The 57,671-nt window shown below is 68.1% G+C and carries 46 protein-coding genes (2 of these 46 cut by a window edge); 25 read left to right on the top strand and 21 right to left on the bottom strand.

The features are described 5' to 3' along the window. Positions 1-1,147, top strand: the 3' portion of a protein-coding gene (locus CYFUS_RS06700) for an HET-C-related protein (RefSeq protein ID WP_232537409.1). It extends 1,034 nt beyond the left edge of the window; the window shows 1,147 of its 2,181 coding nt (coding positions 1,035-2,181); its start codon lies beyond the left edge, outside the window; its stop codon occupies positions 1,145-1,147. Between the two features lie 273 nt (positions 1,148-1,420). Here CYFUS_RS06700 and CYFUS_RS06695 read toward each other — a convergent pair whose 3' ends face one another. Beyond that, positions 1,421-1,783, bottom strand: a complete 363-nt coding sequence (locus CYFUS_RS06695; protein WP_157758288.1) for a hypothetical protein — start codon at positions 1,781-1,783, stop codon at positions 1,421-1,423. Between the two features lie 561 nt (positions 1,784-2,344). On the opposite strand from CYFUS_RS06695, the gene CYFUS_RS06690 reads away from it, so the two are divergent. Continuing rightward, positions 2,345-6,124 carry an Ig-like domain-containing protein gene (locus CYFUS_RS06690; protein WP_157758287.1) on the top strand — a complete coding sequence of 1,260 codons (3,780 nt, stop codon included), beginning with the start codon at positions 2,345-2,347 and terminating at the stop codon, positions 6,122-6,124. Positions 6,125-6,227: 103 nt separating this feature from the next. Here CYFUS_RS06690 and CYFUS_RS06685 read toward each other — a convergent pair whose 3' ends face one another. Next, the gene (locus tag CYFUS_RS06685; protein ID WP_095984476.1) at positions 6,228-7,148 is read right to left on the bottom strand and encodes a transposase; all 921 of its coding nucleotides are present in this window, start codon (positions 7,146-7,148) and stop codon (positions 6,228-6,230) included. A gap of 224 nt (positions 7,149-7,372) precedes the next feature. After that, positions 7,373-8,200 carry a hypothetical protein gene (locus tag CYFUS_RS06680; RefSeq protein ID WP_157758286.1) on the bottom strand — a complete coding sequence of 276 codons (828 nt, stop codon included), beginning with the start codon at positions 8,198-8,200 and terminating at the stop codon, positions 7,373-7,375. Between the two features lie 192 nt (positions 8,201-8,392). Here CYFUS_RS06680 and CYFUS_RS06675 point away from each other — a divergent pair, with 192 nt between their 5' ends. Further along, positions 8,393-10,894 carry an RCC1 domain-containing protein gene (locus CYFUS_RS06675; protein ID WP_232537408.1) on the top strand — a complete coding sequence of 834 codons (2,502 nt, stop codon included), beginning with the start codon at positions 8,393-8,395 and terminating at the stop codon, positions 10,892-10,894. Between the two features lie 159 nt (positions 10,895-11,053). Further along, positions 11,054-11,671 carry a nucleoside deaminase gene (locus CYFUS_RS06670; protein WP_095984474.1) on the top strand — a complete coding sequence of 206 codons (618 nt, stop codon included), beginning with the start codon at positions 11,054-11,056 and terminating at the stop codon, positions 11,669-11,671. 115 nt (positions 11,672-11,786) lie between these two features. On the opposite strand, the gene CYFUS_RS06665 is transcribed toward CYFUS_RS06670, so the two are convergent. Next, positions 11,787-12,938, bottom strand: a complete 1,152-nt coding sequence (locus CYFUS_RS06665) for an IS4 family transposase (RefSeq protein ID WP_095991839.1) — start codon at positions 12,936-12,938, stop codon at positions 11,787-11,789. A gap of 126 nt (positions 12,939-13,064) precedes the next feature. On the opposite strand from CYFUS_RS06665, the gene CYFUS_RS06660 reads away from it, so the two are divergent. The 4 genes from CYFUS_RS06660 to CYFUS_RS06645 are packed head-to-tail and all read left to right on the top strand — an operon-like array spanning position 13,065 to position 17,084. Next, on the top strand, positions 13,065-13,550 hold the full coding sequence (locus tag CYFUS_RS06660) for an RNA polymerase sigma factor (protein WP_002628053.1): 486 nt from the start codon (positions 13,065-13,067) through the stop codon (positions 13,548-13,550). Next, positions 13,547-14,251, top strand: a complete 705-nt coding sequence (locus CYFUS_RS06655) for a hypothetical protein (protein WP_157758285.1) — start codon at positions 13,547-13,549, stop codon at positions 14,249-14,251. The genes CYFUS_RS06660 and CYFUS_RS06655 overlap by 4 nt, the downstream gene beginning before the upstream one ends. Then, complete coding sequence (locus CYFUS_RS06650) at positions 14,248-15,804, top strand: caspase family protein (protein ID WP_095984472.1); 1,557 nt, start codon at positions 14,248-14,250, stop codon at positions 15,802-15,804. Before CYFUS_RS06655 ends, CYFUS_RS06650 begins: the two co-directional genes overlap by 4 nt. Then, positions 15,804-17,084: a hypothetical protein gene (locus CYFUS_RS06645; RefSeq protein ID WP_095984471.1), complete on the top strand. Its 1,281-nt coding sequence runs from the start codon at positions 15,804-15,806 to the stop codon at positions 17,082-17,084. The genes CYFUS_RS06650 and CYFUS_RS06645 overlap by 1 nt, the downstream gene beginning before the upstream one ends. Positions 17,085-17,110: 26 nt before the next feature. Here the strand turns inward: CYFUS_RS06645 and CYFUS_RS06640 are convergent, their stop codons facing one another. Beyond that, on the bottom strand, positions 17,111-18,727 hold the full coding sequence (locus tag CYFUS_RS06640) for a DUF4082 domain-containing protein (RefSeq protein ID WP_157758284.1): 1,617 nt from the start codon (positions 18,725-18,727) through the stop codon (positions 17,111-17,113). A gap of 318 nt (positions 18,728-19,045) precedes the next feature. Between CYFUS_RS06640 and CYFUS_RS06635 the strand changes: the two genes are divergently transcribed. The 4 genes from CYFUS_RS06635 to CYFUS_RS06615 all read left to right on the top strand — a co-directional run bounded on the left by CYFUS_RS06635 (position 19,046) and on the right by CYFUS_RS06615 (position 21,953). Beyond that, on the top strand, positions 19,046-19,417 hold the full coding sequence (locus CYFUS_RS06635; RefSeq protein WP_095984469.1) for a TipAS antibiotic-recognition domain-containing protein: 372 nt from the start codon (positions 19,046-19,048) through the stop codon (positions 19,415-19,417). Between the two features lie 171 nt (positions 19,418-19,588). Further along, positions 19,589-20,425, top strand: coding sequence for an NAD-dependent epimerase/dehydratase family protein (locus CYFUS_RS06630; protein WP_157758283.1), 837 nt, complete (start codon positions 19,589-19,591; stop codon positions 20,423-20,425). Further along, positions 20,380-20,745 (top strand): SDR family oxidoreductase, encoded by a 366-nt coding sequence (locus CYFUS_RS06625; protein WP_157758282.1) that lies wholly within the window; start codon positions 20,380-20,382, stop codon positions 20,743-20,745. The genes CYFUS_RS06630 and CYFUS_RS06625 overlap by 46 nt, the downstream gene beginning before the upstream one ends. Positions 20,746-21,311: 566 nt before the next feature. Next, positions 21,312-21,953: a prepilin-type N-terminal cleavage/methylation domain-containing protein gene (locus CYFUS_RS06615; protein WP_095984466.1), complete on the top strand. Its 642-nt coding sequence runs from the start codon at positions 21,312-21,314 to the stop codon at positions 21,951-21,953. A 572-nt stretch (positions 21,954-22,525) separates the two neighbouring features. Here CYFUS_RS06615 and CYFUS_RS06610 read toward each other — a convergent pair. Together CYFUS_RS06610 and CYFUS_RS06605 are read right to left on the bottom strand one after the other, a co-directional pair. Further along, positions 22,526-23,815 carry a serine hydrolase domain-containing protein gene (locus tag CYFUS_RS06610; protein WP_095984465.1) on the bottom strand — a complete coding sequence of 430 codons (1,290 nt, stop codon included), beginning with the start codon at positions 23,813-23,815 and terminating at the stop codon, positions 22,526-22,528. Positions 23,816-23,861: 46 nt separating this feature from the next. Beyond that, entirely contained in the window at positions 23,862-24,452 is a 591-nt protein-coding gene (locus CYFUS_RS06605) for a malonic semialdehyde reductase (RefSeq protein ID WP_095984464.1), read from the bottom strand. 94 nt (positions 24,453-24,546) lie between these two features. Between CYFUS_RS06605 and CYFUS_RS06600 the strand changes: the two genes are divergently transcribed. The 6 genes from CYFUS_RS06600 (at position 24,547) to CYFUS_RS06570 (ending at position 31,418) form a co-directional block, all read left to right on the top strand. After that, entirely contained in the window at positions 24,547-25,455 is a 909-nt protein-coding gene (locus CYFUS_RS06600; protein ID WP_095984463.1) for a LysR family transcriptional regulator, read from the top strand. A 302-nt stretch (positions 25,456-25,757) separates the two neighbouring features. Beyond that, the gene (locus CYFUS_RS06595) at positions 25,758-27,281 is read left to right on the top strand and encodes a tannase/feruloyl esterase family alpha/beta hydrolase (protein ID WP_095984462.1); all 1,524 of its coding nucleotides are present in this window, start codon (positions 25,758-25,760) and stop codon (positions 27,279-27,281) included. Between the two features lie 339 nt (positions 27,282-27,620). Then, a complete protein-coding gene (gene galE / locus CYFUS_RS06585; protein ID WP_095984461.1) occupies positions 27,621-28,592 on the top strand; it encodes a UDP-glucose 4-epimerase GalE in 972 nt (323 codons plus the stop codon). Positions 28,593-28,690: 98 nt separating this feature from the next. Next, complete coding sequence (locus tag CYFUS_RS06580; RefSeq protein WP_095984460.1) at positions 28,691-29,563, top strand: protocatechuate 3,4-dioxygenase; 873 nt, start codon at positions 28,691-28,693, stop codon at positions 29,561-29,563. A 48-nt stretch (positions 29,564-29,611) separates the two neighbouring features. Then, positions 29,612-30,097 (top strand): hypothetical protein, encoded by a 486-nt coding sequence (locus tag CYFUS_RS06575; protein WP_095984459.1) that lies wholly within the window; start codon positions 29,612-29,614, stop codon positions 30,095-30,097. 61 nt (positions 30,098-30,158) lie between these two features. Further along, the gene (locus CYFUS_RS06570; RefSeq protein ID WP_157758281.1) at positions 30,159-31,418 is read left to right on the top strand and encodes a hypothetical protein; all 1,260 of its coding nucleotides are present in this window, start codon (positions 30,159-30,161) and stop codon (positions 31,416-31,418) included. A gap of 25 nt (positions 31,419-31,443) precedes the next feature. Here the strand turns inward: CYFUS_RS06570 and CYFUS_RS06565 are convergent, their stop codons facing one another. After that, entirely contained in the window at positions 31,444-32,160 is a 717-nt protein-coding gene (locus CYFUS_RS06565) for a hypothetical protein (RefSeq protein WP_157758280.1), read from the bottom strand. Between the two features lie 77 nt (positions 32,161-32,237). On the opposite strand from CYFUS_RS06565, the gene CYFUS_RS06560 reads away from it, so the two are divergent. Together CYFUS_RS06560 and CYFUS_RS06555 are read left to right on the top strand one after the other, a co-directional pair. Then, a complete protein-coding gene (locus CYFUS_RS06560) occupies positions 32,238-33,020 on the top strand; it encodes a hypothetical protein (protein ID WP_157758279.1) in 783 nt (260 codons plus the stop codon). A 126-nt stretch (positions 33,021-33,146) separates the two neighbouring features. Next, positions 33,147-34,475, top strand: a complete 1,329-nt coding sequence (locus CYFUS_RS06555; RefSeq protein WP_095984455.1) for a PQQ-dependent sugar dehydrogenase — start codon at positions 33,147-33,149, stop codon at positions 34,473-34,475. 42 nt (positions 34,476-34,517) lie between these two features. Here CYFUS_RS06555 and CYFUS_RS06550 read toward each other — a convergent pair whose 3' ends face one another. Both CYFUS_RS06550 and CYFUS_RS06545 read right to left on the bottom strand, forming a co-directional pair. Further along, positions 34,518-35,408, bottom strand: a complete 891-nt coding sequence (locus tag CYFUS_RS06550; protein ID WP_095984454.1) for an EamA family transporter — start codon at positions 35,406-35,408, stop codon at positions 34,518-34,520. A gap of 74 nt (positions 35,409-35,482) precedes the next feature. Further along, the gene (locus CYFUS_RS06545; protein WP_198316478.1) at positions 35,483-35,926 is read right to left on the bottom strand and encodes a winged helix-turn-helix transcriptional regulator; all 444 of its coding nucleotides are present in this window, start codon (positions 35,924-35,926) and stop codon (positions 35,483-35,485) included. Between the two features lie 124 nt (positions 35,927-36,050). Between CYFUS_RS06545 and CYFUS_RS06540 the strand changes: the two genes are divergently transcribed. After that, the gene (locus tag CYFUS_RS06540; protein WP_095984452.1) at positions 36,051-36,824 is read left to right on the top strand and encodes an SDR family oxidoreductase; all 774 of its coding nucleotides are present in this window, start codon (positions 36,051-36,053) and stop codon (positions 36,822-36,824) included. Positions 36,825-36,954: 130 nt separating this feature from the next. Beyond that, positions 36,955-38,334 carry a cytochrome P450 gene (locus CYFUS_RS06535; RefSeq protein ID WP_095984451.1) on the top strand — a complete coding sequence of 460 codons (1,380 nt, stop codon included), beginning with the start codon at positions 36,955-36,957 and terminating at the stop codon, positions 38,332-38,334. A gap of 9 nt (positions 38,335-38,343) precedes the next feature. Here CYFUS_RS06535 and CYFUS_RS06530 read toward each other — a convergent pair whose 3' ends face one another. The 9 genes from CYFUS_RS06530 to CYFUS_RS06490 all read right to left on the bottom strand — a co-directional run bounded on the left by CYFUS_RS06530 (position 38,344) and on the right by CYFUS_RS06490 (position 52,259). Next, on the bottom strand, positions 38,344-42,666 hold the full coding sequence (locus CYFUS_RS06530; protein WP_095984450.1) for a DEAD/DEAH box helicase: 4,323 nt from the start codon (positions 42,664-42,666) through the stop codon (positions 38,344-38,346). Between the two features lie 325 nt (positions 42,667-42,991). After that, positions 42,992-43,594 carry a DUF2378 family protein gene (locus CYFUS_RS06525; RefSeq protein WP_095984449.1) on the bottom strand — a complete coding sequence of 201 codons (603 nt, stop codon included), beginning with the start codon at positions 43,592-43,594 and terminating at the stop codon, positions 42,992-42,994. 124 nt (positions 43,595-43,718) lie between these two features. Next, positions 43,719-44,801, bottom strand: a complete 1,083-nt coding sequence (locus CYFUS_RS06520) for an aromatic ring-hydroxylating oxygenase subunit alpha (RefSeq protein ID WP_095984448.1) — start codon at positions 44,799-44,801, stop codon at positions 43,719-43,721. Positions 44,802-44,868: 67 nt separating this feature from the next. After that, positions 44,869-47,259 (bottom strand): lantibiotic dehydratase, encoded by a 2,391-nt coding sequence (locus tag CYFUS_RS06515; protein WP_198316477.1) that lies wholly within the window; start codon positions 47,257-47,259, stop codon positions 44,869-44,871. A 41-nt stretch (positions 47,260-47,300) separates the two neighbouring features. Further along, complete coding sequence (locus CYFUS_RS06510) at positions 47,301-48,206, bottom strand: GNAT family N-acetyltransferase (RefSeq protein ID WP_095984446.1); 906 nt, start codon at positions 48,204-48,206, stop codon at positions 47,301-47,303. Between the two features lie 123 nt (positions 48,207-48,329). Further along, on the bottom strand, positions 48,330-48,962 hold the full coding sequence (locus tag CYFUS_RS06505) for a histidine phosphatase family protein (protein ID WP_095984445.1): 633 nt from the start codon (positions 48,960-48,962) through the stop codon (positions 48,330-48,332). Continuing rightward, complete coding sequence (locus tag CYFUS_RS06500; RefSeq protein WP_095984444.1) at positions 48,959-49,870, bottom strand: phosphotransferase family protein; 912 nt, start codon at positions 49,868-49,870, stop codon at positions 48,959-48,961. The genes CYFUS_RS06505 and CYFUS_RS06500 overlap by 4 nt, the downstream gene beginning before the upstream one ends. Further along, the gene (locus CYFUS_RS06495) at positions 49,867-50,919 is read right to left on the bottom strand and encodes an arginase family protein (protein ID WP_095984443.1); all 1,053 of its coding nucleotides are present in this window, start codon (positions 50,917-50,919) and stop codon (positions 49,867-49,869) included. The genes CYFUS_RS06500 and CYFUS_RS06495 overlap by 4 nt, the downstream gene beginning before the upstream one ends. Next, positions 50,916-52,259, bottom strand: coding sequence for a B12-binding domain-containing radical SAM protein (locus tag CYFUS_RS06490; protein ID WP_095984442.1), 1,344 nt, complete (start codon positions 52,257-52,259; stop codon positions 50,916-50,918). Before CYFUS_RS06490 ends, CYFUS_RS06495 begins: the two co-directional genes overlap by 4 nt. 400 nt (positions 52,260-52,659) lie before the next feature. On the opposite strand from CYFUS_RS06490, the gene CYFUS_RS06485 reads away from it, so the two are divergent. Further along, the gene (locus CYFUS_RS06485; protein WP_332468343.1) at positions 52,660-53,877 is read left to right on the top strand and encodes an erythromycin esterase family protein; all 1,218 of its coding nucleotides are present in this window, start codon (positions 52,660-52,662) and stop codon (positions 53,875-53,877) included. 37 nt (positions 53,878-53,914) lie between these two features. Then, entirely contained in the window at positions 53,915-56,503 is a 2,589-nt protein-coding gene (locus CYFUS_RS06480) for a putative metal-binding motif-containing protein (protein ID WP_232537406.1), read from the top strand. Positions 56,504-56,554: 51 nt separating this feature from the next. On the opposite strand, the gene CYFUS_RS06475 is transcribed toward CYFUS_RS06480, so the two are convergent. Both CYFUS_RS06475 and CYFUS_RS50375 read right to left on the bottom strand, forming a co-directional pair. After that, positions 56,555-57,163, bottom strand: a complete 609-nt coding sequence (locus CYFUS_RS06475) for a hypothetical protein (protein ID WP_157758278.1) — start codon at positions 57,161-57,163, stop codon at positions 56,555-56,557. 135 nt (positions 57,164-57,298) lie between these two features. Further along, positions 57,299-57,454, bottom strand: coding sequence for a hypothetical protein (locus tag CYFUS_RS50375; RefSeq protein WP_157758277.1), 156 nt, complete (start codon positions 57,452-57,454; stop codon positions 57,299-57,301). A gap of 139 nt (positions 57,455-57,593) precedes the next feature. Here CYFUS_RS50375 and CYFUS_RS06470 point away from each other — a divergent pair, with 139 nt between their 5' ends. Next, positions 57,594-57,671: the 5' portion of an SAM hydrolase/SAM-dependent halogenase family protein gene (locus tag CYFUS_RS06470; protein WP_095991838.1), read on the top strand. The gene runs 720 nt beyond the window's last position; only the first 78 of its 798 coding nucleotides appear in the window; its start codon is at positions 57,594-57,596; the stop codon falls past the right edge of the window.

Below are 57,671 nucleotides of genomic sequence, written 5' to 3'. Positions count from 1 at the left end.
CCCCCACCGTGTGAAGGATGGGGAAACGCTGGACAGCATCGCCCGCGCGAATGGGCTCACCTGGCAGGCCTTGGCACGCCACAACTTCGGTACCGACGTCAAGGACGAAGTCTCCCGGCAGCTCTACACCAAGGTGGGCTGCCGAAAGAGGACTGCCGACGGCCGCAGCTACATCTTCACGAGCCAGGATTCACCCGGCCTCATCCAGATTCCTGGCGCCACGGGGGACCTCGTCCCGGAGGCGTCCTACAGCGCATTCCACTACATGAGCACCCAGCTGCGCACGGCCGTGAAGCTGGGGCGCACGGATGACGGCTTGCGGCACTTCGGCCATGCGCTGCACACCCTGGAGGACTTCTTCAGTCATACGAACTTCGTGGAACTGATGCTCATCCAGCTTGGCGCCTGGGTGGAACCATGGGTGCCCGCCCAGGGTGCAAAGGCGGGTGATGCCTCCTCCCTGGTCCTGACCAGTGGTCAGTTCGGCGGACTGGACACCATGGCGAGCCTCATCCTGGGCATCGCCGAATCGATGCAGAAGGAGCACGCGTGCATCCCGGGTGAGACGAGTTCGTTGACGGAAATCCTCCTGATCATCATGGAGGATCAGGGGTACACGGAGAGCCACGACATGCTGGGCGGCCTGTCGAAATGGTGGAATGGATTGGAGAAGGATCACCCCACCCTCGCCACCTTGAGTTGCGAGACGGTGGGCGTGGTGATGCGCTACCTCAAGGCGGGTATTGGAGGTATCGTCCAATCCGCGGGCAACCTCCTCGACGATGCGCAGACCGTCTTCCTGAGCGATCGCTCGAGCACCAATCCAACGCATACGCAATTGGCCAAGGACCATGATGACCACCCACTGCACGCCCTCGCGGCCACCCTGGCGGCGGGCGCCGTGCTGGACGTGGGCAAGGTCATCCAACGGGCATGGAGCGGCAAGGCCACTGCGGACGACGTGGTGCTCACCGCCTCCCATTACTTCCTGCACCCCGCCTGGATCGACCCCCATGGCAACGCTGGATGGATGAAGGACCGCGTCCAGGCGTGGACCCAGGCCATCGGGAGGTCATCGCACGCATGGGCGCGAAGGGCTGGGCAGAGGAGTGGACGAAGCAGGCCTCTCGGCACATCCAGGAGTTGAAGGAACGTGCCACCAGGCTCATGAAGGGGAGCAGATGAGAGCATTGGCAACTCCTGCCCTGGGAGGACACCGGAGCCTGGTGGCGGATGCTCGGTCCGCCCAGCCGGGAAAACGAAGGCATCCTGACCTGGGATGAGCTGGGCGTTTTCCTCTATGACCAGGACCCCAAGGTCCCTGGACCCGAAGCCTTCGAGGTCCTCTTGAAACGTCCTGTGTCCCATGCCAGCCCCCTGCTCAAGGGCAAGGGACAGGAATGTGTGTTCCTGCTTATCCCTATGATGCCAACACAGCACTGGCAATATCAGCAGGAGTCGTCTCAAGGCTCAGCTCGAGGCTCATATTCACCATCTCGTCGCAGAATATGATCTCTTCACCTGACGGAATGAGCTGGCGAAACCAAAGAGCGAATGCCGCGCAATCCGCCAGATCTCCAGAGAAGCTCGCCGATTGTCCTTTCCGATAAAACGTTCCAAAGAGCACTGATTTCTCCATGGAAAGTTCGAAGTCCAGGACAGCTGGCCGACTGATGTCTTCAATATCGCGCGTATGTGCAGTTGGCCACCGAGCCAGCAACTGACTCTTGAATTCGGATGTGGGAAGCACCCAATCCGTCTTGATGATCACGAGAAAGTCCATCCATGCCCTCATTTCATCGCTTGAGCACTACTTTTCCTGGAACTCTCAACTCAAGCAGCAGGGACTCGAAGTAAACAACAGCCCGTCCAATGAGATGCGCATCGTCCGCTCGAGCACCATCCGCCCAAACCCGTTCACCACCGCCCTCTACCAAGATTTCCTCTGGACCTGCGTGCTTTTGCTGGAAACCAGCAGAACCCCCTGCTTTGACCGGACATAGCGAGTAGCCGCTTTTCACTGGAAGCGACTCCTTCGAGGGACCGGACTCGTGGCCGAACGGCTGCCGCGGGCCCATGAGCGCCTCGCGGCCCATGCGGCTGTACTTACAGAGCTTCGACCAGTAAACATCCCGGACTTCTCCACGGCCTTGGCGCCTTCGATGCGAAGCTGAACTCAGCGAGGGGGGGATGGGTGCCCTTCTCCTCGAAGCAAAAGGACAATATGCACGCATCCTGTCTTCGTTCCTCGCGAGCCACACTCGCGGCTGTCCTCTTCCTCGTCCTGTCCTGTGCACGGGAGAAGACGCCCGAGTCACCCCCGGCTGGGCCCTCGTCCGGAAACGTGAGCGCCCCCTTCGACATCGGAGCCGTCATCCGTCAGGTGCGCCTGGCCTACCGGCAGGAGGGAGCGGGTTGGCGCGGCGGACGCTCGACCTATGACGTGCGGGCGGACGGGGACGGACTCACGCTGACGCCCGTCCGCCCCGAGACGGAGCCCGTGCGAGGCGGGTCGCTGAAGCTGGGAACGGCGCGGCTCGCGCGGGGAGACGTCCCCGTGGGCACGGAGCTGGCCCGAGCGCACGTCGAACAGGATGGGCACCTCTCCTTCACGCATGACGGCTACGTCGAGCACCTGCGCAACGGCGAGCAGGACGTCGAGCAGTCCTGGCGTTTCGAGCAGGCACCCGCCGGCGAGGGAGACCTCCTCCTGCGCATCCCGGTGGAGGGCCTGACCTTCAACGGAGTCACCGGCAGTGGCTTGCACTTCGCGGATGGAAAGACGGGCCTCGGCGTCCGATACGGTCACGTCTCCTGGGTGGAGGAAGCCTCGGGACGACGCACGCTGCTGGAGGCGGAGCATGCCCAGGGACAGCTCCAGGTCCGCGTCCCCTCCGGGCTCCTCGCGAGCTCGGCCTATCCGGCGGCGTTGACCACGAGCATCTCTCCGGAGATGGGACTGGATGAGCCGGTGCCCACCTGGGAGCCGTCCCCCCAGAAATTTCCGCGCGTGGCCTCCAACGGCACGGACTACCTCGTCGTCTGGGCGGACGAGCGCAACGCTTCCGGCTCCGACATCTACGGCGCGCGGGTGAGCGGCACAGGCGAGGTGATGGATATCGCGGGGCTGGCGATCTCCACCGCGCCCGAGAGACAATACTCTCCGGCCGTGGCCTTCGACGGCACGGACTACCTCGTCGTCTGGACGGATGAGCGCAACCTCGCGACCACCAAGGCCGACCTCTACGGCACGCGGGTGACGAGCGCGGGAGTGGTGGTGACGCCCTCCGGCCTGGCGATCTCCACCGCCGCCGGTGACCAGAACTCCCCCATGGTGGCCTCCAACGGCACGGACTTCTTCGTCGTCTGGACGGATGAGCGCAACCTCGCGACCACCAAGGCCGACCTCTACGGCACGCGGGTGACGAGCGCGGGAGTGGTGGTGACGCCCTCCGGCCTGGCGATCTCCACCGCGACCGGCGACCAGTACGGCCCGGCCGTGGCCTCCAACGGCACGGACTACTTCGTCGTCTGGGAGGACAAGCGCACCGGAGTCGAGCAGGACATCTATGGCACGCGGGTGACGAACACGGACACGGTGATATCCCCCTCCGGCCTGGCGCTCACCACCGCCACCGGCGGCCAGTACAGCCCTTCCGTGGCCTCCAATGGAGCGGACTACCTCGTCGTCTGGGAGTCGGCGGAGGATGACATCGAGGCCCTGCGGGTGACGGGGAGCGGTGGGGTGGAGGGCCCCCCGCGAATCATCCTCAACTCGAGCGAGAGCCGGTTCTCGCCAGAAGTGACCTCCAACGGCACGGACTACCTCGTCGTCTGGGGTTACGGCAGCAGCAGCATGCCGGTGAATTGGGGCGTCGGGGGCGCGCGGGTGACGAGCACGGGCGAGGCGGTGGGCATCTGGTCCCTGGGCATCTACGACCACGGGCGCGACAGCCAACTCCAGCCCACCGTCGCGTCCGATGGGACGAGCTACTTCGTCGTCTGGATGGATCCCCCCAGCACGGTGGACAATCGCTTCAACGTCTACGGCAGACGGGTGGTGGACGGAGATGTGGGCATGTCCCTGGTGAGGATCTCCACCAGCGCCAATGCACAGGAACAGCCGGCGGTGGCCTCCAACGGCACGGACTTCCTCGTCGTCTGGGAGGACCAGCGCGGCTCGGACTTCGACCTCTACGGCACGCGGGTGAGTGGCACCGGCACGGTGCTGGACCCTTCGGGCCTGATCCTCTCCAATCGTTCCAGCAACCAGCTCTATCCGTCGGTGGCCTCCAACGGCACGGACTACCTCGTGGTGTGGCAGGACTTCGCGGGCAGCGCCCTGGACATCCGGGGCAGGCGAGTGACGAGCACGGGAGTGATGCCGGATGACTCGGACCTGCTCATCTCCACCTCATCCGGCGACCAGCGCATTCCGAAGGTGGCCTCCAATGGCACGGACTACCTCGTCGTCTGGAACGATGATCGCGCCGGAGGCACGAACACGGACGTCTACGGGACGCGGGTGAAGAGCACGGGTGAGATCCTGGACCCCTCGGGGATTCCCATCGGCACGAGCCCCCTCGACCAGGAAGACACCGCCGTCGCCTCCAATGGCACGGACTACTTCGTCGTCTGGGTGCTGTCGGTGGCCAGTACCAACAGAGACATCCAGGGCGCGCGAGTGACGAGCACGGGTGCGGTCCTGGATGCCTCGGGTCTGGTCCTCTCCGCGACACCCACCTACAAGAGCAACCCGGCCGTGGCCTCCCATGGCACGGACTATCTCGTCGTCTGGGCGGATCGGAGCGACGGGACGACATCCGACATCCACGGCACTCGGGTGAAGAGCACGGGCGAGGTGTTGGATCCGTCGGGCCTGGCCGTGTGCAAGGCAGCGAACGAGCAGGCCACACCCGCGCTGGCCTTCAATGGTGAGGAGTATCTGGTCACCTGGTCGGACAAGCGCAACGACACCGATTGGAACCTCCAGGCAACCCGGGTGCTCACGACGGGCGAGGTGCTGGAGCCCACCGGACTGCTGATCTCCGGGGAGCCCGGGGCGGAAATGTCTGCCTCGCTCGCGGTCAATCCCCAGCGAAAGTTCTTCGTCGTGTACTCGCGCTTCGATGCCTCGCCGGGCTTTGGCAGCGAGCGCATCCGCGCCCGGTTCGTTTCCTTCAGCCACCCGCCCCGGGCCACGCCGCAGCGCCTCACCACGTCCGAGGATCTGGCACTGGCCCTCACGCTCTCGGGATTCGATCCGGATGGGGACACGCTCACCTTCGCCGTGGTGTCTTCGCCCTCGCACGGCACGCTCTCCGGCACTCCGCCCCGCCTCACGTACACGCCGGCGGCCGACTTCCACGGTACGGACGCCTTCACCTTCACCGTGAGCGATGGAGAGACCACCTCCAGTCCCGCCACCCTCGACCTCGACGTCATGCCCGTCTCGGATGCCCCCTGGGCGAACGCGCTGTCGCTCTCGCTCCATGCGGGAGAGACGGTGCCCATGACCCTCACCGGCTCGGATGCCGATGGGGATTCCCTGACGTTCGCACTGACCTCCCACCCGGAAGGCGGCGTCCTGGCAGGCACGCCTCCCTCACTCACCTTCACACCCGACTGGAGCTTCCGGGGCCGGACGTCCTTCACCTTCACGGCGAGCGATGGCAGTGCCACATCGGAGCCCGCGACCGTCACCCTCGACGTCGTCAACCGCGCGCCCCAAGCGACGTTCTCGGTGAACAATCCCCTCCCCTACCGAGGGCAGCTCGTGGGCTTCACCGCCTCGGCGTCGGATCCGGACGGAGATGCGCTCACCTACCGTTGGGACTTCGGCGATGCCTCTCCGCAGGCGAGCGGCGCGTCCGCCTCGCACACCTACGCGGCCCCGGGGCGCTACACCGTGACCCTGACCGTGACGGATGCCTTCTCCACTTCGGTCTCGGAGACCTCGACCGTCGAGATCCTCAACCGCGGCAACGGCTCCGATGGCCCAAAGGAGCCCACCAGCGGTTGCGGATGCATGGCGGGAACCGGAAGCGGAGCCGAGGCCTTCTTGGGTCTCGTCCTGCTCACCGGCCTGACCCTGCGACGCCGTCGCCCGAGAGGGTGTCCCTGAGAGGGTGTCTGTCCTGAGAGGGTGTCAAAGAACTTGAGTCGAGAGGGAGTCCTGAGAGGGTGTCAAAGAACTTGAGTCGAGAGGGAGTCCTCCCGAGAGGGTGTCAACGAACTTGAGCAGGTGCGACACGCGGCGGGAAGGCAAAGGGAGGAAAGCAGGCCAGGAAATCCCCCCGACTCCACCGCGCCGCCGCCTCTCGAAATGCCGCGACGAAGGCCCGATATTGTTCGCGTAGCTCCTTCAATGCCTGCCGCGTGGAGGCATGGCCCAACGGCCTCGGGCTCCTCTTGAGGTGCTCGGGCCGGGTATGCGGGTGCTGCGCCTTCACGGCTCGCGCTCCCAGCACAGGCGTGCCCCGGGTTCGAGCCTTGGCTTCCACTTGCTCCACCATCCCCCGTACCGCACGCTGCCTCTGCTCCTCTTTCAGTCTTTCCCAGCACGGCAGTCGCGTGAGCTCCAGTTCCACCGGCTCGGCCCATTCCTGTGCGAAGCGCCCCTCCCCCGCCATGTCCTCACTTCCCCGTTTGCTCCAGCGCTTCGTCCAGTTGAACCACTGGAACACTCTGCGCGCCGGCCCCAGCAATTGTGGCAAGCACGTGAGACCCGGCCACTCAGCGCTCCTCTCCACCAGGCCCTCCTTCACTCCATGGGCCAGCACGTAGCGCAGCCGGCCCTCCAGTGCCGTGTCGTCCAGCACTGGCTCCGCCGAGTAGCGCCGCTCCCAGAAACCTCCACTCCAGTCCACCAGCTTGCCCACCTTCTTGGACAGGTTGGCGCGCAAATACTGCATGAAGCCGGCAAGCGCGGCACCTCGTGCCCACACCAACAAGTGGAAGTGATTGGAGGCGAAGGTAAAGGCGTACAGCCGGATGGTGCCCGCGCTCTGCTGGACGGCTCGTGCCAGCACCCCTCCTACCACCTCGTTCACCTCCGCGCTGGGGCGTAGCAACAGTCGCCCCTGGAAGCACCTGGACGTGACGAAGTAGTAGCCCTCCTCCTGGAACATCCTCAGCGGCCAGCCCATCCCCTGCCCCCCTCGTGAGCACAGCGAAGCCGGATGCACCGCGCGCGCCAACTCGCAAGTCCGCGGAAGCATTTGAAGCGGGTGGGATCCACCGTCCACGGCGCGTTTCGAGTCCTTTGACACCCTCACGGGACACCCTCACGGGGGGCGTTTCGAGTCCTTTGACACCCTCACGGAAGTCCTTTGACACTCTCACGGCTCTCACGGGGGACACCCTCACGGGCTTAGGGCACGTAGACGGTGTTGATGGCCGGAGCCACCGGGTCGTAGAGCACGACGATGACGTCGCGGCTGGGGAGGAAGTCGAACTCGGACGCGTAGTCCAGGGAGAGGCGGCCCTCGTACCGCTCGCCGCGCACGATGAAGCTCCAGCGCAGTTCGGTGGGCGGCGGCCCCTTCTTCCGCACCGGCCTTCCGTCGCCGAAGTACGTCACCCGCGCGAGAATGGGGATGCCAACGCGGGCCGCGCGCGACTCACGGTGGTTCGTCCGCAAGACGAGCAGCAGGCCCACGCCGCCAGCGAGGGGGAACAGCAGGAAGAGCCCCCCCAGGCGCCCCATGGGTGTGAGGGTGGTTCCACGGATGCGGGCCAGGCCTTTGCGGTGCTCGAGGATCACGCGCTGGCCCGGTTGGAAGCTGCCGCCCGGCTCGCAGCTGCGGCCCACCAGCCCGCCGTCTTCCGAGTGGAAGCGCGCGCAGTACACGGGCGGACGGGGCTTGCGCTTGCGACTCCCCACCTCCACCGAGTCGACGACGCCGGGGACCTCGAAGGAGTGCTGGTCCAGCAGCAGGTCGCCCACCGCCCGAGGTGCCTGGAAGATGGCGCACAGGAGCAGGCCCACGAGCAGGAAGCCCAGGCTGGAGTAGAACGTGACGCGCTGGGGCCCCGCGAGGGCGAGCACCAGGCGGCGGGCCTCCTTCGAGGGTTTGCGCGGCGCCCTGGGGACGCTCGCGAGCAGCGCGCGCGCCCGCTCGATGTCGCCAGCCGGGACGTCCGCGAGGGCGGCACGGTTGTGCTCAGGAGGCGAGTCGGCCATCGGTACCGAAGACATGGGCGGACATTAGCCCAGGCCCTGCCCCTGCCCGGAACTGAACGCGCCCCCACCCTTTTCGTTGCCATTGCGAGAGCGGCAAGTTCATCGACCTGTGGAAGCAGCAGGACGGCACCTGGAAGCTCGCACGGGTCATCAGCTACAACCACCAGCTGGCCCAAGCCCACGACCAACTCCGCCTGGAGGCTGTGCATGATGCCGTCATTCCTGTCACGCTGGGTGCTGCTGGGAGCGCTGCTGTGCTGGGCCTCGAGCTGTAGGAGCGAGAGCCCAGCTCCCCCTCCTCCCGAGAGCAAGAACTCAGCCCCCACCCTCCTCCCAGGGGAGCAGTCCGCCACCCACGTGCAGGGCCTGGGCACTGTCACCTTCAACGCCACCGCGCAGGATTCGGAGACGACTCCGCTGACGTTCTCCTGGACGGCAAGCACGGGACTGCTTGGGGAGCCCGAGAGCATTGGCACGCGCAGCGCCGTGACGTGGACGGCTCCGGCCTTCGCGCCAGCGGGTACACCGGTCACGGTGACCGTGACGGTGACGGACGCTGACGGGCTGGCCGCCACGCAGAGCTTCCGCCTCACCGTCAGCCCCGGCGCGCTCTCCGCTGCCCTCAGTGTTGGGTACAATCACTCGCTGGCCCTGCGCGGCGATGGCACCGTCTGGGCCTGGGGCAACAACGAGGAGGGACAGCTCGGCGATGGGACCCGGCTCCCCCGCCTCTCGCCCATCCAGGTCCCTGGACTGAGCGACATCACCGCCATTGCCACGGGTGTACGCTGCTCCCTGGCACTGCGCGGCGATGGCACCGTCTGGGCCTGGGGCAACAACTTCGAGGGTCAGCTTGGCCGCGAGACGCCTTCCAATCCCACCGTCCCCGGACAGGTCCCCGGCCTGAGCGGCATCATCGCGATTGCCGTGGGCAATGGTCACGCATTGGCGGTGCACGGCGATGGCACCGTCTGGGCCTGGGGAGCCAACTACTCGGGGGAGCTGGGGGATGGGACAACCACCCGCCGCTTCACCCCGGTCAAGGTCTCTGGGTTGAGCGGCATCACCCGTGTCGCCGCCGGCACTGTCTTCTCGCTGGCGCTGCGCAGTGATGGCACCGTCTGGGGCTGGGGGTTCAACCAATACGGACAGCTGGGAGATGGAACGACCACCCCCCAGCGTACGCCCGTACAAGTCACGGGGCTGACCCGTGTCACGGACATCGCCGCCGGTGGACACCACGCGTTGGCACTGCGCGGCGATGGCACCGTCTGGGCCTGGGGGTTCAACCAATACGGTCAACTGGGAGATGGAACGGCCACCCAGCGCTCCACCCCCATGCCCGTCCTCGGACTCACCCACGTGACCGCGCTCGTCGCAGGCAGCTACCAGAGCCTGGCGCTGCGCGAGGATGGCACCGTGTGGGGGTGGGGCCATAACGACACGGGGCAGCTCGGAGATGGGACGAGCGTCGATCAGCCCCTTCCCGTGCAGGTCCCTGGGCTGAGCGGTGTCAGAGCCCTTGGCACAGGCCAGGCCCATTCACTGGCATGGCGAGGAGATGACACCCTCTGGGCCTGGGGCAACAACGCCGATGGGCGGCTCGGGAATGGAGCCTTGCCCCACCGCCATGCTCCTGGCCAGGTCTCCGGGCTCACCGGCGTGACCGCTCTGTCGGCGGGAGGGTTTCATGCGCTGGCCCTGCGCGGCGATGGCACCGTCTGGGCCTGGGGCGTCAACGCCGATGGGCGGCTCGGCGATGGAACGGTGCTCAACCGGCTGGCGCCGGTACCGGTCCCCGGACTCACCCAGGTCGTGGCCGTTGCCGGAGGCTTTACCCATTCGCTGGCGCTGCGCGCTGACGGCACTGTCTGGGCCTGGGGCGGCAACGCCCAGGGTCAGCTTGGCGAGGGGACGACTGTCCCCCACTCCACGCCCGTGCAGGTCCCCGGGCTGACCGACGTCACCGCCATTGCCGCGGGGGAGTCCCACTCGCTGGCGCTGCGCGCTGACGGCACTGTCTGGGCCTGGGGCGAAAATCGCTGGGGACAGCTCGGGGATGGAACCCTGAGCAACCGCCGCACACCAGTCCAGGCCATCGGCCTCACGGGCGTGACCGCCCTGGCCGCGGGTCAGCGCCACTCGCTGGCGCTCCGCGAGGATGGCACCGTGTGGACGTGGGGCGACAACAGCCGATGGCAGCTCGGCGAGGTGTCGGGCAGCCGCCATACTCCCATGCAGGTCCCCGGGCTGACCCGCGGTGCCGTCGTGGCAGGGGGCTACGGCCACTCCCTGGTGCTGCGCGACGATGGCACCGTCTGGGCCTGGGGGGGCAACACCGAGGGCCAGCTCGGCGATGGAACGCCCAGCCAGGGCCGCGCCAGCCCCATGCAGGTGTCCGGACTGACGGGCGTCACCGCCATCTCCGCGGGGTTCCACCACTCGCTGGCCGTGCTCGGTGAGGGCACCGCCTGGGCCTGGGGGGGCAACACTCGGGGGCAGTTGGGCGATGGCACCACCCTCCACCGCGCCACCCCCGTGCAAGTCCCTGGGCTGAGTGGCGTCATCCCCCTGGGTGCAAGCTACACCTACTCGCTGGCTGCAGCGGGCGATGGCACTGTCCTGTCGTGGGGTGACAACCTCGCAGGGGAGCTTGGCTTTGGGGTTGCCGCGATCCAGGTCGCCCCAGTGCAGGTGGCGCTTCCATGAGCACCGCCTTCAACCCCCTCGGCGCCGGGTCCCGTCTGTTTTGGAACGCACGAGGCCTGTACGCTGGGTGCTCCGAGCGAGCGGCTGGCGGCGCTGTCTGATAGGGATGCGCCGCACGCTCGTCACCTTTTCTGGCGAGCCGATCCGGCAGGAGCGCTCATGAACGACGCACCCCCCTTCGCTACGCGCGTGAACGCACAGCTGCCCGATTGGCTCGTGAGAGAGCTGCCCACGTACAACACGCTCCTACCCACCGCCGCGGATCGCGTCGCCCTCACCAACAGGCTCGCCGCGCGCAACTACAAGGAAGGCAACGGTGGGCCGTTCGCCGCGCTCGTCGTCGACCCCGCGACGGGCGAATTGATCTCCATCGGCGTCAACGTCGTGTTGAGTTCGGGCCTCTCCTCCGTGCATGCCGAGGTCATGGCGCTCTCGCTCGCCCAGGCCCGCCTCGACGCCTGGGATCTGGGCTCGGCGGGCGGCCGCGAGCTCGAGCTCGTCGTCAACTGGCGCCCGTGCACGATGTGCTACGGCGCGCTCGTCTGGTCCGGCATCAAGCACCTGCTCATCGCTGGCGACGGCCCTGAGTGCGAGGACCTCACGGGCTTCGATGAAGGCCCCATGCCCGAGGACTGGAAGGCGGAAATCGAGCGTCGCGGGATTCGCGTCACCTCGGGTGTGCTGCGGGACGAGGCGGTCGCCGTCTTCGCCGAATACGGTCGCGCGGGTGCGATCGTCTACAACGCTCGCGGAACCGGTTCACACCGGCGGGATTGAGCCGCCCCCCTACTCGAAGCGGTGGTGCCGCCGCGTGTCTCGCATCTGCCTTCCTGTGCTCGAAGGCTGGGTGTACGCTCCAATCGCCGAGATGGACTCGCCCTGACCCATCCCCTCATATTGGGCCGAGAAATTCCTGAAAAACTGGCTGTTCACGTAACAGCGAAGCGAATCGCTTCATCAACGGGACGAGCTGCTCCTCCGGCATCATCGGGATGGCTTGGTAATACTCACAGCCCTGCCGGAAGAGTGAGTAGGTGCGCGTCTTCACTGTGTTGGCTTTGAGGTAGCGCTCCATCCCCAAGCTCTCCCCCGCCGCCCCCAGCAGCGTCAGCAATGCGCAGGCCAGCGCGCTCACCAACAGCAGCCGGTCCCGCCTCTCCGTCGAGCGGACCCTCACCGACGACAGGCCCATTCCAAAACGCAAGTCCTTCATGTCGCGGAATGTTTCCTCCGTTCGAAACCTCTTGCCATACAGCCCCACCACGAAGGCCGCCGTCGCTTCTTTCAAGCTCGTCGCCAGGCACCACGCCTCCTTCATTCCCTTCTGCTTCACGCACACCACAGCTCCCACGGGCGCTTCGTCCTGGGTGACTCGCGCTCCCACCATGCGCACCGCCCGGCCCGATTCGGGCACCCACTCGCCCGCGCTCTTCTTCTCTCCCGTCTCATCCATCACTTGAATGCACTGACGGAAGCGCACCACGTAGTCAAACTTCAGTTGCTCGAGCAGCGCATAGAACTTCTGGTCTCCAAAGCCCCGGTCGGCCAGTAGTGTGAGCCGCACCCGCTCGGGCACCACCTGCCGCAGTCGATTGAGTACGAAATCCTCAACGTCATTGCGCATCCCCTCCAAGGCGGACTTCTCCACCGTGAGCCAGACCAGGGGCGTCGTGCGTCCATGGCTCGCCACCAACGACGCCACCAGCGTTGTCTGCCCATCCGCATCGAAGTCCGTCCAGTCCAGCGCCACCAGTGCCTCGCTTCTCTGTCCCAAGGCAAAGGGCACCCACTGTGCGAACAGCGCCCAGACATCAATCCCTTGGTTGGACAAGAGCCGGTCCACCTGCTTCACCCCATGCTTGCTCTTGGTGCCTCGCGCCCACGCCAGGGCTTTGCCAATGAGATGAACCCCCAGGCTGGCAGCGTGAATGACACCCAGGACCGCGTAGGCCAGGGACAACACGCGCTTGGCGTGCAGGTCTTCTTCGAAGAGGGACTCCAGAAAGGTATGCACCTGCTGGTCATCAAGGCGAGGCTTACGCATGACCGCAGAAGTAAGCATGCGGGTCCTACTTCTCGCACTACTCGGCCTACGCGGCGCTCCCTTGCTCGCCTGTTAAAATGAGGGGATGGCTCAGGGACTCGCCCCCTCCCCTTCTCGGGTTCCCTGATGCACGACGGAGATGCCCTCAGCGAGGTCTGCCGTAGGCTTGGACCGGCCATCTACCGCCGTTGTCTGAAGATCCTGCGCAATCCGGACGAGGCGTCGGACGCCTGTCAGAAGGTCTTCATGCAGCTGGTCCGTCACCGCTCCCGGCTGCCCCCGGAGCCCGAACAGCTTCGCTGGGTCTACGTGGTCGCAACGCGGGTGTGCTTCGCCCAGCTGCGAGACGATGCCTGGGAGACGGCGAGTGGAACGGAGCTGAACCACGACGCGCCGGCGCCCACGGACAGCTTCGCGGAGGTGGCCGACCGGCAGATGGCCCTCAAGGCGCTCTCCTGCGCCACGGAGCACGAGCGCATGGTCGCGTGGCTCGTGCTCGTCGACGGCCACTCCCAGCAGGAAGCCGCCGAGCTTCTTCGCCTCTCGCGCAAGACGATCGGCAAGCGCATCCAGCTCTTCTTGGCGAACGCGCGTCGGGAGCTCTTCGAATGAACGCACCACGTACGGCGCAGTGCCCGAGCGATCTCGCGCTCGAGGAGCATCTGCTCACCGCGAACCCCGCAACCGCCAGGCACATCGCCGGGTGCGCCCACTGCCAGACGTGGGAGCGGTCCGCCGCCGAGGCCGCACGCGCGTTTGCTCGCGAAAGCCCTCGCTTGATGGCGAAGACCCGGGCAAGGACCTCGTCGGTGAGGCGATGGGCGCCACTGCTGCCGCTGGCGGCCCTCGCCGGAGCAGCCCTGCTCTTCCTCCGCCCGACGCCGCCGGATGCCCCGCTCTATGCGACCAAGGGCGAGGTGCTCACCGTCTACGTCGGAGGACAGGGCGAGGCGCGAGCGGCGACGCAGGGGGAACGGGTACGCCCAGGAGATGAACTGCGCTTCCACGTGGCTCCCGGCCCAGGGGCGTTCGTCTGGATTGCCTCCGTCGACTCGACGGGCACGGTCTCGCGCCTCGCGCCCGCGGAAGGGACGACGCCGCTCGCGGTGGAGGGGGCGCAGCTGCTTGCAGGCGGCGCGGTGCTCGATGCGACCGAAGGACCCGAGCGAATCTGGGCGGTGATCTCGAAGGAGCCCCTGAGCTGGGCCGTCGTGGAACAGGCACTCCAGGGGAGCCCGGTGCGCGACCCCGCGGCGATTCACATTCCCGGCGCGCGAACCGCCACGGTGCTGCTCGAGCGAGGCGCTCCATGAGCCGGCTCGCGCTGCTCGCCGCGGTCTTCTGTGCTGCTTCCGCGATGGCCCAGATGCCCGAGCGGCGCTTTGCCCTCGCGGTCGGCAGCAACGTGGGCGCGCCGAGTCATTCGCGCCTCCGCTTCGCCGAGGCGGATGCCTCGCGCTTCGCGGACGCGCTGAGGGAGATCGGGGGCTTTCGCGGAGAGGACGTCCGCGTGCTTCATCACCCCACCCGCGCGCAGCTTCTCGCCGAGGTGCGCGCGCTCGAGCAGCGCATCGCCGGGGCGGCCCGTGACTCCTCGCGGCGAACGCTGCTGCTCTTCTACTGGTCCGGACATGCCACGGAGCAAGGCCTGGAGCTCGGGGGAGAGAGTCTCGCCTTCGCGGAGTTCCGGAAGCTGCTCGGGGCCTCGCGCGCGCACGTGCGGCTTGCCATCGTGGATGCGTGCAGGTCCGGAGGGCTCGTCACCACGAAGGGGGCCAAGGCCCTGCCCAGCGGGTTCGAGCTCAACGTCACGAGCGACGAATCACCCGATGGAACCGCGATCGTCGCGTCCTCCGGCCCGGGGGAGAACGCGCTCGAAAGCGCGGAGCTTCGCGGAAGCTTCTTCACGCACCACCTGACGGCCGGGCTTCGCGGTGCGGCGGATGCCGATGGAGATGGTCGCATCACGCTTCAGGAGGCCTATCGCTACGCCTATGCGAAGACCGTCTCGCATACGGCCGAGATCTCGGGAGTCGCCCAGCGGCCGACGTACGCCATGGACTTGAAGGGCAAGGGCGACCTCGTGCTCGCCGACCTGCGCCGTGCGGATGCGCGTCTCGTCTTCGCCCCCGGGACAGAGCCCGACAAGCGCTGGCTCGTCGTGCGCGACGAGGGGCTCGGCGAAGTGCTGGAGATCCGCGAGGACCCGGTGAAACCACGGCGTCTCGCACTGCGTGCCGGACGCTACCGCCTGATTCGCACGACGGCGGACGACGTGCGGACCGGAGCCTTCGTGCTCACGCACGGGGAGGAGCTGACAGCCACGACGGTCACGATGACACAGCGTCCTTTCGCCGAGCGCGGGGAGAAAGGCGGCGAGGTCCCGGGAAATGGCTTCGGCCGGGAGCTGGAGCTCCTCGCCGCGGTCGGCCTCAACACGCCTCCACTTCGGGGCATGGGGCTCGCGCCCGCGCTGCTGCTGGGAGGCGACCTCGCGGTGGGCGCATCCCAGACGCTGCGGATCCGCGCGAGATACCAGGACGGCCAGGGCCTGGATGACGGGCTGCCCTATGGGCTCCGGAGCCTCGGAGGTGACGTCGCGTGGTTCTGGCGCCTTCCCATTCGGGGGCTCGAGGTCGGCGGCCGTCTGGGCGCGGATGCGGTCAGTCAGTCGGTGGCGAGCACGTCGGCGGGGACGGCGTTCCGCGGGCGCGCCGGTGCGGTGCTCTCTTATGCGCTTCCCCTCGCGGGCCGGGTCTCCTGGTTCTCGGAGGCCGAGGCGCAAGCCGCCTCGTTCAAACTGAATGGCCAGGCTGTTCTGCGGCCTGGGTTCGAAGCCATCACCGGGTTAGGCTTCCGGCTCTGATGCGTGCTCCCCTCCTCGTCGCGGCGCTCGCCTTGCTCGCGGGTGCGTGCGGCGAGGGTCTATTCGATGCACGTGGGCGGCCCGACGTTCGCGTCATCGGGAGCAAAGGGGGCACCGTCACCTCCCGCGATGGCCGCGTCCGGGTGACCCTTCCGCCGGGTGCGCTCGAAAGAGAGGAGACGGTCTCGATCCGGGAGCTCGGCGTGCAGGGCTGGTCGGTCGGAATGACCTATGCACTGGAGCCATCGGCACGGACGCTCGCCCTCCCCGCCCAGGCCGAGATGCGCGCCGAATCGGCACCGGGCCACCGCGGCCCCGCTTCACTCGTTCGTGTGACCCGAGACGGCCTTCCAGCCCCGATGGCCGGCTCCTGGAGCGAAGGAACGCGGAGCTTCGGCCACCTCTCCGTGCTCGAGAATCTCGGGCTCGCGCAGCCCGAGTGCACCGAGCCCATCGAATGTGCGGATGGCTTCCGGTGCGAGGACGGCGCGTGCAAGGCATGTCCGGCCAACGTCTCCTGCCGGGCCAACCCGGCCCTCCCCGGTCCGCGGAACACCGGAGTTCCCGCGGGCTCGTCCCTGGTCCGGCACGAGGGGGACGTCGTGCTGGACACACCGGGCACCGTGCTCGAGGACCGGGACATTCGCGGTCGGCTGATCATCCGCGCGAATGACGTCACCGTTCGCCGATGCGTGGTCCACGCGCCGGTGCCACGCGAGATTGACGGCATCATCAGCGTGGCGGGGGCGACGGGCGTCTTGCTGGAAGACATCGAGGTCTTCGCCGAGGAGTCCTCGACGCTCCAGTGGGGGGTGATGGGCGGAGGTTTCACCGCGCGCCGGCTCGACGTGCACGGGGTGGTGGTCGGGATGAACCTGAAGTCCGGCGCGCGGGTGGAGAGCTCGTGGATTCACGCGCTCGACCCGGTGGGCGCACAGTACGGCATCAGCGTCTTCGAGGGGCGCGACATCGGCATCTACGACAGCAATGTGCACGGTCCGGGTGAAGAAGCCGGCGCGGCGGTCTTCGTGAACCAGCAGGACGGAGCGACGCGCGACGTGAGAATCGAGCGCAACCGTCTCGACCGCGGCAGTTGCATCGTGAACCTCGGACATTCGGGCGGAGCGAGCCTTCCAGGCATGGTGGTGCGCAACAACGTCTTCGGCGCCCAGACGGTCTTCGACTGTGCCGTGCTCGTGAGCACACAGACGCAGCTGTCCGCCGCGGGAAACGTCTGGGAGGCCACGGGCGTGGAGGTCCCGATCGAGCGGCACGATTGAGACCTCCGGGATGCCTGGAGCCCTCGCTAGTTCGAGGGGGGAAGGACCGTTCCGTCCTCCCAGGTGTTGTTGGACCAGACGTTCCCCGGCTCCGAGGTGTCGAAGCTGGTGATGGCCCCGTAATATCCACAGCGTCCGCTCGAACCGCGACCGAAGACGTTGCCGATGAAGCGGATGTTGTTCGTCGAGTCCGAGTACGGCTTGCCCCGGGATGACCCGCCATAGGCGCAGAAGCCTCCCGTCGTGCCCGGGAAGTAGTTGTTCTCCACCAGGTTGTTCTCGACCGGGGCGAAGTCGCCGTAGCCGGTGAGCGCCGCCGAGCAGCCCGCGTCGGGCGGCACGTCCGGCGCATCGCACGTGATGGTGTTGTGCCGGATGGTGGCGTTTCTTCCCATCCGGATGCCAGACTCGTGGGCGGTTCCCGTTTCGTCCGTCATCTGGCCATGAACGTAGGAATCGCGAATCTCACAGTCTCTCCAGCAGTGAATGGAGCGATTGCCCCCCTGCACGTGCACACGGACGGCGGTGAAGTTCACGGCCCCCACCCCCGTGACGAGGCGATCACCCGCGTCGACGTGAGAGTCGGTGAGCGTGAAGGAGTATCCGGTGGAGTTCTCTTCGGTCGAGACGGTACCGTTGATCTTCGAGTTGCGAATCGTGACGCCCGACGCGCGGATGACGAGGTCGCAGTTCACGGTCTTGGAGTCGATGACCGTATTGGCCGCGGTGACGGTGCACGGGCCGGTGTAGGGCGTGAGCTGCGTTCCCGCCGGCACGCCCGTATTGCTCGCGTTCGGAAAGCCGGACGGCGTCGAGGTGGACCCGGTCGTCGCCGTGGCGCCGTTCGAGGCTGCGCTGAGATTGCCGGCAGCATCCCGCGCCTTCACGAAGTAGCCGTAGCTCGTGTCCGCCGTGAGACCGGTGTCCGCGTAGGTGAGGCTCGCCGTGGAGGCGATCTTCACGCCATTGCGGAAGACATCGTAGGCCGCGATGCCGACATTGTCCGTCGAGGCGTTCCAGCCCAGGTTGATGGTGGTCGAGGAGGCCGCGGATGCGACGAGCCCCGCGGGCGAACTGGGCGCCTGGGTGTCTTCTTCGGTGCCCTCCGGAAGGAAGACCACGTCCACTGCGTAGTCGGTGTTCTGGTAACCCTGCGTCGGAAATCCACCGCCGTAGCGGTAGACGCCGTTCACCCCGTCCTCGCCCGAAACGAGCCCGCGAATGGGTCCTCGCGACTTCTCCGAGTTGAATCCGCCCACCGTGGCTCCGTACCGTCCGGCCGGGGCATAGTACGACACGACATAGGTCGTCCCAGCGCTGACCTTGACGGGTGAAGCAAAACGCACCGTCTGCCACCCGGCCGTCGTCTCGTTCGTGGAGCTCGCCTCCGCGAGCTTCGAGCCTTCCCGGCTCCACAGACTCACGCGGTGCGGGCCGGCATTCTGGGCCCCGCCCTTGAAGAAGCGCACGCCGCGGATCGTACCCGGGACGGACAGGCGAAACTTCATCCCGAGCTCCACCGCGCCGGTATCGCTGTCCATGGGGATCTCGGGACGGGCCGAGTCCGGGAAGAGCGAGACTTCGCCCTCCTCGAGCGCCTGGTGCTCACCCGGGAACGCCTCCTGGCCCGCGAAATCATCCACGGTTCCCGCGGCACATGCGGACAGGAAAAGGAAAAGGACAGCTCCGAGACTCCGAACATTCATGGGGACTCCCTCCGAAAGGATTTCTCTTCTGGCGGCTAATGCGCGAGCCGCGATTCATGGGAACCCAAAGGGCGAAAAGGGTGTCCGCCCTCGGTGTGCGACTCCGAGGCGCTCTCGGGCAGCACCATCATCAGGTCGGGCGGCCCCATCGCCCGCATCCAGTAGGCTGGGGCGGCTCGAGCCTCAACACCGCCGCAGGTCCGAGGCTCGGGCAAACCAAACTCCAGAGACAGTTCAGCCCCGCGGGCTGAGCGGATGGCGGCAACTCTGAAGCGCGCCCAGCAACTGCTCCCCGCGCCCGCCCGCTGTTCAATTTCCACTGTCGCCACCAACCAATGGGCCCACGTAGACAAGGCTCAGGCGCACCAAGATTTCCAACGCCTCTACGGTGACCTGGCACCGCTCATTGACCACAGCGAGCCGTCTTCACCCGCAGTCCAGCAGCTGATTGCGCAGCACTACGCCATCGCGGCCCGTTTCTACCCCGCGTCGCGGCAGGCCTACGTGGGCACTGCGCTCTTCTATGCAGAGAACGCTGACATGAAGGCGTTCCACAACGCCTACCACCCACGCCTCGTAGAATTTCTAGGCGAGGCGATGTTTGTCTACGCGCATAGCAAACTTTGAGTGCCCGCCTGGCCGTATGACGTGGCCGTGTTTTCTGGCCGCTACCGTGGCAGTGGTATAGGCGCCCGGCACGCCTGCAGCGCCGTCCGCAATTCGCCCTCGTCCCCTTCCCGCCGCTCGATCTCGGCCATAGCCGCCTGGGCGACCTGGTCGAGGGTCGCGCCCGGCTGCATGGAAGAGCTGTGCCAGGCGCTGGCAGGGATGGGCAAGACGCTTGTCTTTACGTCCGGAAGCGGCGTGTTCATGAAAGACACCCGAGGCGACTGGGTCTCGGACGCGCTCGCCGAGGACGATCCGTTCGAGCCGGCGCCGTTCTTGGTTGGGCGAGTGGAGGCCGAGCGCATCGTACGAGCCGCGGCGCAAACGGGTGTGCGCGGCATGGTGGTGCGCCCGCCAGCGATCTGGGGCCCCGGCGACAATGGCCAGGTGGTGCGAGTCTATCGCACCGTCGCGACGACCGGAGCGGCTTGTTACGTCGGCTCGGGCCTGGCGGTCTATTCGAGCGTACACCACGACGACCTCGCACGGCTGTACTCGTTGGCGATCGAGCGTGGCGCGCCCGGGGCCCTCTATCACGCCGCCGGTGGAGAAATACCATGGAGGTGGATCGCCGAGGCCGTGGCCCGGGATCCAGGCGTTCCGACCCGCAGCCTGTCGATGGAGGAGGCGCACGAGATGTTCGGGCCTGTGGGCGCGAGGATCTATTCGGCGTGCAGCCGCTCGCTCGACCAGCGCAGCCGGACCGAACTGGGCTGGCGGCCGGTCCACCTCGACATGCTGTCCCAGGTCGAGGAACCGCGGCTGCGCGCACTCGCGCAGCCGGACCCGGCGGGGCTGAAAGCCGGTCCGTCTGGACACGCTTTTCCAGGTCAGTGCAACCTCGACGCAAGCAAGTCAGGAAGAACAGTATGGAAACGAATCGAAGCAAGGTACGAGTGCTCGTCTTGGGGGCCAGCGGGCAGGTGGGAAAGAAGGTCGTCGCGGATCTCGAGCAGGCCGCGGACGTGAGCGTGCGAATCAGTTCGCGCCGGCCCGCCGAAGTCGAGCGGCTGAGGTCGCAAGGAAAGGACGCGGTCTACCTCGACCTCGACAAGCCCGGCACGTTCGGGGCCGCGCTCGCCGGCGTCGATCGGCTCTTCCTCCTGACCGGCTACACCGTGGCGATGCTCGCCCAGAGCAAGACACTCATCGACGCCGCCGCCAAGGCGGGCGTGAGGCACATCGTGCATCTCGGGGTGTTCGCGGAATGGGACTGCACCGATCCCCACTTCTTGGAACGGTGGGCGGCCGAACACCGCGATGAGCTGGCTGCCGCCGCTCGCCCCTGATGGCGCGGCTTCAAGACACGGGAGTGCCGACGGTCGTCGCGCTCCCTCGCAGCCCATCGAGGCAAGCCAGATTGAAGAACGTGAAGCAAACCAGGCGGGAGAGGGGCCCTGTTGAGGGTGGGGGATGGAGCGAAGGGGGCGAAGAAGGCCGCTGAGGGGGGCCGCCAGGGCTGTGCGCCGGGCCGGTGGAGAGGCGCTGCAGCCCTCTTCAGGCACACGTCGGCCCCAGCAGCCCACCCAGCAGGGGGGCGGCAAGGAGCGTGGGCTAGTGGGGCCGCGTGACGGCTTGGGCTCAACGCCACGCGCGCTGGGCGGGCCCCTGGGCTTTAGCCAGGCTCGCCCTCGACGTGGGCAGCCCCAGGTGCTCCAGAATCGCGCGCCCTCCTCCCTCTTCCTTCTCGTCCGCCAGCACCCGCCGCCTGCCTCCACACATCACGCACGCGAACACATTTCCGTCCTGCGTGTAGCAGCCCGGCCCAGCGTGTTTTAACGCTGGCACTGCGCTACGGCTTCGAGCATGCTATCCATTGCCGTCATCCCCCCTGCCGTTCCGAGAAAGAAACCCCATGAACCGTCTCTTCGTTCGCAAGAACCGCGGCTTCACGCTCATCGAGCTCATGATCGTGGTGGCCATCATCGGCATCCTCGCCGCCATCGCCATCCCGAACTTCATCAAGTTCCAGGCCCGCTCCAAGCAGGGTGAGGCCAAGGCCAACCTGAAGGCCTGGTTCACCTCGCAGCGCGCCTACCTGCAGGAGAAGGACAAGTACTCGGAGAACGTGCAGACGGTGGGCTTCTCGCCCGAGCGTGGCAACCGCTACGCCTACTACTTCGCGACGGCCAACACCTGCATCCTCCGTGAGCAGAAGGGCGTGACCGACACCAAGGGCGCCAACTGCATCACCGTGGACAGCGCGAAGTTCGCGGGCTCGGCCACGCCCAAGTACGCCGCCCCGCAGAGCCCGGGTTACACGGGCGCGGGCGCGGACCCGGGCATGCCCGGCCTCGCCGGCTGCGCCACCGGCATCGGCTGCAACATCTCCGGTCTGGCCGCCGGTAACGTCGACAACGACTCCGTGGGCATCGACACCTGGTGGATCTCGACCAAGGACACCACCACCATCACCGCGGCCTGCGGCAACGACGAGGCGGTGGCCGTCGCCGGTTCGCCCTACCTCTCCTACAACGACGTCGACTGCAACACCTGATGCTCGTCCGAGCACGGGACTGACCCGGCTCGGCCAGTGCTGACAATTCCAAGGACATCTGGACATGCTCCAGATGTCCTTTCTATTTTGATGGCCCTCGCCAGGTGGCCCCGCCGCGCAAGCCCCCGCGGGGTGCGCATCAGGAAGTGCTCCTGCCACCGGAGGACGTGCTGCGCGCGGTGGGGCGTGGCTACATCCAGCTGATCGCTACCTCTGGATCCAACTCGTCCAGACTGCGGACCGAACCCGCACGGCCGAGGAGTACCGCGACCTCTACCCCTACGCGGACCTCATCACCGATCTGGATCCCCATTTCGACATGGTTCTACAGGTTCGCCGAGGGGGCGCTGCCCACCAACCTCGGACGAGAGACCTGGGTCAACACGGAGGAGTCCAGCCGGCTGCTGCACAAGGGCCTGCAACTCTTCCCCGATGATCTCAAGATGAACATGTTGCTCGCCTACAACCTGAGCACCTTCGAGAAGAACTATCGGGAAGCGGCCCAGGTGGCCGAGCGAGCCTCACGACTGCCGGGCGCGCCCGCCTACCTGTCCCAGCTGGCCACGCCACCTCTACCGAGCGGGGGCGGGGGCGGCGGGAGTCGAGGCCTCCGCGGCGAGCCCGGCGTAGACGGCATCCCGGAGGTCGCGCTGGAACGCTCCCGACATACCCTCGATGGCCGTGTTCGTCAGAGCCACCACGCTCAGGCGGTGCCTCGGATCGACGAACCAGGTGTGCCCATACGCGCCGGCCCACCGCCAGGTGCCCGGGGACTGGGGCGTGGCCGCCTTCGTGGCATCCACGAGCACGGCGCCGCCGAAGCCAAAGGCCCATCCCGGATCGTTGGGGAGTTCCAGCGTACCGGTCTGGGGCGCGAGCATCGCGGCGGCCGTCGCCGACGACTGGAACAAGGGCGCGCCTCCCGTGCGCACCGCCTCCAGGAACTTCAGCAGGTCACCCGCGCTGCCCACCATGCCAGCGCCTCCGGAGGGGTACGCGCGCGAATCGAGCGCCCGGCCCTGAACGAAGCGGAAGGAAACGCCGCCCACGCTCATCTCGTGGTGGGCCCCCATGCGTACCGGCTCGGGCTTGCCGTCCGCATAGGGCGTGGCGAGCCGCTGGGGCGCCTTCGCCACGAACCCGGTGTCACGCAGGCCCAGGGGCCGGGTGATGAGCCGCTCGACGACCTGGGGCAGGGGCGCGCCACCCGCGCTCGCCACCACCGCGCCCAGCACGTCGATGGACAGCGAGTAGTGCCAGCGGGTTCCCGGCTCGAACCCCAGCGGCACCGAGGCGAGGCGGCGCAGGTTCTCCTCCAGGCTCAGCCCGGACTCATCCACCCCGTCCGACACTCCGGCGCGCGCATAGGGGCCTGCCGGCGGCTGGAAGAAGCCATAGTCGAGTCCCGCCGTGTGGGTGAGCAACTGCCGTACGGTGATGACGGGCTCGCGGCCATCCGCGAGCTTCGGCCGGAACGTGGGCAGCCACTTCGTCACCGGATCCTCGAGCCCGAGCTTGCCCTGGTCCACGAGCGCCATCGCCGCCGCGGACACCAGGGGCTTGCTCACCGACGCCAGCCGGAAGACGGCGTCCTCGCGCATGGGCACGTGCGCCTCGCGGTCGGCTTGCCCGGCGGCCCGGTGGTAGATCACCTGTCCATCCCGAGCCACCAAGACCACCGTGCCCACCAACCGCTTGTCGGCCAGCGCCCCATCGATGACCGCGTCCAGTCGCGTGGAGATGGCCGACCTGCTCGAGGACTCCTTCACCTGCTCCTTCGCAGGCTCCTTCGCCAGGGCCGCCCCCCCCAGCACCAGTCCCAGCAGGACCGCGGTGAACCGGCTCCCCATTCGAGTGTGCATCACTGTCCTCCTTGTTTTCCTAATGACCGCCATGGAACGGGGGCGATCAAACAATCGTGCACACTTCCTCGAAAGCCAGGCGCGGCCCCCGCGGGTAGAGCTTCGAACTGTCACCGTACCCGAGCGTGCAGATGAAGTTCGATTTGAGGGCCGTGCCCGAGAAGAAGACCCTGTCCACTTCCGCATTGTCGAAGCCTGACATGGGGCAGGCGTCCAAGCCCAGGGCGCGGGCCGCGAAAATCAAGTAGGCGCCCTGGAGGGAGCTGTTGCGGAAGGCGGTGTCGTAGCTGAACTTGGGATCATTGGTGAAGAAATGCCTCGCATCATAGCTCGGAAAGAGCCGGGGCAGATCTTCGTAGAACTTCTCATTGTAGGCGATGATTGCCGTCACGGGGGCCGATTTCACCTGCTCGATGTTGGACCCCATCAAGGCGGGATAGAGTCTGGCCTTCTCCGACTCACTCCGCACGAACACGATCCTCGCTGGGGCGGAGTTCACCGACGTGGGTCCCCATTTCATCAGCTCGTAGAGCTCCCGCAGGGTCTGCTCCGAGATGGGCTTGTCCTGCCAGAAATGGTGGGTGCGGGCTTCGGTAAAGAGTTGCTGGATGGATTCCTTCGCAATGGTCTTGGTCATCGGGGTCTCGCTCATGGGATACCCCCATTCTTGGCCCGACGGATTACCTTGAGAAGGGCGAAGAATCTCAATATATTTTCCGGATAGGCGAAAAATGAATCCGGATTTGAATGCAGCGCTGATCTTCGTGAACGTGGTGAGGGCGGGAAGCTTCAGCAAGGCCGCTCGGAGCCTCGGTCTCTCCGTCTCCACCGTGAGTGACCGGGTGGTTGGCCTGGAAAGGACCCTGGGGGTGAGTCTCCTGACCCGAACCACCCGGAAGTTGAAACTGACGGACGAGGGCGCCGCCTTCTTCAAGGAATCCGAAGTCGCGATCCAGACCCTGCTGGGTGCCTTCGAGGGAGCCACGGCGACCCGGCGGCAGCCCACCGGTACCTTGAGGATCAGCGCGCCCGCGGATTGCCCGTCCTTGGAGGTCTCCGCCGCCGTGAGCGAGTTTCGGAACAAGTATCCTCAGGTCAAGGTGGAGACCCATATAAGCAATCGCTACGTGGACCTCATCACCGAGGGATTCGATATCGCCATCCGGGGAGGGCACCTGGAAGATTCCAGCCTGCGCTCCAAGCGCCTCGGGGTGGGAAACTCGGTCGTGGTGGCGAGCTCCCGCTATCTCCAGGGCGCCTCGGCCATTCAGCACCCGCGAGACCTCGTGGCGCATCCGTGCATCGGCTTCGTGCTCAAGGAGGGCAACAAGGGTGACATGCTGTGGCACCTTCGCTCGGCGGGCGGAGAGGCCGTCCGGTTGAAGCCGGATTTCGTGGTCTCGTCCACGTCCTTCTCCTGGATCCTGAGCCTCGTGAGGCTCGGGGCGGGGTTGGCCTTGGTGCCCCAACCCCTGCTCAAGGAAGACTTCACCAGGAAGAGGCTCGTCCGGGTACTTCCGGATTGGGCCACGGAGTATGCGCCGGTGCACCTTGTCTACCCTCCTCAGCGCTTTTCTTCGCCCAAGGTGAGGGAAATGATCCCCATCCTGGAGAGGCACCTGCGTGGGCTGTTTGCGTAGAGACAGGTAGACCCAGGTGCTCCAGAGCTTGGGGGAACTCGGAGGGCGCATGGACGTCTCCCCCAAGCCCACGCCCCTGCTGCCTTGTGCCTGGGTGGGCGCACCTGGCACGATGTCTGGATCGCACTGTCAACAAGCGCAGGGCAATCTTCTTTTGTGCATGACAGCATTGCAGCCGCGCATACCCATGCATCCGCTACTCAAAAATCAGTGGCGGGAAAGCGCACTCCTGTCCATGAATGCTTCCATTTCGGGCCTCGGTGGCGCTCTGTTCGAGCGGACGACGACCCCAGGGAGACAGCATGAGCGGACGAGTCAAGATGAAGCAGGCAGCGGTGCCAATGGCGGTGGTGACACTGATGCTCGGAGGGTGCACCCATGCTCCCACTTCCCCCGAGGAAACAGCCCAGCAGCGCTGTGATCGCCTCGGCGAGAAGACCTTCGAGGGCGCCAGCATCACGGAGGCCACGCTCGTCGCCGCCTCCAGCACCCTGCCCGAGTACTGCAAGGTCACCGGCAAACTCCCCGCCGATCTCCAGTTCGAGGTGCGCCTGCCCACGAACTGGAACGGGAAGACCCTCTACTCCGGGGGCGGTGGCTTCGACGGGGTGATTGCCCCGACGGACGTCTATACGGCGCAGGGCTACGCCGCCATCGCCTCCAACGGCGGCCACACCGGCGAGGTCTTCGACGGCTCCTTCGCCCTGGACCCCGAGAAGCTCGCGGACTTCGCCGACCGCTCCATCCACCGGGTGCTGCCCTTCGCCAAGGACATCATCCGCGAGCGCTACGGCAGGAACTCCGAGAAGACCTACTTCGAGGGCTGCTCCAACGGTGGCCGCGAGGCCCTCATCCAGGCCCAGCGCTGGCCCGACGACTTCGACGGCATCATCGCCCGCGCCCCCGCCTACAACTTCGTGGAGCTGATGATCGCCTTCAACCAGAACTTCCAGCAGCTGTCGAAGCCCGGCGCCAACCTCTCCACCGCCAAGCTCGCCACCCTGGGCAAGGCCGTGCTCGACGCCTGTGACGGCAAGGACGGCCTCGCCGACGGCATCATCTCCCACCCGGCCGCCTGCCAGTTCGACCCCGGCACCCTCCAATGCACCGGCGCGGACCAGGACACCTGTCTGACGGCGGAACAGGTCGCCTCGGCCCGCACCCTCTACTCCCCCACCCGGCTCGACAGCTCCGTCATCAACGAGGGCTGGCCCGCTGGCGGTGAGGCGGACCCCGGAGGCTGGACCGCGTGGATGACGGGCGATGGCAACCTCTCCCTCTCGGCCGGCGGCATCTTCGGACGTGAAATCGTCCGCTACTTCATCACCCGGGACCCGAACTACAACCCCCTGGCCTTCGATCCCCAAGCGTGGCAGCCGCGCATCTCCGAGGTCTCCGCGCAGGTGTCCGCCAACAGCGCCAACCTCGAGCGGTTCCGCGCCCGGGGCGGCAAGCTCATCCTCTGGCACGGCGGCACCGACGCGGCCATCTCCCTGAACGGCACGGCCGCCTACTACCAGCGGGTGATCCAGGCGTCCGGCGGGCAGGCCGCGGCGGACTCCTTCGTCGAGTACTTCCCCGCCCCGGGCGTCAACCACTGCATGGGCGGCGCCGGCGCGGACAGCGTCAACCTGCTCCCCGCGCTGGAGAACTGGGTGGAGAAGGGCATCGCCCCCTCCAGCGCGAACCTCGTGGCGGCGAAGGTGGACCTCCAGACCGGCGCACCGCTCCTCGCCCGGCCCCTGTGCAAGTACCCCCTCTATCCCCGCTACAAAGGAGAGGGAGATCCCGCCTCCGCGGCGAGCTTCACCTGCACCGCGCCTTAGTCGTGGGGCAGCCCCGCTTCCGCCGGGTTGCCTCGCGACCGGGCGGGAGCACAGTGACTCCCCGTCAACCCGGGGTGCCTACTCTTGCCGCATGAGTAGCCAGGACTCGACGTGTACCGTGACCACCGTCCCTGGGACGGGTGGAGGTGCGTCCCCTGGAATCCTCCGGGTGGGCGTCGCCCCGGCCGCGTTACAGTATCCTGGCGAGCGAGCGCGCCCACCTCGTGCCCCCTCTTCCCCAGGCCCTGGAGCGCTCTCCCGTGGACGACGAAATCAAGCCCGCGCGAAGGCCGGCCGGAAGGGGCCGGGCGGCCCGCGCGGTCCGTGGAGGAACAGTCGATGAAAGTCATGGTGACGGGTGGTGCCGGCTACATCGGGAGCGTGGTGACGGAGGAGTTGCTGCGGGGGGGTGACGAGGTCGTCGTCTACGACAGCCTCTACAAGGGCCACCGGGAGGCGGTGGTGGAGGGCGCCAGCTTCGTGAAGGGCGACCTGCTCGACACCGAGCTGCTGCGCGGCACGCTCATCCAACACAAGGTGGAGGCGGTGGTGCACATGGCGGCCGACTCGCTGGTGGGCGAGTCGGTGAAGGCCCCGGCGAAGTACTACCACAACAACGTCCTCGGAGGGCTCAGCCTGCTGGACGCCATGCGCGAGGCGGAGGTGAAGTACCTCGTCTTCTCCTCCACCGCCGCGGTCTACGGCGAGCCGGCCAAGCAGCCCATCGAGGAGAGCGATCCCACCCAGCCCACCAACCCCTACGGCGAGACGAAGCTCGCCTTCGAGCGCGCCCTGCGCTGGTACGACGGGGCCTATGGGCTGCGCTTCGTGAGCCTGCGCTACTTCAACGCGGCAGGCGCCACGGAGCGCTGTGGCGAGCGCCACTCGCCCGAGACGCACCTCATCCCGCTCGTGCTCCAGGCGGCGGTGGGGCTGATCCCCGAGGTCACCGTCTTCGGTGACGACTACCCCACCCCGGATGGCACCTGCGTGCGCGACTACATCCACGTGGTGGACCTGGCGCAGGCGCACGTGCGCGCCCTGCACGCGCTGGCGGAGGGGCACGCGAGCTCCATCTACAACCTGGGCTGCGGCGGGGAGGGCTACAGCGTGAAGCAGGTCATCGACTGCGCCCGCCGCGTCACCGGACGGGACATTCCCGTGCGCAAGGGGCCGCGGCGGCCCGGGGATCCCGCGGTGCTCATCGCCAGCTCGGCGCGCATCATGCGCGAGCTCGGCTGGCGTCCCATGCACCAGAAGCTCGACACCATCGTGGAGTCCGCCTGGCGCTTCATGCAGAACAAACGCTGACGCGCCCCGGGCAGGGCGAGAGCGTTCCCGACTGGCAACACAGCGTTGCTCGTGCGAGGGCTAGTGGCCCATTGGGGCAACGGGCTACTTCCTCGAACATGACCAAGAACATGACGCGCCGGCAGGTCCTCGAGGGCCTCGGCTTGACGATGATGGCCATCCCCCTCGGCCAGCTCCTCGCCTGCGGTGGCGAGACGCCGGGGACGACGGCCTGGGCGACCGGGGGCACCGCCGCGATGACGGGCGCCAGTTCCTACCCCAACCCGTTCGCCTCCGCTTCGGGCACGGTGTGCAAGCTCACGTGCGAGCAGATCCAGGGCCCCTGCTACGGCGCCACGTTGGTGCGCAAGGACATCAGCGAGGGGCAGAACGGCTTGCCCGTGCGCCTCGCGCTGCGCGTGTTGGATGAGTCCTGCAAGCCCATCCCGGGCGCGACCGTCGACATCTGGCATGCCGGACCGGCGGGCGTCTACTCGGGCGAGGACCAGCACCCGTTCTGCAATCCCGACAACGCCGAGGCCCGCGCCGGGCGGTGGTTCCGCGGCGTGCAGACGACGGACGCCGACGGCCGGGTGGACTTCGATACCTGCTTCCCAGGCTGGTACTCGGGCCGGGCGATCCACATCCACTTCATCATCCGCATCGGCGACACCGCGTCCGTCACGTCCCAGCTCTACTTCGAGGACTCGCTCAACGACGACATCCTCGACACCCAGGCGCTCTACAACACGCGCGGGGCGCGAGACACGCGCAACACGGCCGACCAGATCGTCGATCAGGTGCAGCTCGGGGACTTCACCCTCCAGAGCCGGAAGATGACGGATGGCGCGCTGCTGGCCTGGAAGACCCTCATCGTCCGCTCATCGACCGGCACTCCCCTGTGCGAGGCCCACAGCCAGACGATGGAGGAGCTGATCAGCTCCGGCGTCGATCCCAACGATGCCAGCACCTTCCCGCCCGGCTTCCCGTAGGACCTTTATACTGCGGGATTGAACACCTGACGCCCTGGGGGAACCCGCATGTCGAATCGAGCCGCCCTGCTGCTGTGTGTCCTTCTTTCCTTTGGCTGCAACGCCCCCGGACCTGGAAATGAGCAGGAGCAGAGCGCGCTCACCCGGCAGTTCATCCGCGTGACGAAGGAAGTCCCCGCCTTCGGCGGCGTCACGCGCGAGGACGGTGCATGGGTCGTCTCCCTGCTCGACCCCGAGCAGCGCGAGAGCGCGGAGGCCCGGCTGCGAGACATCTTCCAGGAGGACGCCGCCCACATCTCCGTGCGGGTGCGCGCCCCCCGCGGAAGTGCCTCCGAGCAGATGAAGGAGGCCGCCCGGGACGTCCTGGGCGTGCCGGGCGTCGGGACGCTCGATTTCGACGAGACGACGGGCTACCTCCGGGTGGGCCTCGTCGAGGTGGAGGCCCTCGAGTCCGCCCAGGCCAGGCTCGACACCCTCGGCATCCCGCGCGACCAGGTCCTGTTCCAGGCGGAGGCACCGATTGTCGCGAGGTGAAGTGTTGACCGTCCCGGAGGCCGGGGTTCGCGGAAGCACGGGCCCGGCTATGCTCGGGCCCATGACACCCGTCCAATCGTTCCGCAACCGCTCCTGGCACCAGGCACGCCAGTTGGCCCAGGCCCTGCTCGCCTTCACACTGGGGCCCTGGTGCCTCGAAGCGGCGGCGGCCCCCGCTCTGGCCAGGGTCTCCGCCCAGACCCGCTCACCCTCCGAGCTCCTCACCCGCGCCTGTGAGGCCCTCGAGGCCGGAGAGCTGGACGGCGCGGCGGGCCACATCCTCACCTTGCGCCAGACTCTTCCCGAGAGTCCCGAGCCGCGCCTGCTGGAGTCTCTCCTCGCGCTCCGACGCACCCGGCCTTCCCTGGGCTGGCGTGAGGCCTACCTCCAGGCCTGGAATGGCATCGGCCGGCCCGATTTCAGGGACTCTTTCCTCCTGCCGGAGAAGCAGCAGGAGCCGCATCCGTTCACCGCGACTTCCAGCCTCGAGAAGGTCTGGAAGCAGGAACTCTCGGCCGAGCAGCGCTTCCTGCTCGCTCTCTCCATGCACACCGTTGATGCCGAGCAGGCCCGGGCCCTCATCGCCTACCTTCCCGGGCTCACCACTCCCGAGCTGCTCAACCCCATCGCCGAGGACATCAAGAGCGACCGTCTGCCTGCTCCGCTGCGCGCTCAGCTCCGAGCCGCCCTGCGTACCCGCCTCGCCACGCTCTCCGCCGAGCATCCGGAGTCCATGCAGCTGCGCGCCCTGCTCCTGCTGGAGGGGACCAGCGACAAGACACCCCTCACGGCCCGAGAGATTCAAGAACTCGAAGACCTCTCCCAACTGCCCGATTGGCGCCAGAGCGAGTTCCTCTCGCTCTACCAATCCATCCTGCGCCAATTCGAGACCATCGGAGTGTCCCCCGCGGACAACCATGCGTACACGGTCTCCGTCCTCGCGCTGGTCGGCCCCGCGCCCTGGCTGCTCCAGTCACGCGCCGAACTCTCGTGGGACACGCTCACTCCCGCCGAGCGCCAGCGTCTGGGCGAGGCCATGTGGCGCATCGGCTCGCGCCTCTCCGACGAGTCCTCCATCGTCGAGCGGCTCTTGGGGCTCCAGCTCATGAAGAAGGCCGCCACCGGGATGGGGGACGAGGAGCGCCTGCGGCGGATCACCGAGTGGAGGACCGAGGAATACGCCACCTACTCCGCCTTGCAGAGCGCGGAGTACACCCACTGGCCCCTGCCTTCCCTGCAAAAGGCGATGTTCGAAGCCGCCCTTCGCGACGAGGTGGCGCACATGCACGGCTTCCGCGCCCCAGAGGCCAGCACACGGTAGGCGCGGGCCCGGGAATGGCTCGGAGCTACAGGGACTCCACCGCCCGGGGGCCCTCCTCCGAGTCCGGCGCGCGGCACTTCTCGAGCAGCCGCTTCTTCTCGACGGCATTGCTCGTCCGCCACTCGGGCAGTTCCGAGGCGACACAGGAGGGCTTCGCCGGCTCGTCGGACCCGGCAGTGAACACCCGGGAGCCGGGCCCACCGGAGTTCTCCAGTTCCATCTCCACCAACATGCCGCGAAGGGTCTCCGCCTCCTCGCGGCCCGTCATCAGATCGAGGCCATTCCACGTGCCACCGGCGAGGACCTCCTCCTCGCAGCGCGGCACCCAGGCCGGATCCTGCTCGCCACACACCACGTGACCATCGAGCGTGGGTTTGCCGAACAGCTCCACCTGCGTGGTGCCGTCCGTCTGGGGCGTCAGCCGGGCGTAGAACGCGGACCCCACCGTGTACGTGTCACCGGACACACCGTACCCAAAGCTCGACACGCTCGTGAGCTCCGAGCGCTGGCCCTTGAAGAGGTAGAGGGACGCTCCGTCCTTGCGCACCTGGCGATCCGCCAGCAGGAACTTCCGCCGCGAGAACAGCTCCGTGAGCCGGCGCGCCGCATCGTCCGCGGTCCCCGTGAGAACGACCTTGGATTGCTTCTCCGTCAGCTTGGAGCGGCTGCTCGCGCGCACCTGTTCCATGCAGCCACTGCCCAGCAACAGCAGGCCCATCAGGGCCACCCCGTGGAATCTCATGAGGCGCGCATCGTATTCGCCCCCGGGGCGCGCACGTCAAATCCACCTCCCCGCGCCCCTCATGCTACGGAAGGCCGATGCCAAGCTGGATGCGGACCATCGCCCTCTGGGTGCTGCTCATCGTGCTGTACGTCGCCTTCTACGCCTTCTTCAGACAACCCGGCGAGCCGCTCCCGGATCTGTCGGGCTGGATTCCCGTGGCCCTCGTGGTGGGAGGTGCCGTCGTGGTCGGCGTCTTCCTCGGCAATCGGGTCCAGAAGGGATGGCGCTTGAACGCCGAGGGCAGTGATCTCCTGTCCCGCGGCCGCATCGCCGCCGCCCTCGAGAAGTTCGAGCTCGCGCGTCCCCTGCTCAAGAACCAGGGACAGGGCATCATCCCCTTCAACGTCGGCGTGTGCCATCTCGGGCTGTGGCATCTGGACGCGGCCGCGCGGGACTTCACCACCGCCCAGGACATCAAGGAGCTTCCCGCCTCCATCCGCAAGCACATCCCCGTGCGGCTCGCGCTGATCTCCGCGCTCCAGGGAGCCCTGGGCGTCGCGGAGAAGCGGCTCGCGGAGGCCAGGGCCCTGGATGCCGAGGAGCCCCTCGTCGTCGTCACCCAGGCCGTCATCACCTGCCGGCGCGAGGACTGGGCCCAGACCCGCACGCTGCTCGAAGGGCCCGCGACCCACGTGCTCGGCGGCCCCCTGCGCGGGCTGCGCGACGCCCTCCTCTCCTGGAGCGTGGAGCAACTCTCCGGCGAGCGCCGCTACGTGGACCCCATCACCGTGTTCGGCGAGGCCTCGACCGACAAGCTGCGCGAGTCCTGGCCCGCCCTCGTGAACTTCCTCCTGGAGCGCGCCCGCCAGGCGGCTTGATGGCGAAACGTGTCACCCCTGGTTATTTGATCACCAAGGAGGCATACGATCCTCCCCCCGCATGGACGCTGAACCCGCCTCGTTCACCGCCCCTGTACCGACCCATCATCCCGTGGAAAGAGTCACATGCGAACCTTGAGAACGACCTTCATCATCGCCGCCCTGCTGTCGGGCTGTGGCAACCAGCCCCCCGACAAAACCCCCGAGGACGCGGGCGTCACGCCACAGGAGCCCACCGACGCGGGCGTCACGCCGCAGGAGCCCACCGACGCAGGCGTCCCGCCGGAAGAACCCCTTCCCAGCGGCCCCCCGGTCACGACGGGCCCCCCCAACGTGCCCGAGTTCGAACCGGCCTTCCCCGATCAGACGCGTGCCCCGGAAGTCAAATCGAAGACGACCTTCCAGGTCACCGAGATTGCCTCGGGCTTCAGGAATCCCTGGGCCATCGCATTCCTGCCCGACCGGCGCATGCTGGTGACGGAGAAGCCCGGCGCCCTCTACATCGTCACGCCCCAGGGCGCGAAGTCCCCCGCCGTCACGGGTCTGCCGGCCGTGGATGCCCGCAACCAGGGTGGTCTGCTCGACGTGGAGGTGGGTCCCGACTACGCCCAGAGCGGCCTCATCTACTGGACCTATTACGAGCCGCGCAAGGACGACAAAGGCCAGGCGATCGGCAACGGCCTGGCGGTGGCGCGCGCGAAGCTCGTGGACGGGGAGAAGCCGCGCGTGGAGAACGTGCAGGTCATCTTCCGGATGCTGCCCACGCTCGAGTCGACCCTGCACGCGGGCGGACGGCTCGTGTTCACCCCCGACGGCAAGCTGTTCGTCACGCTCGGCGAGCGCTCCATCCTCGAGGGCCGGGTGCAAGCGCGAGACGTGAAGAGCCACTTCGGCAAGGTGGTGCGCATCAACCCCGACGGCTCGGTGCCCCAGGACAACCCGTACCTGAGCAATCCGGAGGCCAAGCCGGAGATCTGGTCGGTGGGCCACCGCAACATCCTGTCGGCGGCGCTCGACGGCCAGAAGCGGCTGTGGATCGTGGAGATGGGGCCGCAAGGGGGTGACGAGCTCAACCGTCCCGAGGCCGGCAAGGACTACGGCTGGCCCACCATCGGCTACGGCGAGGAGTACTCCGGCGCGCCCATCCACCAGAGCACCCAGGGCCCGGGCATGGAGCAGCCCGTGTACTACTGGGATCCGGTGATCGCCCCGTCGGGCATGACCATCTACTCCGGGGACCTCTTCCCCGAGTGGAAGAACAACGTCTTCATCGGCGGCCTGGCCAGCCAGGCGCTGGTGCGGCTCATGATGAGGAATGACCGCGTGGTGGGCGAGGAGCGGCTGCTCACGGAGCGCAAGGAGCGCATCCGCGAGGTGGTGCAGGGCCCCGAGGGAGCGCTCTACCTGCTCACCGACGCCACCAACGGCAAGCTGCTCAAGCTCACGCCGCGCTGACGTCCCACGTCATCGTTCACGGCGCGCTGCGACCCGAGCCGCTCAAGCCTCGACGGGCGGCGAAGGCGCGCGGCGCGCCGTGAGCGTGGCCCCCGCCGAAGCAGCGCTCACCAGCACCACCGCGAGCCACTGCACCGGGGAGAGGTGCTCGTGCAGGAACACGAGCCCCATGAGGGCCGCCACCGCGGGCTCCAGGCTCATCAGGATACCGAAGGTGCGGCTCGGCAGGACGCGCAACGCCATCAACTCCAGGGTGTAGGGCAGCGCGCCCGAGAGCAGCGCAACTCCCAGGCCCGCCGCGAGCAGCGTGGGATTCAACTTCGCCACCACGCCGGACGCGAGGGCGAAGGGCAGGATCGCGAGGCTCGAGAACACCATCCCCACCGCGACCCCCGCCCCCCCGGGCAACACCCGGGACAGCCGCCCGCCCAGCACGATGTACGCCGCCCAGCAAGCTCCCGCGAAGAGCGCGAGCAGCACGCCCACCAGATCGAGCGCTCCCGGCCTGGCACTCCACGGCGTGATGAGGACGATGCCGAGCGCGGCGAGCACCACCCACAGGAAGTCCAGGGCCCGCCGCGAGCCGGTGACCGCGAGCACGAGCGGACCGACGAACTCCAGCGTGACGCCCAGACCCAGGGGGATGCGGCTCAGGGCGAGGTAGAAACTGAGGTTCATCGTGCCGAGCACCAGGCCATACGGAATGGCCGCGACCCACTGGGCCCGGGTGAGGCGCGTGAAGGGGGGACGGAAGACCACGAGCAGGATGAGCGTGGCCAACACGACGCGCAGCCCCGCGGTCCCCGCCGCGCCGAGCACCGGAAACATCCCCTTCGCGAGCGCCGCGCCCCCCTGGACACTCACGATGGCGAGCAACACCGCCGGAATCGGCGGCAGGGTCCAACCCGAACGGCCAGCGGGTGCCTCGTTCATGGCTCGCCCCCCTATCACACCACCGGAGTTCCGCTCACGACCCGATTCCGCCCCCCAGGCCCTCGGGGAAGGAGTCAGACGAGCCGGCGCACCTCGGTGTCATCCGGCCCCAGGAGCCGCCCATCCTCCGCGCGCAGTTCCAACGTCCGTACGGGCCGGCCGTGCTTCCGGTCCACCAGCTCCGAGGGGGACTCTCCGGGCTCGAAGAAATACGCATCGCCCCACTGCCGGAGCGCTACGAGGACGTGAAACAAGCCGCGTCCCTTCTCCGTCAAGACGTACTCCTGATAGGCGCTGCCATCCGACGCGGGCGCCATCTCCAGGATGCCGTGGCTCACCAGCGTGCGCAGGCGCGCCGCCAGGATGTTCTTCGCCAGGCCCAGGCTCTTCTGGAACTCACCGAAGCGGCGCTTGCCCAGCACCGCGTCACGGATGATGAGCAGGGACCACCAGTCCCCGATGACGTCCAACGATCTCGCGATGGGACACTGCGCTGATTCGAGGCTCGTGCGCTTCACCAGCTCCTCCTCCCACGTTCTTCCCGCGCCATGCGCCGTCCGTGCTTTGTGGTTGCATCATAAAACCGACCTTCTTAAGAAGCCACATCGGTTTCATGATGAAACCAGAACACGGGAGGCGCGGATGCGACTCGAGAACAAGGTGGCGTTCATCACGGGTGGAAACAGCGGCATCGGTCTGGCCACGGCGCGGTTGTTCCTGGCCGAGGGGGCCCGGGTCGTCATCACCGGGCGCAATCAGGAGACGCTCGACGCCGCGGCGAGGGAGCTGGGCCCGAACGTGCTCACCCTCCAGGCGGACGTGAAGGACGTGGCGGCGACGGAGCGGGCGGTGGCCCGAGCGGCCGAGCGGTTCGGCTCACTGGACATCGTGTTCGCCAACGCGGGTATCGGGGGGACCACACCGCTGGGCAAGACATCCCTGGAGGCTTTCGAGGAGGTGCTGCGGGTGAATCTCACGTCGGTGTTCTTCACCGTCCAGGCGGCGGTGCCCTACCTGAACAAGGGGGCGTCCGTGATTCTCAATGGCTCCGTGCACAGCGTGCTGGGAGCACCCGGGTACGCGGCCTACGCGGCGAGCAAGGCGGGGGTGCGCTCCATGGCGCGCGTGCTGGCCTCGGAGCTGTCTCCGCGCGGCATCCGGGTCAACGTGGTGTCGCCCGGTGCGTCCCATACACCCATCTGGTCCGCGCAGGCGTCCACCCCCGAGGCCTACGCCGCGATGGAGAAGCGCCTCGCCCGGGGTATTCCGCTCGGGCGCATGGGCGAGGCCGACGAGGTGGCGAAGACCGTGTTGTTCCTCGCCTCGGATGATGCGTCGAACATCCAGGCCGCCGAGTTCTTCGTCGATGGGGGCACCACGGGCTCGCCGATGGGTGCGCCCATCTACCGCACGTGAGCCACCCGCTCAGCGCGGTGCCGCCCCGTCGGTGCAGAACACCATGACGGGCGAGGCTCGCCGCCCTGCCCGGTACACGGCTGTTCCAGCATCGACGGGACCCAGGGCCGCGCCACCGTAGAATCGCCTCATGACCGACACGTCCGCGGCTCCACGCGCCCCAGCGCCCCGTATCCCCACCGGCCCCCGGGGCCTGCCCCTCATCGGCGTCGTTCGCGAGGCCCGGAAGGACATCCTGGGCTGGTTCCTGCGCACGGCGGCCGAGCACGGGCCCGTGGCCCAGTACCGGTTCGGCCTCGGGCGCTCCTACCTCGTGAGCCACCCGGACGGCATCAAGCACGTGCTGCAGGACAACGTGAAGAACTACACCAAGGACCACTTCAGCTACGCCATGGTCCGCCGCGTCGTCGGGGATGGTCTGCTCACGAGCCAGGGCGACACGTGGATGAAGCAGCGCAGGCTCGCGCAGCCGGCCTTCCACCGGGCCCGCATCTCGGCCATGGCGGATCAGATGGTGCGAGCCACCGTGGAGCTGTCCGAGCAGTGGGCCGAAGCCCAGCGAACGGGAGAGCCCCGCCTCGGAGCGGTGGACATGATGTCGCTCACCCTGCGCATCGTCGGCGAGGCGCTGCTGGGCGCCGACGTCCGCGCGGACACCGAGGCCGTGGGCCGCGCCTTCACCGTCATCAGCGAACAGACCGTCGAGCGCTTCCGCTCGCTGCGGTTCATCCCGCCCGTGCTGCCCACCGCCTATGACCGGGCCTTCCGCGACGCCAACCGCTCCCTGCGGCAGGTGGTGACCCGGGTCATCGCGGAGCGCCGCGCCCACACGGAGGACCGGGGCGATCTGCTCTCCATGTTCATGCTCGCCCGGGACGAGGAGACCGGCGAGCGGATGGATGACACGCATCTGCAGGACGAGGTGCTCACGATGCTGCTCGCGGGCCATGAGACCACCGCCAACGCGCTCTCGTGGACCTGGGCACTGCTCGCCCAGAACCCGGACGCGGAGCGCACGCTGCACGCGGAGTTGGATGCCGTGCTCGGTGGCCGCCCGCCGACGGTGGAGGACATCCCCCGGCTCGTGTACACACGCCGGGTGCTGGACGAGACGCTGCGTCTCTACCCACCCGCCTACGCCCTGAGCCGCAAGGTGGTGGAGGACGACGTCATCTGCGGCTACCAGGTTCGCAGCGGGTCCTCGGTCGACATGAGCGCGTACATGACGCACCGCCTGCCGGAGTTCTGGCCGGATCCCGAGCGCTTCGATCCGGACCGCTTCACGCCCGAGAAGGTCGCCGCGAGGCCGCGCTATGCCTACTTCCCCTTCCTCGGCGGCCCGCGGCAGTGCATCGGCAACAACTTCGCGCTGATGGAGGGGACGTTGATCCTCGCGACGCTCGCGCAGCACCACCGGCCAAGGCTGGTGGAGGGCTACACACCGCGGCCCGAGCCCGTCATCACCCTGCGGCCCTCCGGCCATCTGCCCGTGCGCATCACCCCGCGCTGAGCCGCCCCCTCAGTTCGCCGACGCCACGCCGCTCGCTTCCGCCTCGCTCTCGGCCTGCTCGTCCCCGTCGCCCTGGTCGTCGAAGCCCTGGGGCACGCCGTCCACGTAGGTGACGACGTTGCCCACCGTGGCGGGCACGCGCGGCCCCGGCGTCACCACTCCGGTGAGGTTGAGTGGATCCACCGCGGAAATCTGCACGCGCACGCCCGAGGGCGCCTGCCGGCGAACCGCTCGCGCCACGTCCACCGCGTCGGGCAGGGCGAACTGCTCCCCCACGAAACCCGCCACGAAGCGGCCTCCGCGAATCTCCCCGCGCGCCTCCATGCGCCGGTACACGTAGAGCAGCTCGCGCCACGAGGGCGCCAGCGCCTCACGCATCACCAGGTCCCTCCAGACGATGCCGTAGCGCTGGAGGAAGAGCCGCGCGAGCGACTCGCGCACCTCGTCCTCGCCCTTGGGCTCCGAGGGCACCAGCAGGCTCCAGCGGCCCGGGCCCCCGCGCTGCAACTGCTTCTGCCGCTTGCGCTGGGCCGGGCTCTGCAACACCCGCAGGTTCTGCACCGCGTCCGCCGTGACGAGCCCCCGGGCGACGAGCTCCCACAGCGCGTCCTCCACCTCCGAGGGCAGCCGCCGCGAGCGCGAGCACAGGTCCGTGAAGAAGCAGGCGCCGCGTTGCTCGAGCACCGCCACCACGTCCCTGGCCGGTCCGGACAGGTCCGGCGGGACGAGGACACCACCATCCGCCAGCACCGCGTTGGGCCGCGCCGCGGAGAGCATCCAGTCCAGGTCCTCGCGCCGCACGAAGGACAGGCTCGCGTTGCGGTTGGGCGCCGCCGCCCGGGAGCGCGCGGGCTCGGGCTCGGGGGGAGTCGCGGGAGCACCCCGGCGTGGGCCGGGCACGGGCCTGGCCTCCTTCTGCGTGAGCCGGCCCCAGGCCACCTCGCCCGAGTAGCACGCGCGCTCCAGCAGATCGCCCAGGTAGCCCTTCATCCGCGCCGGCAACAGGAAGCGCTCCCAGGCCGACGCGGGCGCCTCGTAGCCCTGCAACAAACCGATGGCCTTGGACAGGCCCGTGGAGCCGCGCAGCGCGTCCAGTTCCTCCAGGTGGTGCCACCGGAAGAGGAAGCGCATGAAGTCCTGGGCGCTCAGCGGCTCGATCTCCTTGCGCAGCCGTCCCACCGTCAGCCGGTGGATGCGCTGCAACAGGCGCCGGTCACACCACTCCACCACGCCGGGCGGGGCCTCGGGCCGGAAGCGGCCCCGGAGGATGCCTCCCGCCGCCTCGAGCTGGTGCAGCGCGATGTTCACCTCGGACTCGTCCAGGGAGAGGATCGTCCCCAGCTCCGCCGCCGTCGTGGGGCCCAGCAGCTCCATCCAGCCGCGCACCACCAGGGCCACCGCCGCGTCGCGCTCCACCGGCTTGTCCCCCGCCAGAGGCTCCAGCGCCGGTTGTAGGAGCACGTCGGGGAACAGGGCGCGCAGGGCGCGCAGCCGCTCGGCGGGCACGAGGTAGCGCGCGTCCCCCACCTCCATCCACGCCACCCGCCGCTGCGCCATGAGGCTCCTGACGAAGCCGCCCGGCACCCGCGCCTCGGGCAGGAGCACCAGTTGCAGGAGCGCGTCGTGCAGCTCGTCCTCGTCACGCAGGGGCGGGGCCGCGTCGCGCACCACCTGCTCGATGGCGCTCGCATCCAGGGCGCCGAAGGCCGCCGAGTCCTCCGCGGGCAGCGTGCGACGCAGCACCACGTTGCGCACCCGGCGCTCCTCGGCCGGCGCGTCGTCCAGGAAGGTGTACGGCTGGCTGTTCACCATCTGGTGGGCGAACACGCTCGGCTCGGGCACGTCCCGGGCGACGAGCTGGATGCGGCCCTCTTTCATGCCCCGCAGCACCTCGCGCAGACCGTCGATGTCCATGGCCTCGCGCAGACAGTCCTGCATCGTCTGATTCACGAGCGGATGGTCCGGCAGCTCCACGTCCGCGCCGCCGTGGTTGTCCTGGCACCCCACCTGCGCGGGGAACACCGCCGCGAGCAGGTCCTCGCTCCGGGCGCGCTGGAGGTTGGGCGCCACGCGCTTGCCCGCGGAGAAGCGCGACAGGGACAGCGCCCGCGTCGCGTTCCACCGGAAGCGCGTGCCGAACAGCGGCGCCTGGAGCACCGCCTGCACCAGCACCTCCTCCACGTTGTCGGGCGTGAGGAAGGAGAAGATGTCCTCCAAGGGGAAGGAGTGCTGCTCGCCCAGGGACAGCAGCAGGCCGTCCTCGGTGGCCGCCGCCTGGAGCTCGAAGTCGAAGGTGCGGCAGAAGCGCTTGCGCAGCGCGAGCCCCCAGGCCCGGTTGACGCGGCTGCCGAAGGGCGCGTGGAGGATGAGCTGCATGCCGCCCGCCTCGTCGAAGAAGCGCTCGGCCACGATGGTGCGGTGGCTCGGCACCACGCCGAGCACCTGGAGCCCCGCGCGCAGGTACGCCATCAGCGCGTCCACCGCGGGCGGCGTCAGCTTCAGCTCCTTCTCCAGGAAGCGCGCCGCGTCCGAGCGCTGGAGCAGCTCCTCGCGCAGCCTGCCCACGTGCACGCTCAGCTCGTCCGTGCGGCCCGGGGCCTCGCCCCGCCAGAAGGGCACCGTGGGCGGCTGGCCGTGCGCGTTCTCCACCATCACCGACGAGCCCATCACCCGTTGGATGCGCCACGCCGTCGTGCCCAGCAGGAAGATGTCCCCGGGCGAGGACTCCACCGCGAAGTCCTCGTCCAGCGTGCCCACCGTCTTGCCCTCGGGCTCGGCCACCACGTTGAAGGTGAAGGTGTCCGGAATGGCGCCGCCATTGGTGAGCGCGGTGATGCGCACGCCCCGGCGCGCCTTGAGCCGCTGGTTCACCCGGTCCCGGTGCAGGTGCACGCCCGCGCGCCCGCGCCGCAGCGACACTCCCTCCGAGAGCGTCTCCAGCACCTTCTCGTACTCCTCCCAGGTGAGGTCACGGTAGGGCCAGGCCCGGCGGAACAGGCCATAGAGGGCGCGCTCGTCCCACTCCTCGCACGCGCACGCCGCCACCACCTGCTGCGCCAGCACGTCCAGGGGCTTCTCCGGCATGCGCACCGCGTCCAGGTCCCCCTCGTACACGGCGTGCAGCAGCGCCACGCACTCCATCAGCTCATCGCGCGTCATGGCGATGAGCACGCCCTTGGACACCCCACCCTTGTAGTGACCCGCGCGGCCCACCCGCTGCAACAGCACCGAGATGGAGCGCGTGCTGCCCAGTTGCACCACCAGGTCCACGTTGCCCACGTCGATGCCCAGCTCCAGCGACGCCGTGGCCACCATCACCGAGAGCTGTCCCGCCTTGAGCCGCTCCTCGGCCGACAGCCGCATCTCCCGCGACATGCTGCCGTGGTGCGCCGCCACCTTGTCCGTCCCCAGGCGCTCGGACAGGTCATGCGCCACGCGCTCGGCCAGCTTGCGCGTGTTCACGAAGACGAGCGTCGTGCGGTGCTCCCCCGCCAGTGCCACCAGCCGGTCATACACCTGGCCCCACATCTCGTGCGTGGCCAGCGAGCCCAGCTCCGCGTCGGGAATCTCCACCCGCAAATCCCACGGCCGCTGGTGCCCCACCTGCACCAGTCGGCACGCCTCGGCGCGCTCGCCCGTGAGGAAGGCGGCGATGGCCTCCAGCGGCTTCTGCGTCGCCGACAGGCCGATGAGCTGGGGACGCACCTCGGTGATGGCCTTGAGCCGCTCGAGCGACAGGGCGAAGTGGCTGCCGCGCTTGTCTCGCGCCAGGGCGTGGATTTCGTCCACGATGACGGTGCGCACGCCGCGCAGCGTGGCCCGCGCGCGATCCGCCGTGAGGTAGAGGTAGAGCGACTCGGGCGTGGTGATGAGGATGTGCGGAGGCCGGCGCACCATGCGCGCGCGATCCGCCGCCGACGTGTCCCCGGTGCGCACCTCCACCCTCAACTCCTGGGGCGAATAGCCCGCGGCCCGCGCGCGCCGCAGCAGCTCCTCCAGCGGCTGGAGCAGGTTCTTCTGCACGTCGTTGCCCAGCGCCTTGAGGGGCGACACGTACAGCACCTGCGTGCGATCCGGCAGCGCCCCCTCCAGTGCCAGGCGGAAGAGCCGATCCAACGCGGCGAGGAAGGCGGTGAGCGTCTTGCCGCTGCCGGTGGGCGCGGCGATGAGCACGTCCTCCCAGGCCTGGATGAGCGGCCAGCCCTCCACCTGGGGACGCGAGGGCTCGCCCAGCCGCTCGGCGAACCACGCCTGGACCACCGGATGGAAGGAGCCGAGAGCCGGGTGCGCGGTCACGGCGGGAGTGAAGGCGAGGGCGATCTGTGGGGCCATGGGTGCTCCCTCAGACTGAACATCGGTTGCGGTCGGGCGTCAACGCACGCCCCCGGCGTCGCATCCCGGGACAAGGGTTGGACACACGTCCTGCACGCCACGTCCGGCCTCCCACGACTGTTGTTTCGCCGCCATTCACTCGCGGTGGCAGACGCCATGCGTCAGGAGGTGAAACCCCACCTGACCGCGAGGACTTCCTCTGTGAGTACGCGAACCCGGCGGCCGAGGTGCTCCTGGAAGAGCACACCTGCCCGGCAAGCGCCTGTTCGCCACGCGCCCAGAACGAGTTCGGGCACGGCTGAGGCCCGGCGTCCCGCGGAGTCCCTCAGCGCCCCATGGAGCGGCCGGCCACCGGGCGGGTGGCGGCGTGCGTCCAGGTGAGCCGGAAGGTGGCGGACGTGCCATCACAGGCCACGGGCTCCACGTGGATGTCCCCGGCCCCCGCGGCGCGCAGCGTCTCCGCGAGGAAGCCACAGGCGAAGTAGGGATTGTCCGCGGCCATGTCCTTCATCCACAGCGTGGCGGCGTGGGTGCCCAGCTCCTCGACGCGGACCTCGTTGAAGTTGTTGCCGGCCCGGATGTTGTGCGGCACGCGCTCGAGCGTATGCCGGGGGCCCAGCCGCGTGACGAGCGACATGCTCGCGCGCCCCTGCGCCGTCAGCCGGAAGCCCTGCAGGTAGCGCTCGCCCAGGGAGGACCAGGCCTCGCGCTCGGACGCCCCCGGGAAGACGTCCTTGGCCGCCACCCGCAGGAACGCCTTCCACTGCTCCAGCGTGTACCACGGCCGCAGGGGCTCGCTCAGGTCCAGGCCCGCGTCCTTGAGCCGACGCCGCCCTTCCCGCGACAGGTGCGGCCCCAGGGCACGGATGAACAAGGCATCCACGGACTGCGCGAAGAAGCGCTTTTCAGGCGAAAGCGAGGGCCGCATGTCCTCAGGGTGACCATTCACCCTGGCAGGCGGCCATCCCCGCCCCCCCGGTTCTGTGTGCTGGTGAAAAATCCGTCCTTCCTGGAGGCGAGACGACTGTCCGTCACCCGACAGCCGCTCCGCGTCACACCTGCATTTTCAGCCGGGTCTCTTGGACCTCCAATGAACCAGGAGGCTGTTCACGCCCGGCCTGGCGCATGAGGCGGAGGATGGAGGGGCCGAGCACATCGACCTCGGTGGAGGCGAAGGTCTCCGAGCCGAAGCGGCGGATGGTCTCCGTCTGGCGCTCGAGGATGCGGGCGTCCTGCTTGAAGATGTGGAGGGCGACGGGGGTGATGAAGGGCTTGATGAGCCAGTGAGGCAGGGGCAGGCGGAAGGTGACGACGGCGTACACCCAGGTGTCCCAGTCCTCGGCGGGCGTCATGGCCGAGGTGACCATCAGGTGGCTGTCGGCGCCCAGGCGGTACTCCACCTGGGCGATGGAGGGCATGAGGAAGCGGTCGAAGTGCTGCAACACCCCGCCGCCCGGAGCGAGCAGGCGGCCCACGAGCCCCTCGGGCCGGGGCTCGCCGATGTACTCGGCCTCCACCTGCTGGGCACCCCGGCGCACCACCACGTCGATCTCATGGCGTTGCTTCTCGGTGCGGAACAGCCCGCCATGGAGGAAGGAGGTGTGGGGCACGTCGAGCGTGTTCTCCAGCAGAGCATGGAGCGAGCCCCCGGCGCGCAGGGTGCGGCGCACGGTGCTGTAGCCCGGGGTGTCCAGCAGGGGGAAGCGGTAGGGCTCGTGCGCGGGCTCGACGCCGGGGGTGGAGTACACCCAGACGAAGCCCTCCTGCTCGCGCGTGGCGTGCCAGGCGGCGCAGCGGCTCTTCGCCTCGGGCTCGCCGATGAGGCCGGGGACGGCGCGGCACTGGCCCGAGGCGTCGAAGCGCCAGCCGTGGTAGCCGCACTGGAGCTGGCCGTTCACCACGCGGCCGAGGGACAGGGGCACGTTGCGGTGGGGACAGCGGTCCGCGAGCGCCGCGGGCTTGCCCTCCGCGGTGCGGAAGAGGACGAGCGGCGAGCCCTGCAGCGTGCGGGCGAGGGGCTTGTGGCCCAACTCACTCGAGGTGCAGAGGATGAACCAGCTATGGGGCAGGCGCACCACCGATACGAGCCCCGATGGCGCGGCCGACCCCCGCGCTTCCTCACGAGAAGAACCCATGGGGGCCAATCTAATGGAGGCGCCCGCCGCGGGGGGGCTCGATATCGACGCGGAGCGCGTGCCCTGCCTAACGAGGGCGCCAGGGCTGCCCGTCCACCATGACCATGCGCAGCTCGCTCGTATAGGCCCGCCCCCGCGCGTCCGTGAGCCAGAGCTGCTCCGTGGTCGGCAGCATCTCGGTGATGACCACGTCCTCGGAAGCCCGCGCCATCGTGAAGAAGGACTTGAGCGACAGGGGACTGGAAAGGTCCAGGAAGAAGGGCTTGCGCTCGTTGGTCGTCTTGTAGAAGACCCGGTCCGGCAGGCCGTGCTGATGGGCCCAGCGCCGCGCTTCCAGGAACCGCGTCGTCGCATCCTTGAGCCGCAGGAAGGGTAGCTGCGCGGTGGCGAAGTGCCACGTCTCCCGGTTCACCACCATGTCGTCGATGGTCACCCGCGGGGAGTGCGCCTGGGGGGGCAGCAGGTGCATCTCCCCCGCGAACTGGATGCTGAGCAGCCAGTCGTAGAACTCCATCACGTGGCACCGCCAGCGCCCATCGCGCGAGCGCACCTGGAGCTGACCGTCCACCCGCTCCAGCACCAGCGTGCCCACCGACAGCACCTGGGAGGCCGGGCGCCACGAGCGCGTCGTGTCGAAGACGAACTCCATCGCGTTGCGGTTGAAGGGCACGATGGCCGCGCGGGTGGCGCGATCCTTGGGGACCGCCGGAGAGATACGCGGGCTCGGCATGTCCGCCTCCAGCGCGCGCACCAACTCCTCCTGCCGGGGGTGTTGGAAGAAGAAGACGGGGGACTCCAACGTGTTGAGGGCGATGTGCAGCTCGCCCAGCACGGCGAAGAACTCCCCGCGCCGCAGCGCCTCGGGGCTCGCGGCGGAGATCATCAGGTCCGGTGCATGGTAGCGGGCCCCGGGCCAACCCGGCCCGGGCGCGGCGAACAGATCCCGCGCCGCCGCGGCCAGCTCCGCGGAGGAGCGCTGGATGCGCTGCTCCCCGGGCTTCACGTTGAGCAGCCGGGTCCAGCGCGCTTGCAGCTCGGCGATCAGATCCTTGGCCACGTCCGGCTTGAGGTAGGGACCCGAGCGGTGGGAGATGAAGGGGAAGAACTCGCTCACGCCCAGGTGGAACATCAGGAAGTCCACCGTGGGGGCGCCGGCGCGCAGCTCGTCGAACACGCGCTCGAAGGAGGCCAGGTAGCGCGCACCGACCTGGAAGGTGAACCAGCGCGCGCTGTCCAGCAGCAGCCCGAGCGGTGCGCCCAGGCGCTGGAGCACCCCGGGGCCGAGCGTGAGCGACACATCCCGGTTGCAGTCCTGGTAGAGCAGCGTGCGGCCCGCGTACGTCTGGCCCTCGAGGCGCTGTGCCTTCTCGCCCGTCCGGGCGGTGAACGCGTCATTGAGCGCATCGAGAGAGCGCGCGAGCGCCTCGGCGTTTCCCGCGCTGCGCGCCACCTCCTCCCGCAGGGCTTCCAGCTCGTCCAGCGGCGCGAGCACCTCCGCGCGCAGCGCCGCGTCGTCGATCCGCTCCAGCAGCCGGCGCAGGGCGCGCTCGGGGTGCGACTCGATGTTGGGCAACTCCAGCGTCCAGAGGATCCACCCCTGCTGCCGGTGCTCCTCCAGGAGGGCCCATGCCTCGGCCTCGCCTGGCACCTCGAGCGCGAACTCCCGCCGCAGCAGCGAGGCGATCTCCCGGGCCGTCCGCTCGCCGTCGCACAGCGTGAGGGCGCGAGCCGCGGCGCCACTGAGCTCCACGGGCTCGCCCATCAGTGGCACGGCGCGCGTCCCCTCCAAGCGCACCACGGGAAGCGCGCGCGGGGCGATCCACGGGCGCAGCCGCGCGTCCGCCGAGAGCCGCTCGGCGAGGGTGTCGATGCACCAGTGCTCGAAGAGCGTCTGCCGGCGGCTGAGCAGCTCCGGACCGGGCTGGAGCTCGACCCCGTCCACCCCGGGCTCGAAGCGCCCCCAGCCCAGCGGGCCGAAGAAGCCAATGGTGTCGTTCTTGAGGCAGTAGCGCAGCAGATACTTGGAGACCAGCTCCTCCTTCTGGCGGGTGTGGCTGTCGCGCAGGGTGGCGTCCCGCCGCAGCAGGACATCCAGGGCACTCGCCAGCGCCTGGCGGTTCTGCCAGACCACGGCCTCACGGAACTCGGGCAGACGGGCCACGTCGCGCAGCGCCTGACCCACGCGCACGGCCTCCGCCGCGAACCGCTCCTCCAGCCGGGCACGCTCCGGAGCCAGCGCCTCCTGCACCGCGGAGGCCTTGAGCCGCTGGGAGCGCAGGTCCGCCTCCCGCCGCAGCAACTCGTCCGCGGCCCGGGCACTCTCCGGCTGCCGCACCCGCTCCGCCAGGTCCGCCGGGAAGCCCGCCCCGCGCACTCCCATCTGCCGCCACACGGACCAGCCTGGAGTCAACGGGGCCAGGTGCTCGGTCCACCCACTCGACGACTGACGCTCGCTCATCTCTGCCTCCACTCCATCAGGCGCTCCCCGGCTCGGAGGGCTCAGGATTTCCGATACTCCACGAGGTAGAAGATGTTCTCGAAGCTCTCGCGCTTGCGGAAGCCGCTGGCCTCGAGCGCCTCGATGACCTCGGGCACGTCGGGCACCCGCCAGTGGATGACGGGGGGCTCGGGTCCGAAGTCGCGCAGCTCCGTGGCCGCGAACGCGCGGAACTCCCGCGCCATCTCTCCGAGGTTCCCCGGAGCACCGGCGAACCAGATGCGCAGCTCGGGCTCCTTCACGCCCCGACGGCGCCACATGCAGGCCACCCCCTCCCCGTCCCGCCAGGAGAAGGCCTCGCCCGCGTCGATCAGCCTGGAGAGGAATTCGGGGGTGAGGGATTGCCATTTCCAGCGGCACTCGACCAGCCCCGCGGTGTGCTGCCAGAGGGACGAGCGGGTCAGACGCTCATGCGCCCAATCCCTATCCGCCGCGGTCAGCGGGCGGAAGCCATGGCTCGTGCCCTCCGGAGAGGCGAGCAGGTGGACGTACCGGGCCGACCGGTGGAATTGAAAGGCTTCGCCATAGCTGAAGCTCGGATCGTTATAGCTCGCAATCAGTGCCCGCAGGCTCCCGGAGCCCTTCTCATGCCAGAGGGCAAGACCATAGAAGCCGAGGGTCCTGGCCACGCCCCGGCGCCGGTATGCCTTGTCCACGGCGATGCTCTCGATCCACCACTCCTCGGGCGCCAGACGGGTCAGCTTGCCAAACCCCACCACCTTGTTGTCGAGCACCGCGACACCGAGCTGGCCGACGTCGTCCGCCAGCCAGGCATCCAGCTCCTCGAAGTAGGGATTGTAGTCGCCATACACCGAGCGCATGAGTTCGAGGATGGCGGAGCGATCCTCGGGTTCGGCCCTGCGCACCGTTGGAAACGCATCGGATTCGGGCTCGTGCGCCTCATTCATGCTCACTCCTTGGCCAACACGAAGTCTGACAAATTTGATTATCGCGGCTCGCGACACTAGTGATCGACACCAGGAGCGTCAAGCGAACGACAGAGGCGCTCATATCTCGAGCAGTGAGCGCGGTCATCGGCGCACACTGAGTTCTGGAGCCAGTTCGGCCATCACATCGCGGTACTCCAACACAGGCAACTCAGAGGACGGCGTGAAGGTGAGCCGGGTCACCGAGCATTGCTGCGCGCTGTAGTCGCCGCGGATGCTCACCAGCTCCGGAGGCAGCCCCCGGAACAACGAGTTGGCGCTGGAAATGGCATCTCCATGGCTGACGCAGCAGACCACCTGACCGGGGTGCTTGCGCGCGATACGCAGCAGGGTCTGGGACACGCGCTCGGCCAGTTGGGCAATCGTCTCGTCACCCGGGTCGCGGGGCGGCTCGTACAGGTTGCCGAAAATGGGGACCTCGTCCACGGGCGCACCCATCCAGCGCGTGCGGACCTCCTGCAGATCCATGACCCGGTGGATCGCGATCCCCGGATGCCTGCGCGCGAGCACGGCCGCGGTCTGCCGCGCCCGGAGCAGGGGGCTGGTGTAGAAGACGCGGATGGGCTCGGAGGCCAGATGCTCCGCGAGGAAGTTCGCTTGTTTCAAGCCCAGGTCGCTCAGGCGGAAGCCGGGGAGCCGCCCATAAAAGACCTGCCGCGGGTTGTGCACGTCCGCATGACGCACCAGGAGCACGACGGTTGGACGGGTGTCTGTCATCGCGTCCCCTCCAACCGGCCGCACAGCTCCACCACCCGGGCCACCTGGGGCCGCGCCTTCTCTGCGTCTGGCTGCTCGGAGAGGAAGACGACCGCCAGCATCACCGCCGTATCGATCCGATAGAGCAGCTCCAACCTCGCGGGCGGGGGTGGGAGTGGCTCGAGGCCGTGGTACGCGGCGAGGAACTCCGGTCCGGCGAGCCCATACTCGGCGATCCGCGCCAGCTCCAGCGCGGGATCTCCCACCAGCGCATTGGACCAATCCAGCAGCGCGAGCACCTGGCCCTCCCGGGCGAGGACATTCGCGGGACGCACGTCCATGTGCAGCACCGCGCGCGGCCGCTCGGAGCCGTGTAGCACGTCAGCCAGCCACTCGGGCCCGGGCAACGCCAGACGGACGCCCGCGAGCCGCTCCACCACGCGCGCGCGCCGGTGGATGCGCTCCGCGAGCAGCTCGGCCAGCGGACGTCCCTGCTGCGCCACCAGCGGCCGGGAGGGAAGCTCGGGGAGCGAGTGCAGGCGGCGCACCAGCTCGCCCAGGGCACGGGGAGAGGGCTCACCGCCAGCGTGCTCGACATACTCGAGGACGAGGTAGTCGAGGGGCTCGCGTCCCAGCTCCAGCGCCACCAGCCGCGGCACGGGTATCCCGCCACGCGCGGCGCGGGAGATCAGGGCGGCCTCCTGTTCCAACAGATCGCGCGCGACGACACGCGGATCGTTGTCGTTGATGAAGATCGGCGCGCGCGGCACCTTGATGGCCAGAGGGCCCTGCCGCGCCGACTGGATGCGGAACACGAAGAACTCCAGCCCGCCCCCCATGAGCACGGGCTCGTCGGCCTCCCATTCGGGGTGGTCCTCCCGGAGCCGCCCGGCGAGCGCCACCCGCGCCTCGTTGGAACTCCATGTCATGGGATCGCCGACGCCTCCGGTTTGCGGTATTCGCGGAAGAGCAGCTCGAAGAGAAGCTGGGCGGCGATCTGCGGCGTGCGCCCGGTGGGATCGTAGCGGGGCGACACCTCCACGATCTCGATGCCCGCCAACGGGAGCTGCCGGATGACCTCCACGGCATCCATCAGCTCGCCACCGGAGAGCCCGCCGATGGTGACATTGCCGGTACCGGGGGCGACGGAGCAGTCGAGGACGTCGATGTCGATGGAGAGGTGGACGGCGGTGCAGTTGCGGCGAAAGGCGGCGACCACCGGCTCGAGCGCGGCGGCCACCCCACGGGCGCGCATCTCCCGGGCGGGCACGATGTGGCTGCCGGCCTTCAACAGCCCATCGAACTGTCCCTTGCGGGTGATGCTCCCAGCGCCCACGAAGGCCATGCGGTCCGGCTGCATGGAGGGCAGCTCACTGATCCGCCGGGCATTGGAGCCATGATAGAGCGGCCCGTGGATGGTGCTGTTCGCGCCGAAGTCGAAGTGGTGATCGATCTGGATGAGTCCCAGCCGAGACTGCGGCTGCCGGGCGCTCAGGGCGCGCTGCACGCCGACGAAGGTGGCGAAGCCAATCGAGTGATCCCCCCCGAGCAACACGGGCGTGGCGCCGGAGCGGGCCAGGAGCTCGACCTCGGTGGCCACGGCCTGGAAGTTGCGCCGGGTATCGGTGGGGTACACGTGCAGATCCCCCGCGTCCACCACGTTCGCCTTGGCGTACCGGAAGACGGAGCCGGTCCGCGTGTCGAGCATCTCGTGCTCACCCAGGCTGTCCAGGTACGACGAGAAGACGAGGCTGGCCTGGCGGATGGCGCGGGGGCCCTCCGAGGCGCCGGGCCGGGAGCTGGCCGTCCCATCGAAAGGGATGCCCGCCGCGACGTACTGACACCCTGCTGGCACCTCGGAGAGGTCCACCGCCCGGCAGCCGAAGAGCGTGCCCGGGCCCGCCCAGCCCGGCCTCGGATCCCGGGCGAAGGTCGCGGGGCTGACCTGATCGAGCAGCTCGAGATAGGGATTGCTCATGACGCGGCCTCCATGGACGCGGAAACACTGGGGCGGCTGATCAGCGAGTGGGCCACGTGGACCTTCTCCAGGAACTGATTCCAGCTCTGCTCCACCGTCTGGTGATAGGGCTGGAAGACCGGCGGTCCGTCCTCGCGCCAGTGGGCGAAATTCCAGTCATGGATGCGCTCGCGGAGCACCGGGAAGAGCGGCGTCAGGGGATAGGGCACGAAGTTATAGAGGTTGTACAGCCACGCCTCGTTGCGCGAGTCCTGGAGGAAGCGCATCGTCAGCTCATGCGAGGCGGCCCGCTCCTGGGGCAGACCTCCCAGCACGTTGAGCACGACCTTCATCCCCGCCGCGGAGAGCGCCTGGATGCGCCTGGCGTAGATGTCCACGTCGAGGTTCGGCTTGCTCGACTCCTTGAGCACCTCGGAGTCGGCCGTCTCGAAGCCCATCTCCACCACCACCACGCCCAGCCTGCGCATGGCCTCGATGACCGTCTCGTTCACGTTCAGCACGTGCGTCTGGACGATGAATTTGTAGTGGGGACGGTTCGCGAAAACCGCCAGCAGGTTCTTCACGGCCTCGTGGGACTGACCGAAGGTCTTGTCCCCGATGTAGATGAGGCGCGCCTCGGGGAAGAGCCGCTCGAACTGCTGGACCTCGTGCTCGAGCACCGCCGGGTCCACCACGTGCAACTGCCGCGACCAGGCGTCCCCACAGAAGCTGCACGCGTAGAGGCAGCCATGGCTGGCGTTGAGGCGCAGCAGGGGCACCCGCCCCTTGTACCCGGTCAGCAGCGTGTAGTCGGGCTTGGAGTCGAGCCGGCCAATACCCCCCTTGAGGCCAGCCACCTCCGTGAGTCCCGGCAGCTTCTTCTGGAGGATCTCCGCGAGCACCCGCGCGGAGACCTGTCCGCGATGCACGTGCGAGGCATCCTCGGGCCCGGCCAGCGTGGCCATGTTCCCCCCGAGCACCGTCTGACGGCCCTCCGCCTTCAGCGTCCGGGACACCGACAGCGCCAGATCGAAGTTCTGGGCCAATGGCGACATCATCAAGACGCTTCCGGGCCGCGTCTCCTCCAGCAGGAACCTTGCACACGCCTCCGCCTCCGCCGGGACCTTGGACATGTCGACCAGGTTCACCTCATAGCCAATCTCCTTGAGCATTCCCGCGATGTGGGCAACCCATAGCGGCAACTCCCAGAGCGAGCCTTCGGGAATGAAATAACCGGCCAGCTCGCTCGCGAACCTGGCGCTGTAATCCCGGTAGTAGTCGCGCACGGCCTCGTGAGGCTCGCCCAACGAGGGAAAGGGAAGCTGCACGATGTGCACACACGATCTTGATGTCTGACTCATGGCTTCTCCGGTCTGGCGGCGCCCACCATCTCAAGGACATGAAGGAATGTAAAATACGTTTTCCTGGACAGAGCAGTAAGCGTGAGTGGACGCCCGGCGCCGTGACCAACCTGTACACCACGGGGTCCTTGGCCTACTCGCCCTGTGCTAGTTGCTGCCTCGCCATCTTGCTTGCCTTTCTACCTGGACGAAGTCCACGAAAAGGGAGGCGCGTGTCTTTCCGCCCGCCGTCCCGCCAGTCTAGTTTTCCAATCTGAGCGGATGGGCGCGTGTGACCACATTTTGACAATGTATGAAATCGTCCGGATTGATTGATGGAGTGCGCACCGCCGCTTTGGAGCTGAAAGGGGAGGAAACGGACTTCGACGCGCTACTGGAGAGCATTAGGGACGCGCGATTCGTGCTGCTGGGCGAGGCCACGCATGGCACCCATGAGTTCTACCAGGCGCGCGCCGTGCTCACCCGCCGGCTCATCGCCGAGCGGGGCTTCAACGCGGTGGCGCTGGAGGCGGACTGGCCGGATGCTTTGAGGCTCCATCAATACGTCCGGGGCGGAACCCGGGACACGCGGGTGGAAGAGGCCCTGGACGACTTCCAGCGCTTTCCCCGGTGGATGTGGCGCAACGCCGAGATGCGGGCATTCGTGGAGTGGCTGCGCACGCACAACGCCGCTCGGCCGGAGGGGGAGCGAGCAGGCGTCTATGGGTTGGATCTCTACAGCCTGCACGCCTCCATGCGCGAGGTGGTGCGCTACCTGGAAGCGCGCGACCCGGTGGCGGCGGCGCGTGCCCGGGACCGGTACGCGTGCTTCGACCGCTTCGGCGAGGACGCCCAGTCCTATGGACACGCCACCACCTACGGCTACGCGGACAGCTGTGAGGAGGAGGTGCTGGCGCAATTGAGGGAGCTGCGCGAGCGCCAGGTCCGGGACGGAGCGAGCGAGCAGGACGCGCACTTCCACGCGGAACAGAATGCCCGGCTGGCGCGGGACGCGGAGGCGTACTACCGGGTCATGTTCGCCGGGCGGGATGAGTCGTGGAACCTGCGCGACACCCACATGGCGGACACCGCGGATGCCCTGTCCGAGTACCTCGGTCGGCGCCACGGGGCGCCCGCGCGCCTGGTCATCTGGGCCCACAACTCGCATCTGGGCGATGCCCGCGCCACGCAGATGGGGGACCAAGGGGAGCTGAACCTGGGCCAGCTCCTGCGCGAGCGGCATGGGCGGGAGACGTTCAATGTGGGATTCACCACCTACACGGGCACCGTCCTCGCCGCGCGCGAGTGGGACACCCCGGGCCGCAGAAGGCGGGTGCGGCCCGCGCTGCCGGACAGCTACGAGGCGCTCTTCCACGAGGTGGGCCAGCCCGCCTTCCTGTTGAGGATGGAGGACCTGGGCGAGGCGGGCTCCGCCCTGCGCGAGCGGCGGCTGGAGCGGGCCATTGGCGTCATCTACGCCCCCCATAGCGAACGCCACAGCCACTATTTTTTCGCGGATCTACCCGCGCAGTTCGACGCGGTCCTGCACTACGACATCACGAGCGCCGTGCAACCGCTCGACCAGGACGCGGGCCACGAGGAGGAGGACGCGGCGGACACGTGGCCCACGGGGATGTAAAGGGTCTCCGGAAGGAGACTCCAGTAGAATGGGCCCCATGAACCGAGCTGTCCTCTTCCTGTTCCTCGCGCTCGCCGGCTGCAACCGGGGTGAAGCCGTCCAGGCCATCATCCAGATCGACCCCGCCCTGAAAGCGAGCTGCGTCGTCCTGGAAGTCCGTACTCCGGAGGGAGAACTCCGCACGGAATCCGCTCCCCTGCTCCGCCCGGAGGATCAAGAGCTGCAACTGGCCGTCTTCCGCAAGGACCTCCCCGCGGACGTCCATCTCCAGGCCCGAGCCCTCTGGGGAGGAGCGACCTGTGAGGACTCACCGTTCTACAATGGGCGCAGCGAGCCGGTCGCCGTCCAGTTCAAGCCGGGGAGCCAGGACGTCAGGCTGACCCTGTCGCCGCCGAGCGCCGCCGAGGACGAGGATCGCGATGGCTTCGTCGCGGCCGAGCTGGGCGGGGCGGACTGCGATGACAAGGAGGCCAAGCGCCAACCCCAGGCGCAGGAAGTGTGCGACGCGAGCGACGACCTCAACTGTAATGGCCAGCGTGGCTGTGACGACAGCGCCTGCTCGGGCAAGCAGTGTAGCCGGGCCCCCACCTCGCTCGTCCTCAATCCCAAGGAGCTGACGACGATCGCGGGTCAGTGCTCGGCGCAGGTGACCGTGGAGCGCCGCGAGTCCGACGGGAAACTCTCCTTGGCTGGCTTCCCCACCCCCATCACCCTGGCGAGCACGTTCGGCCCCGGCGTGACGTTCCACTCGGACCCCACTTGCACCTCGTCGCCGCCCTCCGCCATTGCCGCGGGCAAAAGCAGCGTCACCTTCTTCGTGCGCAGCACCACGATCGGCACGGGCCCGCTAAGCGCCAGCTCTTCCGCTTTGTCGCAGCAGGCGACCCTGACCCATACCCTGCGTCCCGGGCCCGCGAAGACGATCGCCCTCACCTCCCCGAACACCACCAGCCAGGCGGGTGACTGTTCCCCCGTCTCGCTCGAGTGGCGCGACGAGTTCGACAATCTCACGACCGGAACACTCTCCAACATCAGCCTCTCCATCAGCCCGACGCCCGCCAACACCGCGGAAGCGGCGCTCTACCAGGATGCGGGCTGCACCCAGGCCCTGAACCTCGGTGCCCAACTCCCGGCTGTCTCCTCGTTGTATTTCCGAGGCACCCGCGCGACCACGTTCACCCTCGCGGCCAAATTCAACGGCACGTCCCAGCCAGTGCAAGAGGTCCGGACCGTGAAGCCCCTGCCCGCCTCGAAGTTGTCCTTCTCGTCCTCGGCCGGACAAACCCTGATGGCGGGGGAGTGCTCCGCCTCGGTCAACCTCCGCATCACGGACAAATACGACAACCCCTCGCCCCTCCCCTCGGACCAGTTGCTCTCCCTGTCCACCACACCGGCGGCAAGCTTCGAGGCATTCTGGGGAGCGGGATGCGAGGGTTCCAAGAAACTGACCACGCCCTTCGACACGATGGGAACCACGGACGGGCCCATGTCTTTCAAGATCAAGACGGGTGGCCCGGTGGAACTCAAGCTGAGCGGGACGGCGGTGGGCGAAGCGAAGCAGACCCACACCATCGTCCCCGTGGTGAGGCGCGGCTCGTGCCGGATAGACAATGGAAAGAAGGAGGAGAACTGCCCCATCAGCAGCCCCAGCAACACCACGGTCCCCGTCACCCTGTCTCGCAGCTTCCTCGTCTTCCAGGCCACCACCACCAACGAGGAGCCCATCAACTCCTTCCTCCGGTGCTCGCTGGGGACCTCCACCGTCACCTGCAAACGGAACGGCAACACGGGAGCAGCGACTATCGACTGGCAGGTGGTGGAACTCCACCAAGGCCTGTTCGTCCAGCATCTGCCCAGTGTATCGTGCACCCAGGCCCCTCCCCGTGTCCCCACGACAGTCGACATCTCGAAGAACTTCGTGCTCTTCAGCTCCTCCCAAGATGGGAGTGTCCTGGGCTACAACGACTTCCCTTCAGTCAAGCTCACCAGCTCTGGTGACAACACCAACGTCAGCGGCTTCCTGTTCGACGCCTGCGCCGGGAATCACGTCTTCTCCTTCCAAGTCGTCCAATTCACCGGCAGCGACGTGCAGCGAGGCCTCTCGGGAGCGATGCCCTCCAATAGCGGAACGCTGCCGGTGACGGGTTTGCCCACCACGGACCTCACCCGTTCCATCGTGCTCTCCACCTGGCAGGTCAGCAACGAGGGCCAAGACATCTACAAACGGATGGTCCGGGGGGAGATCGATCAATCGAACACCACCCAGTTGCTCTTCCGCCGTGGGGACGGGACCGCCATCACCACCGCCGACATTCCCCAAGTCTCCTGGGAACGCATCACCTTCCCCACGGGCACGCTCGTCCAAACGCACGTGTTGAGGGTGAATGATACCAACGCGAGCGCCAGCGCCACTCTCGCCGCTTCAGTGGATGCGACCCGGACGCTGCTGCTCACCAGCTCCCAGTCTGGCGGACAGGGAGCTGGCGAGACCTCGTACGGCGCGAACGACATCCTGGGCGTGGCCACCGGGAGACTGTCCCTTAACGGCAGCCAACTCTCGGTGACCAGGGACGCATCCAACGGGACCACGAGCTGGACGGCCTACGCCATCCAGTTCGAGCCCTGAGCCACCACGGCTCACACCCGAGCGGGGCCAACGCCCCGCCCGGGGCCCGGGTCAGCTGCCTCCGTCGGGTTGGCGAATGCACATGTCGCCAACGAAGGTGATGTAGGCACAGAGGGGCAACCGGGGCCCGCAGTCCGAGTCGGAAGCGCACGGCCCCGAGCAGAAGAAGCCGCCCCAGCCCTCGACGCAGAGCGAACTCTCGCAATCATTGCCGCTCACACAGGCGTCCATCCCCGAGCGCCCGGTCCCACGCGGCCCGGTGAGGCACAGACAGCCCTCCAACTCGTCGCACTCGCAGCGCTCGTCAGCCGGGCAGTCACTGTTGAACGTGCACGCGCTCCGCGAGCCACCACCCGGAACTCCCGCATCGGGAACCGTGTCACCGCCATCCGTGGGCGATCCCGCGTCCACGGGCTCACCTGCGTCCACGGGCTCTCCCGCGTCCGCCTCCGGGAAACCACCGTCTCCCTCCGTACCGCCACCCGCGTCCGCGACGTCACCCCCATCCACGGGCACACTCCCATCGGAGGACGCATCCGGCACGCCGCCGTCCGTCTGGTTGCCCACGGGCCCCGCATCGTGCCCCCCGGAAGAGCGGCCCCCACATCGCGCGAGTGCCACGACGCCCATCACCGCGAAAAAGACAAACAACCTTCTCAAGAGCACCTCTCCCGTGCAACGCGTTGTATTCCTGGCCAGCCGGCTGGGCGCCAGTTCCCATTGTCATATCATACCGGCGTTCACTTCCCGAGGAGCCAGTCCACTCGGGCAGCGTCCCGAAGGCCGTATCCATCGTCACCAGCGAGCAGCCCGCGCCCCGTCCCCCGCGCGCGGATGAGGCAGACCCGCTGCGGCATAGAGCGCGTAGTCCATGTGCATCAACTTGTGCTGGATGATCTCCGGCTCCTCGAAGGGGCGACTGCGAAACGCCAGGTCGGTGGTGAGCGACATCGCGAGCTGAGGGCCTCAGCGCTGATAGATCCTCGCCCAGTCCACGTACATCCTCACCGGAGCCCCCATGGTGGTGCGGAAGGCGTCGAGCTGGATGACGAGCCCAAGCGGAGCGGAGGGTGACTATCTTCCCGGCACCATGCTTCCACCCCTGATCAGCCTGCTCACCGACTTCGGCCTGACGGACACCTACGTGGGCCAGATGAAGGCGGCGATC

Origin of the sequence: Cystobacter fuscus (assembly GCF_002305875.1) — a bacterium.
Classification (GTDB): Bacteria; Myxococcota; Myxococcia; order Myxococcales; family Myxococcaceae; genus Cystobacter; species Cystobacter fuscus_A.
This window is presented reverse-complemented; position numbering and strand designations above follow the sequence as displayed.

Excerpts from the sequence above, each read along its gene's own strand:
- CYFUS_RS06575 (WP_095984459.1), top strand. The coding sequence starts at position 29,612 with ATGTCGAATCGAGCCGCCCTGCTGCTGTGTGTCCTTCTTTCCTTTGGC.
- CYFUS_RS06540 (WP_095984452.1), top strand. The coding sequence starts at position 36,051 with ATGCGACTCGAGAACAAGGTGGCGTTCATCACGGGTGGAAACAGCGGC.
- CYFUS_RS06520 (WP_095984448.1), bottom strand. The coding sequence starts at position 44,801 with ATGGGTTCTTCTCGTGAGGAAGCGCGGGGGTCGGCCGCGCCATCGGGG.
- CYFUS_RS06675 (WP_232537408.1), top strand. The coding sequence starts at position 8,393 with ATGATGCCGTCATTCCTGTCACGCTGGGTGCTGCTGGGAGCGCTGCTG.
- CYFUS_RS06695 (WP_157758288.1), bottom strand. The coding sequence starts at position 1,783 with ATGGACTTTCTCGTGATCATCAAGACGGATTGGGTGCTTCCCACATCC.
- CYFUS_RS06685 (WP_095984476.1), bottom strand. The coding sequence starts at position 7,148 with ATGGGCTGGCCGCTGAGGATGTTCCAGGAGGAGGGCTACTACTTCGTC.
- CYFUS_RS06560 (WP_157758279.1), top strand. The coding sequence starts at position 32,238 with ATGCCAAGCTGGATGCGGACCATCGCCCTCTGGGTGCTGCTCATCGTG.
- CYFUS_RS06580 (WP_095984460.1), top strand. The coding sequence starts at position 28,691 with ATGACCAAGAACATGACGCGCCGGCAGGTCCTCGAGGGCCTCGGCTTG.
- CYFUS_RS06595 (WP_095984462.1), top strand. The coding sequence starts at position 25,758 with ATGAGCGGACGAGTCAAGATGAAGCAGGCAGCGGTGCCAATGGCGGTG.
- CYFUS_RS06630 (WP_157758283.1), top strand. The coding sequence starts at position 19,589 with ATGGAAGAGCTGTGCCAGGCGCTGGCAGGGATGGGCAAGACGCTTGTC.
- CYFUS_RS06635 (WP_095984469.1), top strand. The coding sequence starts at position 19,046 with ATGGCGGCAACTCTGAAGCGCGCCCAGCAACTGCTCCCCGCGCCCGCC.
- CYFUS_RS06570 (WP_157758281.1), top strand. The coding sequence starts at position 30,159 with ATGACACCCGTCCAATCGTTCCGCAACCGCTCCTGGCACCAGGCACGC.
- CYFUS_RS06550 (WP_095984454.1), bottom strand. The coding sequence starts at position 35,408 with ATGAACGAGGCACCCGCTGGCCGTTCGGGTTGGACCCTGCCGCCGATT.
- CYFUS_RS50375 (WP_157758277.1), bottom strand. The coding sequence starts at position 57,454 with ATGTCGCTCACCACCGACCTGGCGTTTCGCAGTCGCCCCTTCGAGGAG.
- CYFUS_RS06680 (WP_157758286.1), bottom strand. The coding sequence starts at position 8,200 with ATGTCTTCGGTACCGATGGCCGACTCGCCTCCTGAGCACAACCGTGCC.
- CYFUS_RS06670 (WP_095984474.1), top strand. The coding sequence starts at position 11,054 with ATGAACGACGCACCCCCCTTCGCTACGCGCGTGAACGCACAGCTGCCC.
- CYFUS_RS06480 (WP_232537406.1), top strand. The coding sequence starts at position 53,915 with ATGAACCGAGCTGTCCTCTTCCTGTTCCTCGCGCTCGCCGGCTGCAAC.
- CYFUS_RS06505 (WP_095984445.1), bottom strand. The coding sequence starts at position 48,962 with ATGACAGACACCCGTCCAACCGTCGTGCTCCTGGTGCGTCATGCGGAC.
- CYFUS_RS06555 (WP_095984455.1), top strand. The coding sequence starts at position 33,147 with ATGCGAACCTTGAGAACGACCTTCATCATCGCCGCCCTGCTGTCGGGC.
- CYFUS_RS06530 (WP_095984450.1), bottom strand. The coding sequence starts at position 42,666 with ATGGCCCCACAGATCGCCCTCGCCTTCACTCCCGCCGTGACCGCGCAC.
- CYFUS_RS06650 (WP_095984472.1), top strand. The coding sequence starts at position 14,248 with ATGAGCCGGCTCGCGCTGCTCGCCGCGGTCTTCTGTGCTGCTTCCGCG.
- CYFUS_RS06645 (WP_095984471.1), top strand. The coding sequence starts at position 15,804 with ATGCGTGCTCCCCTCCTCGTCGCGGCGCTCGCCTTGCTCGCGGGTGCG.
- CYFUS_RS06610 (WP_095984465.1), bottom strand. The coding sequence starts at position 23,815 with ATGCACACTCGAATGGGGAGCCGGTTCACCGCGGTCCTGCTGGGACTG.
- CYFUS_RS06535 (WP_095984451.1), top strand. The coding sequence starts at position 36,955 with ATGACCGACACGTCCGCGGCTCCACGCGCCCCAGCGCCCCGTATCCCC.
- CYFUS_RS06495 (WP_095984443.1), bottom strand. The coding sequence starts at position 50,919 with ATGAGCAATCCCTATCTCGAGCTGCTCGATCAGGTCAGCCCCGCGACC.
- CYFUS_RS06490 (WP_095984442.1), bottom strand. The coding sequence starts at position 52,259 with ATGAGTCAGACATCAAGATCGTGTGTGCACATCGTGCAGCTTCCCTTT.
- CYFUS_RS06525 (WP_095984449.1), bottom strand. The coding sequence starts at position 43,594 with ATGCGGCCCTCGCTTTCGCCTGAAAAGCGCTTCTTCGCGCAGTCCGTG.
- CYFUS_RS06660 (WP_002628053.1), top strand. The coding sequence starts at position 13,065 with ATGCACGACGGAGATGCCCTCAGCGAGGTCTGCCGTAGGCTTGGACCG.
- CYFUS_RS06655 (WP_157758285.1), top strand. The coding sequence starts at position 13,547 with ATGAACGCACCACGTACGGCGCAGTGCCCGAGCGATCTCGCGCTCGAG.
- CYFUS_RS06515 (WP_198316477.1), bottom strand. The coding sequence starts at position 47,259 with ATGAGCGAGCGTCAGTCGTCGAGTGGGTGGACCGAGCACCTGGCCCCG.
- CYFUS_RS06500 (WP_095984444.1), bottom strand. The coding sequence starts at position 49,870 with ATGACATGGAGTTCCAACGAGGCGCGGGTGGCGCTCGCCGGGCGGCTC.
- CYFUS_RS06600 (WP_095984463.1), top strand. The coding sequence starts at position 24,547 with ATGAATCCGGATTTGAATGCAGCGCTGATCTTCGTGAACGTGGTGAGG.
- CYFUS_RS06565 (WP_157758280.1), bottom strand. The coding sequence starts at position 32,160 with ATGAGATTCCACGGGGTGGCCCTGATGGGCCTGCTGTTGCTGGGCAGT.
- CYFUS_RS06510 (WP_095984446.1), bottom strand. The coding sequence starts at position 48,206 with ATGAATGAGGCGCACGAGCCCGAATCCGATGCGTTTCCAACGGTGCGC.
- CYFUS_RS06665 (WP_095991839.1), bottom strand. The coding sequence starts at position 12,938 with ATGCGTAAGCCTCGCCTTGATGACCAGCAGGTGCATACCTTTCTGGAG.
- CYFUS_RS06605 (WP_095984464.1), bottom strand. The coding sequence starts at position 24,452 with ATGACCAAGACCATTGCGAAGGAATCCATCCAGCAACTCTTTACCGAA.
- CYFUS_RS06615 (WP_095984466.1), top strand. The coding sequence starts at position 21,312 with ATGAACCGTCTCTTCGTTCGCAAGAACCGCGGCTTCACGCTCATCGAG.
- galE (WP_095984461.1), top strand. The coding sequence starts at position 27,621 with ATGAAAGTCATGGTGACGGGTGGTGCCGGCTACATCGGGAGCGTGGTG.